Below are 57,671 nucleotides of genomic sequence, written 5' to 3'. Positions count from 1 at the left end.
GGAAATCTGGCATGCCATCGTTTGTTACCGCTAGGTACGTGCGGGTTTCTTTTACGTCACGGCGTGGCCGGGAAGCGACATTCACCGATGCCGCTTCCGCCGACGCCGAGCGCGCTCAGAGCACGTCTCCGCTCCGCCAGTCGAAGATCAGGGCGTCCGACGCGTCGGGAAGTCCGGTCACGGGCCGCAGGTACGTCGAACCCTCCTCGTCCGGCAGGGGTACGACGCCCGAGGGCCCCAGCGCCGCGATCCGCCCCGGCCACACCTCCCACCCGCGCCCCGCGTAGAGCGCCGCCCCGTCGTCGGACGCCGAGAGCGCGCCGAGGACGTACGCCCGGTCGATCACCCGCTCCAGCGCCTCCATCACCCGGCCGCCGAGCCCCTCCCGCCGGCGGTCCGCCCGCACGGCCACCCCCTCGACGTAACCGACGCGCAGCGACCTGCCGCCGTGCAGGACCCGGCGCTGGATGACGCTGCCGTGGGCGGCCAGGCCGTGCTCGTCCCGGAGACAGGCATGTATGCCGCCGACGGTGTGATCCCAGTCGTCCTCGCCGAAGTCGCCGTCGAAGGCGGCGTCCAGGAGGCCGCGGATCTCGTCGAGCGCGGCGGGTTCGAGGTCGGCGGTGTGGACGGTAAGCATCGGATCCATGCGAGAACTCTCGCAGGGCCGCCACCCCCGAAGGCGGGTGGCGGCCCGAAGCGCTCAGTACACGTTCACGCCGTACGCCGACAGGGCTTCCTTCACCGGCTGGTGAATGGCGGAGCCATTGGTGCCCGTGCAGCCGGAGCTGCCCGAGTGGATGCCGAGCGCGACGCTGCCGGCGAAGTGGGCGCCGCCGCTGTCGCCGCCGGCCGAGCAGGCGGTGGTGCGCACCATGCCGTAGACGGGGCCGTCACCGTAGTTGACGGTGACGTTCACGGCGGTCACGGTGCCGCTGGTCACCTTGGTCGTGGAGCCGCTCTTCTTGATGGCCTGGCCCACGACGGCGTTCGCGGCGGACGCGATGTCCTGGTAACTGCCGTTGTGGAGGTTGACGTTGCCCGCCGGCGCCGAACCGTCCGTGTAGCGGACGATGCCGTAGTCGTTGGTCGGGAAGCTGGTGCCCTCGCGGACACCGGTCACCGGACCGCCGGACGTGGCCGACCAGTTGGCGACGTCGTTGGTGCAGTGGCCCGCCGTCACGAAGTAACGCGTCGTGCCCTTGGAGACGTTGAACGCCGCCGAACAGCGGTACCCGCCGCCGTAGATCGCGTCGCCGCCCGCCACCTCGCGCCTGAACGTTCCCGGTACGCGCGAGACGCGCACCGCCCCGTCCTGCGCCTCCGCGACCTTCCGCAGCCGGGCCATCTCCCGCGCCGGGACGGACTGGTCGGCCTCCACGCTGACCTGGTTGGTCCGCGGGTCGACGCCCCACGACGTACCGGTGATCTTCGCTCCCGACTCCAGTGCGGCCATGGCCGCCTCCAGCCGCTCGGCGCCGCGCTCCACGCGCTTCGCCACGGCCCCCGCCGCGCGGACCTGTTGGGCGGCGCGGTCGCTGGTGACGGTCACGGTGAGACGGCCGGTGCGGTGGTCGAGGTAGCTGCCGGCGGTGTCGTCGCCGAGGCGCTCGGAGAGTGCGGTGTCCAGGGCGTACGTCGCCGGACCCGCGGCCCCGGCTTCGGCGGCGGTCCCGGCACCGGCCGGGGTCGCGCCGAGGCCCAGGGCGCCGGCGGCTATGAGGGCGGTCAGGACTGTGCGCGCACGGAGGATGCGTCTCATGGGGGGAATCTCCTCGGTCAGGCTCCCGCGGGGAACGGGAACACCGTTGAGGAATTTGACATGCTCATTGCCATTCCACAAGACCGCGTCGGCGCACCTCCCGCACCCCCTGCTTCCACCGCCCGCTTCGGGGCACACGCATTCCGACGGAGGAGGCAGAACATGGACGCAGGGACAATAGGCCGCAGGGGCAAACTCACCGCCCGGCAGGCTTCGAACAGTTCGACCCTGGAGGCCGCCGCACGCTGGGGATTCGTGGCACGCGGAGTGCTCTACCTGCTGGTCGGCGTACTGGCGCTGCGGATCGCGTTCGGCGACGGCGGGCAGGAGGCGGACCGAGGGGGCGCGCTCGCGGAGGTGGCCGCGCAGCCGCTGGGCTCGTTCCTGCTCTGGGCGTTGGGCATCGCTCTGGTGGGCATGGCGCTGTGGCGGCTCTCCGAAGCCTTCTTCGGCGCGGCCGGACCCGACGGCCACAAGCCCCACAAGCGCCTGCTGTCCCTGGCGCGTTTCCTCTTCTACGGCTTCGTGGCGTACAGCGTGCTGTCGTTCGCGGCGGGCGCGGGCGGCAGCGGAAGCGGCTCCAGCGACAAGCAGTCGGAGGACGTGACGTCCAGGACCTTGGAACTCCCCGCCGGACAATGGCTCGTAGGGATCGGCGGCCTGGCCATCGCGGTGGCCGGCGTGTGGATCGCGAGCCGCGCCGCCCTGCGCAAGTACCACAAGCACCTGAAGATGAGCGCCCTACGGGGCCGCACCCGCCAGGCCGTGGACATCTCCGGCGTGACCGGCGGCATCGCGCGCGGCGCGGTCTTCGCCGTACTCGGCGGATTCGCGGTCAAGGCCGCGGTCGACTACGAGCCCGACAAGGCCAAGGGCATCGACGACACCCTCCGCTCCTTCTCCGACACCCCGGCGGGCCCGTGGCTGCTGGTGCTGATAGCCGTCGGCCTGGCCATGTTCGGCCTGTTCTCCTTCGCGATGGCCCGCTGGCGCAAGATCTGACACCCGGCGGCACACGAAACCGCCCCCGTCCGGCGTGGGGGCCGGGACGGGGGCGGAGCTTCGCGGGGCGCGCGAGGGGGCCGCGCGCGGGGGGCTGGTCAGCCCTGGTGCGGGTAGGTGTAGTCGGTCGGCGGGACCAGGGTCTCCTTGATGGCCCGGGTCAGGGTCCAGCGCTGGAGGTTCTGCGGGGCGCCGGCCTTGTCGTTGGTGCCGGACGCGCGGCCGCCGCCGAAGGGCTGCTGGCCGACGACGGCGCCGGTCGACTTGTCGTTGATGTAGAAGTTGCCCGCGGCGTAGCGGAGCTTGTCCATCGTGTACGCGGCCGCCGCGCGGTCACCGGAGATGACGGCGCCGGTCAGGGCGTAGTCGGACGCCGACTCCATCTGCTCCAGCATGGCGTCGTACTTCTCGTCCTCGTAGACGTGGACCGCGAGGATCGGGCCGAAGTACTCGGTCGTGAAGACCTCGTTCTCCGGGTCGGTGCACGCGATGACCGTCGGGCGGACGAAGTAGCCGACCGAGTCGTCGTACGTGCCGCCCGCGACGATCGTGCACGTCGGGTCAGCGGCGGCGCGGTCGATCGCGGCCTTGTTCTTGGCGAACGAACGCTCGTCGATGACGGCGCCGATGAAGTGCGACAGGTCGGTGACGTCGCCCATGGTGATGGCGTCGACCTCGGTCGCGAACTCCTCCTTGAAGCCGGAGTTCCAGATCGAGGCCGGGACGTACGCACGCGAGGACGCGGAGCACTTCTGACCCTGGAACTCGAACGAGCCACGGGTCAGCGCGGTCTTCAGGATCGCGCGGTCGGCGCTCGGGTGCGCGACGACGAAGTCCTTGCCGCCCGTCTCACCGACGAGACGCGGGTACGTGCGGTACTTCTCGATGTTGTTGCCGACCGTCTTCCACAGGTACTGGAAGGTCTTGGTCGAGCCGGTGAAGTGGATACCGGCCAGGTCACGGTGGTTGAGGGCGACCTCGGAGACCTCGATGCCGTCACCGGTGACGAGGTTGATGACGCCCTTGGGCAGACCGGCCTCCTCCAGCAGCTGCATCAGCAGCACGGCGGCGTGCGTCTGCGTCGGGGACGGCTTCCAGACCACGACGTTGCCCATCAGGGCGGGAGCGGTCGGCAGGTTGCCGGCGATCGCCGTGAAGTTGAAGGGCGTGATCGCGTAGACGAAGCCCTCCAGCGGACGGTGGTCCAGCCGGTTCCACACACCCGGGGAGTTCGCCGGCGGCTGCTCGGCGAGCAGGTCACGGGCGTACTTGACGTTGAAGCGCCAGAAGTCGACGAGCTCGCACGGGGTGTCGATCTCGGCCTGCTGGACGGTCTTCGACTGGCCGAGCATGGTCGAGGCGGCGAGCGTCTCGCGCCACGGGCCCGACAGCAGCTCGGCGGCGCGCAGGATGATCGCGGCGCGGTCGTCGAAGGACATCGCGCGCCACGCCGGAGCGGCGGCCAGGGCCGCGTCGATCGCGTCCCGCGCGTCCTGCTGCGTGGCGTGGGCGGCGGTGCCGAGGACGGCCTTGTGGTTGTGCGGCTGTACGACGTCGAAACGCTCGCCGCCACCCATCCGCTTCTCACCGTTGATCGTCATCGGGAGGTCGACGGGGTTCTCGGCCAGCTCCTTGAGCTTGACTTCGAGGCGTGCGCGCTCCGGCGAACCGGGGGCGTACGTGTGCACCGGCTCGTTGACCGGGGCGGGGACCTGGGTCACAGCGTCCATGAGTTCCTTGACTCCTTGGTGAGGGGTGGAAGGGCTCGGCCCTAAGGTCAGCCTGGGTCAGTTTTTGGTGATCATCGAGCGGACGAAGAACAGCAGGTTGGCCGGCTTCTCCGCGAGGCGTCGCATGAAGTAGCCGTACCAGTCGGTGCCGTACGCGGTGTACACACGCATCCGGTGGCCCTCTGCCGCGAGCCGCACGTGCTCTTCGCTGCGGATCCCGTACAGCATCTGGAATTCGTACTCATCCAGTTTGCGCCCCGCACGCCGGGCGAGCTCCTGACTGACGGCGATCAGTCGCGGATCGTGGGACCCGATCATCGGGTAGCCGTCGCCCGCCATGAGAATCTTCAGGACGCGTACGTACGCCTGGTCGATCTCGGCCTTGTCCTGGAACGCGACGGTGGCCGGCTCCTTGTAGGCGCCCTTGACGATACGGACCCGGCTGCCGGCCCCGGACAGGCGGCGCGCGTCGTCCTCGGTGCGGAACAGGTACGCCTGGATCGCACAGCCGGTCTGCGGGAAGTCCTTCCGCAGCTCCTCGTGGATGGCGAACATCGAGTCCAGGGTGGTGTGGTCCTCCGCGTCCAGCGTGACCGTGGTGCCGATCGCGGCGGCCGCCTCGACGACCGGGCGGACGTTGGCGAGCGCCAGCTCGTGGCCACCCTCCAGCGCCTGGCCGAACATCGACAGCTTGACCGACATCTCGGCCCGCTCGCCCAGGCCCAGGCCCTTGAGGTGATCGATCAGCTCGAGGTACGCGTCACGGGCGGCGGACGCCTGCTCGCGGGTGGTGATGTCCTCGCCCACGACGTCCAGGGTGACTTCGAGACCCTTGTCGGCGGCGTCCTGGACGATCGGAAGGACCTGGTCGACCGTCTCACCGGCGATGAACCGGGCCACGACCTGTTTGGTGCCCGGGGCAGCCGACACGAAGCGGCGCATTTTGTCGCTGCGCGAAGCGGCGAGGATCACGGGACCCAGCACGGGGCACCTCCACGGAAAAGGCTTGAAGGGGGCCGTGACCAGGCAATTCGGTACGGCACGGATAACCACCGTGAAATCTAAGGATCGCTCGCCCGGCGAACCATCGACAGCTGTCACGCATCCGTGTCCCGTATCTCATACAGATGTCTGAAGGAATGCGAGAATGGGAAGCGTGAAAGGCGATTACCAGGACCTTGTCGACGAGATCTCGGCGCTGCTCGGCGCACCCGCGACGCTGGAGGACCGCGACTTCCGGCTGATCGCCTTCGGCGCGCACGACAGCGACGACGACACCTCCATGGACCCCGTCCGCACGCGCTCGATCCTCACCCGCCGCTCCACGGCCGAGGTCCGCGCCTGGTTCGAGAAGTTCGGCATCGCCACGGCGGAGAGTCCCGTGTACATCCCCGCCGACCCCGCCGCGGGCGTCCTGCGCGGCCGGCTGTGCCTTCCCGTACGGCATCGGGACGTCGTCCACGGTTACGTGTGGCTCCTCGCCGGGGACGACGGTCCGCCGGGACCCGTACCGGCCACGGCGATGGCGGTCTGCGCCCGGATCGGCGAGCTTCTGGCGGACGAGGCCCGCGCCCGCGCCGACCTCGGCCCGCATCTGCTGACCCTGCTCACCTCGGACTCCGCCGACAGCCGGGCCGCCGCGCTCGCCTCGCTGGGGGCGGCGCTGGGCGACTCGGCTCCGTACGCCCTGCTGTGCGTCGCACCCTGGGCGCAGCCCGTGCCGGGTCTACGCACGGTCCCGGGCGCCGCCGCGCTGTCCCTGCTTCCGGTGCCGGGCCCGGCGGGCCCGCGCCTCGCCGCCCTGATCCGGCTCCGTGCGCCCGCCGACCTCTCCCCCGCGCACCAGGCGGCGCGCAATCTGCTCGCCCCGGCGGGCCCGGTCGCCGGCATCGGCAATCCCGTACGCGCCCTGGACGACCTGCCGGGCGCCTGGCGCGAAGCCTCCGCCGCGGCCCGTGCGGCGCTGGCCCGCCCGCACCTCGGACCGGTCGCGGAGTGGTCGGGGATCGGCCCCTACCGCCTGCTGGCCGCGCTCCCGGACAGCGGGCCCGGCCACCCGGTGGACCCGGCCGTACGTCCGCTGCTCGAACCGGCGCACGCCGAGCTCGCCCGTACGGCGGAGGCGTTCCTGGACTGCGCGGGCCAGGCCGGCCGCACCGCGAGCGCCCTGAACATCCACCGCCAGACGCTCTACTACCGCCTGTCCCGCGTGGAACAGCTCACCGGTCTCGACCTCCACGACGGCGAGGACCGGCTGCTGCTGCACATGTCCCTCAAGGCCGCCCGCCTGTAAGGCGTCGTCCCCGCCCCGGACGCACCGGTGCCCGGGACGCGGCGGGCGTCCCGGGCACCGGAGCCGGGCTGGTTCGGCGGGGTCAGCTCGCGAGGTTCACGAAGCGGGCCGAGGCCGCGCCGATCTCATCGGCGATCTCCGCCAGAACCGCCGGCGGAACCGTGTCGTCCACCGAAAGGACGGCCAGTGCCTCGCCGCCCTGGTCCGCACGCGAGACCTGCATGCCGGCGATGTTCAGACCACCCTCGCCGAGGATGCGGCCGACGGTGCCGACGACACCCGGGCGGTCCTGGTAGCGCAGGACGACCATGTGGTCGGCCAGCGTCAGGTCGATGTCGTGCTCACCGATGCCGACGATCTTCTGAAGGTGCTTCGGGCCCGACAGCGTGCCGGAGACCGAGACCTCGTCGCCGCCGGAGAGCGTGCCGCGCACAGTGACGACGTTCTTGTGGTCCGGGGACTCCGAGCTCGTCGTGAGGCGGACCTCCACGCCGCGCTCCTGCGCGAAGAGCGGCGCGTTGACGTAGCTCACCGTCTCGTCGACGACGTCCTCGAACACGCCCTTGAGGGCGGACAGTTCGAGCACCTTGACGTCGTACTGCGTGATCTCGCCGTACACCTCGACGTCGAGACGCACCGCGACCTCGCCCGCGAGCGCCGTGAACATCCGGCCGAGCTTCTCGGCGAGCGGCAGACCGGGGCGTACGTCCTCGGCGATGACACCGCCCTGGACGTTGACCGCGTCCGGCACGAGCTCACCGGCGAGGGCGAGGCGCACGGACTTGGCGACCGCGATGCCCGCCTTCTCCTGGGCCTCGTCGGTGGAGGCGCCGAGGTGCGGCGTGCAGACGACCTGGTCGAGCTCGAAGAGCGGGGAGTCGGTGCACGGCTCCTTCGCGTACACGTCGAGGCCCGCGCCGGCGACTCGGCCCTCCTTGAGGGCGGAGTACAGCGCCGCCTCGTCGACGATCCCGCCGCGCGCGGCGTTGACGATGCGTACGGCCGGCTTGACCTTGTGCAGCGCCTCGTCGCCGATGAGGCCGAGCGTCTCGGGCGTCTTGGGCAGGTGCACCGTGATGAAGTCCGCGACCTCCAGCAGCTCGTCGAGCGAGAGCAGCTTGACGCCCATCTGGGCGGCGCGCGCGGGCTGTACGTAGGGGTCGTACGCGACGATCTTCATGCCGAAGGCCGACATGCGCTGTGCGACCAGGACACCGATGCGGCCGAGGCCGACGACACCGAGGATCTTCTCGCTCAGCTCGACGCCGGTGTACTTCGAGCGCTTCCACTCGCCGTTCTTCAGAGCGGTGTTGGCCTGGGGGATGTTGCGCGCGGTGGCGACGAGCAGGCCGCAGGCGAGCTCGGCGGCGGTGACGATGTTGGACGTCGGCGCGTTGACGACCATGACGCCGGCCTTGGTGGCGGCGGAGACGTCGACGTTGTCGAGGCCGACACCGGCGCGGGCGACGACGCGGAGCTTCTTCGCCACGGCGATCGCCTCGGCGTCGACCTTGGTGGCGGAGCGGACGAGAATCGCGTCCACGTCGGCGATGGCCGGCAGGAGCTCTGCCCGGTCGGCGCCGTTGCAGTGCCGGATCTCGAAGTCCGGGCCCAGGGCGTCGACTGTGGCCGGCGACAGCTCTTCAGCGATGAGTACGACAGGTTTCGAGCTCACGTGAGTCCTCACTGGTCCTATGCGGACGGCCGTCCCGACGGCCGCAGGCGGTGGAGGGGCTAGCCGCGTGGAAGACGCACGACGCTGTGGGCCTGACGCGTGTATGTAAGAAGCAGTCTAGTGGCGCCGGACGTCTGGTCTTCCGCCGCAGCGGAAGGATCACCCGTCCGTGGCTGGACGTTCTGTCCAGCTGCGCACAAGGGCCGCGGCGACACGCCGCGGCCCCGTGCCCGAGGCTTACGCCTCGTCGTTGTCGACCCAGCTCATGAGCTTGCGGAGCTCCTTGCCGGTGGTCTCCAGCAGGTGCTCGGAGTCCTGCGTCTTGTACTCGTTGTACTTCTTCAGACCGCCGTGGTACTCGTCCATCCAGTTCTTGGCGAACGTGCCGTCCTGGATCTCGGCGAGGACCTTCTTCATCTCGGCCTTGGTCTGGTCCGTAACGACGCGCGGGCCGGTGATGTAGTCGCCCCACTCGGCGGTCTCGGAGACCGACCAGCGCATCTTCTCCAGGCCGCCCTCGTACATGAGGTCCACGATGAGCTTCAGCTCGTGGAGGCACTCGAAGTACGCGATCTCCGGCTGGTAGCCGGCCTCGACCAGGGTCTCGAAGCCCGCCTTGACGAGCGCCGACGCGCCGCCGCAGAGCACGGCCTGCTCACCGAACAGGTCGGTCTCGGTCTCCTCGGTGAAGGTCGTCTTGATGACGCCCGCGCGGGTGCCGCCGATGGCCTTGGCGTACGAGAGGGCCAGCGCGAAGGCGCTGCCGGTGGCGTCCTGCTCGACGGCGGCGATCGCCGGAACGCCGCGGCCTTCCTCGTACTGACGGCGGACCAGGTGACCCGGGCCCTTCGGGGCGACCAGGGCGACGTCGACGCCGGCCGGGGCCTTGATGAAGCCGAAGCGGACGTTGAAGCCGTGGGCGAAGAACAGCGCGTCGCCGTCCTTCAGGTTGTCCTTGACGGACTCCTCGTAGACCTGGGCCTGGATCGGGTCCGGGATCAGGATCATGATGACGTCGGCCTCGGCGGAAGCCTGCGCCGGCGTGACGACGCGCAGGCCCTGCTCCTCGGCCTTCGCCTTGGACTTGGAGCCCTCGTGCAGACCGACGCGGACGTCGACACCCGAGTCACGGAGCGACAGCGCGTGGGCGTGGCCCTGGCTGCCGTAACCGATCACCGCGACCTTGCGGCCCTGGATGATGGACAGGTCGGCATCGTCGTCGTAGAACAGCTCGGCCACTTGGATTCTCCTTGTGTGCTGGTTGTGCGTCCCACCGTACGGCGGGGTGCGGAAAGAAAGACGTTGGGTCTCGCTATACGAACAGCGGGACCGGATTTCGGTCAGGCCGAACGGTCGAGGGCCCGCAGGCTGCGGTCCGTGATCGACCGGGAGCCGCGCCCTATGGCGATCGTTCCGGACTGGACGAGCTCCTTGATGCCGAACTGCTCCAGCATCTTGAGCATCGCTTCGAGCTTGTCGGCGCCGCCGGTTGCCTCGATGGTCACGGCCTCCGGGGACACGTCGACGGTCTTGGCGCGGAACAGCTGGACGATCTCGACGATCTGCGAGCGCGTCTCGTTGTCGGCCCGCACCTTCACGAGGACGAGCTCACGCTGGATCGCGGCGCCGGGCTCGAGTTCGACGATCTTCAGTACGTTGACGAGCTTGTTCAGCTGCTTCGTCACCTGTTCGAGCGGCAGCGCCTCGATCACGTTGACCACGATCGTGATGCGCGAGATCTCGGGGTGCTCGGTGGTGCCCACCGCGAGGGAGTCGATGTTGAACCCGCGGCGGGAGAACAGGGCCGTGATCCGCGCGAGGACGCCCGGCTTGTTCTCGACCAGGACGGAGAGGGTGTGCTTGGACATGGGCTTTAAGTCTCTCTCTCGTCTGCTCAGTCGTCTTCGTTGTCGCCGAAGTCGGGGCGCACCCCGCGGGCGGCCATGACCTCGTCGTTCGACGTGCCCGCGGCCACCATCGGCCAGACCATGGCGTCCTCGTGCACGATGAAGTCGACCACGACCGGGCGGTCGTTGATGGCATTGGCCTCGGCGATGACCTTGTCCAGGTCGGCCGGGTCCTCACAGCGGATCGCGTGGCAGCCCATGGCCTCTGACAGCTTCACGAAGTCCGGGATCCGGGTGCCCGAGCTCGGCTGCTTGCCGTCGGCGTCCGGGCCGCTGTGCAGCACGGTGTTGGAGTAGCGCTGGTTGTAGAAGAGGGTCTGCCACTGGCGGACCATCCCGAGCGCGCCGTTGTTGATGATGGCGACCTTGATCGGGATGTTGTTGAGCGCGCAGGTGGTCAGTTCCTGATTGGTCATCTGGAAGCAGCCGTCGCCGTCGATGGCCCAGACCGTACGGTCCGGCATGCCGGCCTTGGCGCCCATGGCGGCCGGGACGGCGTACCCCATCGTCCCCGCGCCGCCGGAGTTCAGCCAGGTGGCGGGCTGCTCGTACTGGATGAAGTGCGAGGCCCACATCTGGTGCTGGCCGACGCCCGCGGCGTAGATGGTGCCCTCGGGCGCCAGTTGGCCGATGCGCTGGATGACCTGCTGCGGGGAGAGCTGGCCGTTCTCCGGCAGGTCGTAGCCGAGCGGGTAGGTGTCGCGCCAGCGGTTGAGGTCGTTCCACCAGGCGGCGTAGTCGCCGGTGTTGCCCTCGGTGTGCTCGGCCTGGACGGCCTGGACGAGGTCGGCGATGACCTCGCGGGCGTCACCGACGATCGGCACGTCCGCAGCGCGGTTCTTGCCGATCTCGGCCGGGTCGATGTCGGCGTGGACGATCTTGGCGTACGGGGCGAAGCTGTCCAGCTTGCCGGTGACGCGGTCGTCGAATCGGGCGCCGAGGGCGACGATCAGGTCGGCCCGCTGCAGCGCGGTGACGGCGGTGACCGCACCGTGCATGCCCGGCATTCCCACGTGCAGCGGGTGGCTGTCGGGGAAGGAGCCCAGCGCCATCAGGGTGGTGGTGACGGGGGCGCCGGTGAGCTCGGCGAGGACCTTCAGCTCCGCGGTGGCGTTCGCCTTCATGACGCCGCCGCCGACGTACAGCACGGGCCGCTTGGCCTGGACGATCAGCTTGGCGGCCTCGCGGATCTGCTTGGCGTGCGGCTTGGTGACCGGGCGGTAGCCGGGCAGGTCCTGGCTGGGCGGCCAGCTGAAGGTGGTCTTCGCCTGGAGGGCGTCCTTGGCGATGTCGACCAGGACCGGGCCCGGGCGTCCGGTCGAGGCGATGTGGAACGCCTCGGCGATGGTGCGCGGGATGTCCTCGGCCTTGGTGACCAGGAAGTTGTGCTTGGTGATCGGCATCGTGATGCCGACGATGTCCGCCTCCTGGAAGGCGTCCGTGCCGATCGCCTTGGAGGCGACCTGGCCGGTGATCGCGACCATGGGGACGGAGTCCATGTGGGCGTCGGCGATCGGCGTGACCAGGTTCGTCGCGCCGGGCCCCGAAGTGGCCATGCACACGCCGACCTTGCCGGTGGCCTGCGCGTAACCGGTGGCCGCGTGACCGGCGCCCTGCTCGTGGCGGACCAGCACGTGGCGGACCTTGGTGGAGTCCATCAGCGGGTCGTACGCCGGCAGGATGGCGCCGCCGGGAATCCCGAATACCGTGTCGGCCCCCACTTCCTCGAGGGAGCGGATGAGCGACTGCGCGCCCGTCACGTGCTCGACAGTGGTGGCGTGGTGTCCGCCGTTACGGGGCCGCGGCTGCGGATGGTGGGCCCCGGAGGCCTGCTCGGTCATCGGCATTCTCTTCTCGAAGCTGAGGGTTTTGCGAGGGTTTGGGGAGTGCCAGTGCAACAAAAAACCCCCCGTGCCGTGAGGCAAGCGAGGGGAGCGCGCCGGTGCGGTCTGCAGAGCTGCATTGTGCGAGCTCGGCTTCAGCCGACGCGCTTTCCAAGTACGAGAATTCGGGTGCGCATGGCACTGACCCTCCCTCCGGCGGCCGGTGCCTGTCAAGTAGGTGGGACGGGCGTCTCATTATTTGAGCACATTGGAGGGTGTGTGATCGTTTCGCTTCCGTTCCCGCCCACATGACGTACGGGAAGTGATCCACCCGAACCGCCGGCCAGGACGGACAGCGCCACCCCGCCCGGCACCGGGAACGATCCGCGGACCAGCGCCCGCCGCAGCCGGTACTCGTCGAGCGGGCCCGAGAAGGCCATTCCCTGGCCGTGCGTGCACCCCATGGCGCGCAGGGCGAGCACCTGCTCCGGCACGTCCACGCCGTCCGCCACGGACTGCATCCCGAGGTCGCAGGCGATCCGCAGCAGCCCGCTGGTGATCTTGTGCAGCCGGGCGGACTCGACGACGCCCTCGACCAGCCCGCGGTCCAGTTTCAGTACGTCGACGGGAAGCCGGCGCAGCGCGTTGATGGCGGCGTAACCGCTGCCGAATCCGTCCAGCGCGATCCGCACCCCGAGCCTGCGCAGCGCCACCAGGCGCCGCTCCAGTTCCTCGAAGGAGATCCGGGGGTCGCTGTCGGCCAGCTCGATGATCAGCGAGCCGGACGGCAGCCCGTGCCGGGTGAGGAGGGCCTCGATGGAGCCGAGCGGCAGCGACTTGTCCACGAGTCTGCGGGCCGAGAGCCGGACCGTCACGGGCGCTTCGTGGCCCGCCCGGTTGCGCTCCGCCGCCTGCTCGACCGCCTCTTCGAGGAGCCAGCGGCCGAGCTCGGCCGTCCGGGCGCCCTCCTGGGCGTCCCCGTTGTCGGCCACACGCAGGAACTCGGCGGGTGTGAAGAGGATGCCCTGGCTGGAGCGCCAGCGGGCCTGGGCGGCGACGGACGTCACCTGCCCGGTGGTCAGGCTCACCACCGGCTGGTGGAGCAGCGCGAACTCGCCGTCGTGGAGCGCGGTGCGCAGCCGGGTGGCCAGTTCGGTCCTGCGGACCACCTCGGCCTGCATCTGCGGCGCGTACAGCTCGACCCGGTCCTTGCCGCCTGCCTTCGCCCGGTACATGGCGAGGTCGGCGTTGCGCATGAGGTCGGTGGGGCTGATGCCGGGCTCGGCGAAGGCGACCCCGATGGAGGCGGCGACCCGTACCTCGTTGCCGTCGATCCGATACGGCTGAGAGAGCGTGAGGCGCAGCCGGTCGGCGATCTCGTGGACCTGGCATTCGCGGGCGGCCTGGTCCCTGGAGCCCTCACCGACGATCAGGGCGGCGAATTCGTCGCCGCCGAGCCGGGCCGCGGTGTCGCCCGCCCGCACCGAGTCCTGGAGGCGCCGGGCGGCCTGGATCAGCAGCTCGTCGCCGGCCTGGTGGCCGATGGTGTCGTTCACCGCCTTGAAGCCGTCGAGGTCGATGAAGAGCACGGCCGTGCCGGGATCGCCGACGCGCCGACCGCTGAGAGCCTGGCGGACGCGGGCGGTGAACAGGGCGCGGTTGGGCAGGTCGGTCAGCGGGTCGTGCTCGGCGTTGTGCTGGAGCTGGGCCTGGAGGCGGACCCGCTCGGTCACGTCCCGGCTGTTGAAGATCAGGCCGCCCTGGTGCCGGTTGACGGTCGACTCGACATTCAGCCACTCCCCCGTGCCCGACTTGAAGCGGCACTCGATGCGGGTGGTCGGCTCCTCGGAGGGAGGCGCGGCCAGAAAGCGGCGTACTTCGTGGACGACCCTGCCCAGGTCCTCCGCGTGGATGAGCGAGGCGAGCTCGGATCCGATCAGCTCCTCCGCCTCGCGTCCGTAGACGCCGGACGCGGCCGGGCTGACGTACCGCAATATGCCGGTCGGTGCGGCGATCATGATGACGTCGCTCGATCCCTGCACCAGGGAGCGGAAGTGGTTCTCCTTCTGCGCCAGTTCCTGGGTGAGGGAGATGTTGTCGACGAGCATGATGCCCTGGCGGACGACCAGAGCGAGCACGACCGTACAACCGGTGAAGACCACGACCCGGTCCACGCGGCGGCCCTCGATGACGTTGTAGAGGATGCCGAGCGTGCAGACGGCGGCGGCGAGGTACGGCGTGAGGGCGGCCAGCGAGCCGCCGATGGGGCGGCTGCCGGCATGGCGGCTGCCACTACTGCGGCTGCCGGTATTGCGGCTGCCCCGGTTGTACGGAGCACCCTCCCCCCAGTGCCCCGCGCGGCGCGCGCCCCAGGGCGCGTAGGCGAGGAGCAGCGAGCCGGCGAACCAGCCCGCGTCGAGAAGCTGGCCCGAGCGGTAGTTCTCGCGCAGCAGGGGCGAGGTGAACAGCGCGTCGCACAGCACCGTCAGGGCGAGGGCCGCGATCGCCGTGTTGATCGCCGTGCGGTTGGTGTGTGAGCGCCGGAAGTGCAGCGCGAGCACCATGCTGACCAGGGCGATGTCGAGCAGTGGGTACGCCAGGGAGAGCGCGGCGTGGGCCGTGCTCTCGGCCTGGAAGTGCGCGGTGTGCGCTAGAGCGAGGCTCCAGGAGAGCGTGAGCAGCGAGCCGCCGATGAGCCAGGAGTCGAGCGCGAGGCAGACCCAGCCGGCGCGCGTGACGGGGCGCTTGGCGAGGACCAGCAGGCCGACGATGGCGGGCGGACCGAAGCAGAGGAAGAACAGGTCGGCGTAGGACGGCGAAGGAACCTCGCGCTCCAGTACCACTTCGTACCAGCCCCACACGGCGTTCCCGCAGGCCGCCATCGCGGAGGAGACCGCGAACAGCAGCCAGGCGGGTCGAAAGCGGCTCTCCCGCGCGCGGGCGTAGAGGAAACAGGAGACCGCGGCGATCAGGGCGGCGGCGGCGAGGCCGAAGTCGCCCATGATCAGCGCCACCTGGGCGGAGCCCCAGCCGAGGGCCGAGCCGACGGCGTAGGCGCCGCAGATCAGCGCGAGGCAGAGCTGCGGGAGCAGGCTCCCCCCGCTGCCGGGCACCTGCTGCCGGGTGAGGAGCGCTCCCGGGGCACTCACCGGGCCACCTTGGTGCGCGGCGCCGCAGGTGCCGCGTAGGCGGGCAGCGGTGGCGGCGTGTCCGCCGGATGGCACGGGGGTTGTCGCCGGTGGCCCCGCCGCGTCGGATCCTTGGTCCATTCGCCGTGCATCGCCCGTCGCCCCCCTCACAGTCCGGTCGCTCCCCAGCGCCGTGACAATGCGCGGCGCAGCCCCTTGGTCCGGACGATACACCAATCCCGTCACTCAGGGACATACTCCCTCTACTCTCCGTGACCACCAGGTACGCTATCGGCACGCCGCGCATTCGGGTGGCTTCGGAGTGTGTTCGTGAGGCCTTCGGTGCGTCCTCTCAGGAAGTGGTGAGGACGACGTTGCGCAGCGGCTCCCCGGCGGCGAACCGGGTGAGCTGGCCAGCCATCAGGCGCTTGGCGCGCGGCATGAAGGCCGAAGTGCTGCCCCCCACGTGGGGGCTTATGAGGAGACCGGGCGCGTGCCACAGGGGGTGGCCTGCGGGAAGCGGCTCGGGGTCGGTGACGTCGAGGGCGGCACGCAGCCGGCCCGCTTCGAGCTCGGCGAGGAGCGCCTTGGTGTCGACGACGGGGCCGCGCGAGACGTTGACCAGCAGTGCCCCGTCCTTCATGCGCGACAGGAAACCGGCGTTCACCAGTCCCTGGGTCGCCTCGGTGAGCGGGGTGGAGAGAATCACGACGTCGGCGGAGGGCAGCAGTCCGGGCAGCTCGGACAGTGGATGCACCGGGCCGCGCTCCGTTGTACGGGCGGAGCGCGCGACGCGCGCCACCCGCGCACACTCGAACGGCGTGAGCCGGTCCTCGATGGCCGCGCCGATGGAGCCGTAACCGACGATGAGAACGGACTTGTCGGCGAGCGCGGGATAGAAGCCGGCCCGCCATTCCTCCTGGTCCTGGCCGCGCACGAACCCGGGGATGCCCCGCAGCGAAGCGAGGACCAGCGCGAGCGTGAGCTCGGCTGTGCTCGCCTCGTGGACGCCTCGGGCATTGCACAGCTGCACTCCGGCGTGCAGATCCGCGAGACCGGGCTCGACGTGGTCGATGCCTGCGGAGAGCGTCTGCATGGCCCGTACGGACGTCATCGCGGCCAGCGGGCGCACCGCGATCTCGGGGCCCTTCATGTACGGGACGACATAGAAGACGCAGTCGGCGGGATCGGCGGGAAAGTCCTGGCCACCGTCCCAGAAGCGGTAATTGAACCCGTCGGGAAGAGCGTCTGTCTCGGCGGCGGGGACGGGCAGCCATACGTCTGAAGTCATGGTCAGGAGGCTATGCGAAGGGCGGCGGAGTGCAGAGGTTAGTTTTGGGAGGGGCAGAGGGAGGGGTACGGGGAGTTGGAGCGCAGGACAATCGGTGCGGCAGCGCTCGAAGTGGGCGCGATCGGACTGGGATGCATGCCGATGAGCTGGGCGTACACCGGCTCGCAGCAGCGCGGGGACCGGTCGCTTCGTACCGTGCACGCGGCGCTCGACGCGGGGTCCAGCCTGCTGGACACGGCGGACATGTACGGGCCCTTCACCAATGAGCTGCTGCTGGGGCGGGTACTCAGGGAGCGGCGTGCCGATGCCTTCGTCTCGACCAAGTGCGGGCTGCTCGTGGGTGATCAGCACATCGTCGCCAATGGGCGCCCGGGGTACGTACGGCGGGCCTGTGACGCTTCGCTGCGGCGGCTGCAGACCGACGTGATCGACCTCTACCAGCTGCACCGGCCCGATCCGGAGGTGCCGGTCGAGGAGACCTGGGGCGCGATGGCGGACCTGGTGCGGGCCGGGAAGGTGCGGGCGCTCGGGGTGTGCGCGGTAGGGGCTCGGGCGTCGCGGCGGCCCGGGGCGCGGATGCACGACGAAACGATTCGTCAGCTGGAGCGGGTGCAGCAGGTCTTTCCGGTGAGCGCGGTGGAGGCCGAGCTGTCTGTGTGGTCACCGGAGGCGCTGGCGGCACTGCTGCCGTGGTGCGAGGCACGGGGGGTCGGCCTTCTGGCCGCCATGCCGCTGGGGAACGGCTTTCTGACCGGGACGCTCAAACCGGGGCAGGGCTTCGAGCCGGACGACGTACGGGCCAGGCATCCGCGTTTCACCGCGGAGATGATGGCGGCGAACCAGCCGGTCGTGGCGGGGCTGCGCCGGGTCGCCGAGCGCCATGGCGCGACTCCGGCGCAGGTGGCGCTGGCGTGGGTGCTGGGGCGTGGGCGCCATGTGGTGCCGGTGCCGGGGGCCAAGCACGAGCGGTGGGCCGTACAGAACGCGGGGGCGGCGGCGCTACGGCTGACGACGGAGGATCTGACGGAGATCGCGGAGCTGCCGCCGGCCCGGGGCTCGTGGGACTGAGCGGCCCCGTGGGACCGGCCCGCGCACAGCGGCCCTCGCCCCCACAACCGAAAAGACCCGCTCAACCGGCTGATCCAGAACGGAACCTCCGGGGCACCAGCGGTGTATGAAGAGTGAGAGCCGCTGCCGGTGACGACCGCCGGCCGTCGAAGGGATGCGTACCGTGCAACGTCCTGCTGTGACAGCTGTGTTGGCTGCCTCCGTTCTCCTGCTCACCGCGGGGTGTTCCGGTGCGGACGGGAACGCGCCGGCGCCGAGTGCCACGGACAGCGCGAGTGCGTCGCCGTCGGGTGACGCGTCGGGGCCGGGCTCCGGATCGCGCGCCGAGCCGCCGCCCGCGAAGGGGTCGGCCGAGGTGGCGGGCACGCTCACCGAGGGCCTCAAGTCGCCCTGGGGGCTCGCGGCGCTGCCCGACGGCGATCTGCTGGTCTCCTCGCGCGACGAGGGGACGATCACCCGGGTGGACGGCGAGAGCGGCAAGAAGACAGAAATCGGCACCGTGGCCGGGGTCGCGCCGGCCGGTGAGGGCGGGCTCATGGGCCTGGCCGTCTCGCCTTCCTTCGCCTCCGACCACCTGGTCTACGCGTACTTCACCACCGAGTCCGACAACCGCATCGCCCGCATGCTGTACGACGAGAAGAAGCCCGCCGGGCAGCAACTGGGCGCCCCGGACACCATTTTGAGAGGCATTCCGAAGGGCACCGTCCACAACGGCGGGCGGATCGCCTTCGGCCCCGACAAGATGCTCTACGCCGGGACGGGCGAGACGGGCGACACCGGACTGGCGCAAAACAAGAAGTCGCTGGGCGGCAAGATCCTGCGGATGACCCCGGACGGCGAGCCGGTGCACGGCAATCCGGAGGCGGACTCGGTCGTCTACTCGTACGGGCACCGCAATGTGCAGGGCCTGGCCTGGGACAGCGAGAAGCGGCTGTGGGCGGTCGAATTCGGCCAGAACACCTGGGACGAGCTGAACCAGATCCGCCCCGGCCAGAACTACGGCTGGCCCGAGGTGGAGGGCAAGGGCGGCGAGGAGGGTTTTGTCGACCCGGTCGCGCAGTGGAAGACCTCCGAGGCGTCGCCGAGCGGCATCGCGTACGCCGAGGGTTCCATCTGGATGGCGGCCCTGCGCGGCGAGCGGCTGTGGCGGATTCCGCTGGACGGTGCGGAGCTTGTGGCCGACCCGGAGTCGTTCCTGACCGAGAAGTACGGCCGGCTGCGCACCGTGGTGGCGGCCGGCGGCGACAAGTTGTGGCTGGTCACGAGCGAGACGGACACCCGGGGGACGCCCGAGACGGGCGACGACCGGATCCTGAACCTGGAGGTGAAGTAGCCGGGAGCCCGGTCCTGGGTCCCGCTCCGGCGGCCGGCGCTGCCCCAGTGCCTTTGCCGAGGCCTCCAGCGGAGGCAAGGGCCCGGGGCGGCGGCCGGCTGGGCACCGACAGGCGGGGCCGCCGTGCGCCCGCCGCCGGTACGTCGTCATCCGGCGGCCAGGGGCTCATCCTGTACGTCGGTGAAGAGGCGCAGCCGGTGGGCGACGGCGGCTGCTTCGCCCCGGCCCGAGACACCGAGCTTGGCCAGGATGTTCGAGACGTGGACGCTCGCCGTCTTGGGTGAGATGTAGAGCTCCTCGGCGATCTGGCGGTTACTGCGCCCGGCCGCGACCAGGCGCAGTACGTCCTGCTCGCGCGGGGTCAGGCCCAGCGACGCGGCCGGGCTCGCGGTGAGCACCGGCGCGTCGGGCGCCTGCGTCAGGGAGAGGCGGGCGCGCTGGGCGAGCAGCGCGACGCTCTCGCCGAGGGGACGGGCACCCAGGTGCTCCGCCGCCGCCCGGGCCAGCCGCAGCAGCTCGGCGGCCCGCGCACGCTCGTCGGCGTTCAGCTCACGCGGGCTCACCGCACGGGCCTGCTGTGGTGCGGGCGCATCTGTGTCGCTGGCGCCGGTGACTGAGGCGGCGAGCAACGCCTCCGCCCAACGCAGGCGAGCGCGGGCCAGGTCGTAGGGGCGCTCCAGCGTTTCGAACGCCGCGACGACGCCGGCCCAGTCGTCGGGGGTGGCGGCGCCCTCGGCCCGGCGCAGCTCGGCCCCGACCCAGCGTTCGTACGCGACCCAGAGCGGCACCGGGGTGGCCAGCCGCTTCGCCCGGGCCCGGATCAGCTCCAAGGCCTCGGCGCGGCCCGCCTCCGCGGCCGGGAGGCCCCGCGCGTCCGCCTCGGCGACGGCGGCTTCGGCGAGCAGCGCCCAGGCGTAACGGTGCGTTCCGAGGGGGAAGCCGGCGTCGGCGGCCCGCGCGAACCCGGCGCGGACTTCCGCGATGCGGCCCCGGGCGGCGGCGAGGGTCAGCTCGATCCGGTGCAGCGGAAGGTCGTGCTGGGGCATCGGGTCGTGGCTGCCGAAGTACGCGCGGGCGGCGGCCAGCCGCTCGTCGGCCACGGTCAGTTCACCGCGGGCGCGCGCGACATCGGCCTGTATCCAGGCGGCGGCGCCGCGGGGCTTGGCGCTGGGCGCGGAGGCCCGTTCGATGCCGATGGCGTGCTCGACGGCCTCGCTCCAGCGCCCGAGCGAGACGAGGGACTCGGCGAGGTTGCCGCGGACCCAGGCCTCGACGTCGGCGAGACCGTACTTCCTGGAGAAGGCGACGCCCTCCTCGGCGATCTCCGCGGCCTCGAGGGAGCGTCCCACGGACTCTAGGGCCGAGGGCAGGTTCACGTGGATGCGGCCCGCCACACTGGCCATGCCCTGCGCGACGGCCTGCTCCCTGACGGCGTACAGCGTGGCGAGGCCGCCCTCGACGTCGCCGGAGTCGACGGTCAGGCCGCCCAGGGTGGTCAGCGCGGACAGTTCGGTGTCCCGGGCGCCGACCATGCGCGCGTACTCCACGGCCTGCTCGGCGGCGACCAGGCTGTCCGGGCCCGGCTCGTGCAGCATGCCCCAGCCCGCGACGTAGGCCAGGACTTCGGCATGGACGGCGGACGGCGGCAGGCCGCGCACGAGGTCGCGCGCGCGGGCGAGTTCGGTCCAGCCGTCGCCCCGCCCCAGGCTCGATATCAGCTTGCAGCGCTGCACCCAGAACCAGGCCTCGCGCAGGGCGTCGCCCTCGCCGTCCAGGAGTCTCAGCGCCTTCTTGGCGATCTTGAGCGCCCGTTCGCGCTCGCCGCCGAACCGGCCGGCGACGGTGGCCTCCGCCATGAGGTCGAGGTAGCGCAGCGGTGTCGTGGCGGGATCGCAGCCGCAGGGCGGGTAGACCTCGGCGTAGTCCAGGGGCCGCAGCACGGCGCGGACCTCGGCGGGAGCGTCGTCCCACAGCTCCATCGCGCGTTCCAGCAGGCTCAGCTGATCGGCATAGGCGTGCCGGCCGCGCGCCTCGACCGATGCCTTCAGTACGGCGGGAAGCGCCTTGGCGGCGTCGTGCGCGGCGTACCAGTAGCTGGCGAGACGTGTGGCGTACTCGTCCGCCCGTACGAGCGAGGGGTCGGCCTCCAGGGCTTCGGCGTACCGCCGGTTGAGGCGGGAGCGCTCCCCGGGGAGCAGGTCGTCGCTGAGCGCCTCGCGCACCAGGGAGTGCCGGAAGCGGTAGCCGTCGCCGTCCGGCGTGGCGAGCAGCAGGTTGGCGCCCACTGCGGCCCGCAGCGCCTCGATCAGGTCGTCCTCGGGGAGCCGCGCGACGGCGAGCAGCAGCCGGTACTCGACGGTGGAGCCGCCCTCGGCGACGATTCTGGCGACCTTCTGGGCGTCGTCGGACAGCGTTTCGACCCGTACCAGCAGGACGTCGCGCAGGGAGTCGCTCAGGCCGGTGGCGCAGCCGGTGCCCATGCACGAGGCCAGTTCCTCCACGAAGAACGCGTTGCCGTCGGAGCGCCTGAACACCTCTTCGACAAGGGCCGCCTCCGGTTCGGCGGCGAGGATTCCGGTGAGCTGGCGGTGCACTTCCGAGCGGTTGAAGCGGGACAGCTCGATGCGCTGGACCGTGCGCAGCCGGTCGAGTTCGGCAAGGAGAGGCCGCAGTGGGTGGCGGCGGTGGATGTCGTCCGCGCGGTAGGTGCCGATGACGACGAGGCGGCCGCGCCGCAGGGTGCGGAAGAGGTACGCGAGGAGGTGGCGGGTGGAGGTGTCGGCCCAGTGCAGGTCTTCCAGGGCGAGCACGACCGTACGGTCGGCGGTGATGCGCTCCAGCAGGCGGACGGTCAGCTCGAAGAGGCGCGCCATGCCGTCTTCGCTGTGCTGGTCGCGGGTGGTCTCGCCGAGCTCGGGCAGCAGTCGGGCCAGCTCGCCCTCCTGTCCCGCGGCCGCCGCGGCGAACTCGTCGGGCAGCCTGCGCCGCAGGGCGCGCAGCGCGGTGGAGAACGGCGCGAACGGCAGCCCGTCGGCGCCGATTTCGACGCATCCGCCCACGACGACGACGGCGCCGGCCTCGCAGGCCGCGGCGAAGAACTCCTCGACGAGGCGGGTTTTGCCCACGCCCGCCTCACCGCCCACGAGCAACGCCTGCGGCTCGCCCGCGGTGGCGCGGGCGAGCGCATCGGTGAGCTGGGCGAGTTCGCCGGCGCGGCCGACGAACACCGGGCTGACTGACCTTGTTTCCACATCGCTGAGCATCGCACAGGGGTCCGACAACGTGGGGCCGACCAGTGAACCTCTCAAGGCCACGACCGTCATCTCGCGTCCTTCGAGCCGCCGTCAGGCCGCCGTCACGCGGCCCGCGCGAAACGGTTGCGCAGCGAACTCACCGGCCCCTCGGATGCGTTCTGCCCGGACGCGCGGGCGGCGCGGCGGTCCGACCTGCGTGCCTTGGCGGCCTGGCGTGCGAGGCGTTCGGCGGCGGCGACGCGCATCAGTTCGGCGGCGTGCTGCTGCTGGATCTCGTGCTCGAACATGGTGTTCTCCCCGGTGAGGTGAGTCATTCGCTGATTTCCATCGCTTTCTGCGATGCCTCAACTCTCGTTCCCCAGGGGCCCCCGCCGCATCGGGAGAGTGCCGCATCTTGGCAGCACGAAGGGCCTTAGGGACGTACGCGCTCAGTGCGTACGTCCCTAAGGCCCTTGGTGTGGCTGCCTTACTGGCCTGCTCCGGCGCCCGTTCCCGCGGCGGGCGGGGCGGGCATCGTGGCGAAGAGGTCGAAGTACATGCCGACGGAGACGAGCAGTCCCAGGACGCCGAGGGCGAAGCCCGCCCAGGCGAAGGAGCGGACCCAGCCGGACTGGTCGTTCGTGCCCGGCGTACCGAAGGCCGGGCGGACCAGCACCACGACGGCGACGACGAGCGCCAGCAGGGCGAAGCCGCCGTTGACGAGGGCGGTCATGTGCCAGCCGTTGCCGTACAGCGCGGCCACCTGGTCGGCTGGGCTGTCGGTCTGCTTGGTCCCCAGCTGGCCGATGAGCGTCTGCCGCTCGGCGGCGACCCGGCTGGTCCAGGTCCCGCTGAGAGCGGCGAAGCCGAGCACCGTGGAGACCACGGCGGCGGCGCCCGCGCCGACGCCGGAGGACGTGGCGCGCGGAGCCTCGTCCGGGAGGTCCGCGGCCTCGTCGTCCTCATCGACGTAGGCGTCGGCCTCGGCGTCCGCCTCCACGGCGGCTGCGGCCGTCTTGGAGCCGCTGCCCGTGGTGTCCTGGCCGGTGGCCTTCGTGGGTTCTGCTGCGGCGATCTCGTCGCCCTTGTCGGGCTCGCCTGCGGCGGCGGCTGCTTCGTCGGACTGAGTGCGGGCTGTGGCTGTCATACGGCGCACGCTAGGTGCGGTTTCTGAGAGCTTTCTTAACGCCCCTCGCGCCACTCCGGTGCCAGCACCGACCAGACCTCCATGTCGTGCCGTACGCCCCGGTACAGGTGGCTCTCGCGCAGTACGCCGTCCCGCGTCATCCCAAGCCGCTTCGCCACATTGATGCTGGCGGTGTTGGCGGAGGCGACCATCCACTCGACGCGGTGCATCCCCCGCTCGTCCACCGCCCAGTCGATCAGTACCCGCGTGGCGCGCGTGATCAGGCCGCGGCCCACCGCGGACTCCTCCAGCCAGCAGCCCGCCTCGCAGTTGCCCGCCGCGGCGTCGAAGGTCCGGAAGAGGACCCCGCCGACCAGCGTGCCGTCGAGCCAGATGCCGTAGATGCGGCCGGCGTCCGCAGCCTGCTTCTCGGCGTACGACTGAAGGAAGGCCCGCGCCGAACCGAGGTCCGCGGCGGCCTCCGCGAGCCCGATGTACTGGCCGATGTACTCGCGCCCACGGTCGATGTGGGCCAGGAACTCCTCGGCCTGCCAGGGCTCCAGGGGGCGCAGGACCGCGTCCTCTTCGCCGGTGCCCAGCTGTATCGCGAACATCCCGCTCCTTGCCGGTTAGGGCACGAGCTGCTGCGACTCCTCGGACTCGCCCGTGCGCTGAGCCTCGATCCTGTCATGTGCCGTGAGGCATTCGGCGGGTTCGATGCTGATGCGCGGCAGCCACCGGTCGAGCCGGCGCGGCAGCCACCAGTTCGCGCCGCCCAGCATGTGCATGAGCGCGGGGACCAGCAGCGTACGGAGGACGAACGCGTCCAGGGCGACGGCCGCCGCGAGCGCGATGCCGAACATCGCGATCACGCGGTCGCCGCTGAGGACGAAGGCCAGGAAGACCGAAATCATGATCACGGCCGCGGAGTTGATCACCCGGCTGGTCTCGGCCAGGCCGACCCGCACCGCCCGCCGGTTGTCGCCGGTTTCCAGCCATTCCTCGTACATGCGGCTGACGAGGAAGACCTGGTAGTCCATCGAGAGCCCGAAGAGCACCGACACCATGATCACCGGGAGGAAGGGCTCGATCGGGCCCGCGCTGCCGAGCCCGAGCAGCTCACTGCCCCAGCCCCACTGGAAGACGGCCACGACGACACCGAAGGAGGAGGCGACGGCGAGCACGTTCATCAGGGCGGCCTTGAGCGGGATCCCGACGCTGCGGAAGGCGAGCAGCAGCAGGACGCAGCCCAGCGCGATCACAACGCCGACGAAGAGCGGCAGCTTGTCGACGATGACCCCGGCGAAGTCGTCGTAGCTCGCGGTGATGCCGCCGACGTACACCTCCAGGGACGTCCCCTGCTCGGCCTGCGGCAGGAGGCTCTCGCGCAGCCGGTCGACGAGGTCGCTGGTGTCCTGCGACTGCGGTGACGACTGCGGTACGACGCTGAGCGCGGCCGTGCCGCCGTCCGCGTCGTACGCCACGGGGCTGACGGACGCGACACCGTCGGCGCCGCGCACGGTGCCGGCGAGTGCGTCCATGGCGGCGCGGTCGTCGGCGCCGTTGACCTCGGCGACGAGGGTCAGCGGGCCGTTGCTGCCGGGACCGAAGCCGTCGGCGATCAGGTCGTACGCCGAGCGGGTCGTCGAGGTCGCCGGGTTGTTGCCCTGGTCGGACGTGCCCAGGTGGAGCCCGAGGGTAGGCAGCGCGAGGACCAGCATGACGACGGCGGCGACGGCGCCGAGCAGCTTGGGGTGACGCTCGACGAAGGCGGACCAGCGGGCGGCGAAGCCGGTGGGCAGTTCGGGCTGCGGGCCGTGCTCGGCGAGATGCCGGCGTTCGCGGCGGCTGAGCGCCCTCATGCCGATGAGGGAGAGCAGGGCGGGCAGCAGGGTCACCGAGGCAGCGACGGTGAGGATCACGGTCAGCGACGCGGCGATCGCGACGCCGTTGAGGAAGGACAGGCGCAGTATCAGCATGCCGAGCAGCGCGATGCAGACCGTGGCGCCCGCGAAGACGACCGCGCGGCCGGTGGTGGCGACCGCGTTCGCGGCCGAGTCGGCGACGGACAGGCCGCTGCGCAGGCCCTTGCGGTGCCGGGTGACTATGAACAGGGCGTAGTCGATGCCGACGCCGAGCCCGACCAGCATGCCGAGCATCGGTGCGAAGTCGGCCACGGTCATGACGTGGCCGAGCAGGACGGTGCCCGCGTACGCCGTACCGACGCTGACCAGGGCTGTCGCGATGGGCAGCAGGCTGGCCGCGAGCGAGCCGAAGGCGACGAAGAGGACGACGGCCGCGACCACGACCCCGACGATCTCACTGAGGTGTGATTCGGGGGCTTCCGTGAGGCCCACGGCGCTGCCGCCGAGCTCCACCTGGAGCTTGGCGCTCTCCGCGCTCTTCGCGGTCTCGACGAGCGCCTCGGCCTGCGACTGGAGGACGTCGTCGGACTGCGCGTCGAAGGTGACGGTGGCGTAGGCGGTGTGCCCGTCCTTGCTGATCTGTGCGGCGCCCTCGCGCTCGTACGGGCTGACGACGGAGACCACGCCCGGGAGGTCCTCGATGGCGTCGAGCGTCCGCGTCATCGACTGCTCGACTCCGGCGGCCTGGACGGTGGTGCGGCCCGCGGTATGCCAGACGACGGTGTTGCTGTCGCCTCCCCTGCCGTCGAATCCGGCGTCGAGGAGGGCGGTGGCGCGTCCCGACTCGGTGCCGGGGACCTCGTAGTCGTTGGAGTACGCCGAACCGGCGACTCCGGCGGCTCCGGCCACCGCGCCGAGCGCGAGCAGCCAGAGCAGGACTGAGGCGAAACGGTGCTTGACGCACCACCGGGCGATCGATGCCAACGGACTTGCTCCCTGGGTGGTTCGTGGATCTTTACCGGGAACAAACCCGCAAAGAACTCAGGACCTACGCTGAGCAACTTTGACAGCCAAAGGTGATCCTTTGTCCCTTTCGTGCGCATAGTCACAGCAGCCGCGGGAGCCGAGGGGCGCAGCTCCCGGGCCCCCGCGTACACCCGGCGTGTCAGCCTGAGACGCTCGCGCGCCCGTCCTCAATGTGCCCCATGAGACGCCTGCGGAAAGCGCCGTCACCCGTAACGGTGATCGACAAGTCGTACCACCCGTGGGCGTCCGCGGCGGAGTGCACCACAGTGCGGCTGCGGCCGGGCTTCACGGTGACTTCGCGCGGCCGCCGCTCGTCGAGGTCGTCCTCGTCGGCGTACGCGAGCGTCCGCACGGTGAAGGTCAGCGGCTCCTTGCCCCGGTTGACGAGAGTGAGGTGCAGGTCACGGTCGCGTACGTCGAGGTACGAGGAAACCTCTGCGGCGCCCGCCCGGTCGCCGGCGAACTCGCGGCGGAAGCCGTTGGGCCCGGTGATCGTGAACCGGTAGGCGTCACGCGTAAGGGGTACGGCCCACTGCGCCCTCCCCCTTACATCCCGGTGTTGCGGAATGGCGAACTCACCGGCGTAGGGGTAGAGGGCGAAGTGCGCGCTCGCCCGCCCCGTATTGCTGAGCTCGACCTTGAAGGCGCCGCCCTCCACCTTGCCGTGCGCGTCGGGCTGGTACGGCAGCGGACGCGCGGGACGCGTTCCCTCCTCCTGGACGGGCATGTGCTGCTCCAGCGGCGGGACCGGCCGCCAGCGCCCCGTGAACGGCGGTATCGCGCCCGGCTGCTCGACCTGGGGCTGCCGGCGCCCCCGCCGGAAGTCGAACGCCGAGGTCAGATCGCCGGCGACGGCCCGCCGCCAGGGAGTGATGTTGGGCTCCTCGATGCCCGTCCACCGCTCCAGGAAGCGGATCACGGAGGTGTGGTCGAAGACTTCCGAGCAGACGTACCCGCCGACCGTCCACGGCGAGACCACCAGCATCGGGACCCGGATGCCGAGCCCCGTCGGCCGTCCCTGGTAGCGCTCGTCGGTGTTGTCGGCGGGCGGCACGGGCGGCGGAACGTGATCGAAGAACCCGTCGTTCTCGTCATAGTTGATCAGCACGACCGTGTGCCGCCAGACGTCCGGGTGCGAGCCGAGCGCGTCGAGGACCTTGTAGACGAGCGAGGCGCTGGCGATCGGCGAGGAGGAGCCGGGGTGCTCCGAGTCGACCGCCGAGGGCACCAGGTACGACACCTCGGGCAGCGTGCCCGCGGCCACGTCCGCGCGGAACTGGTCGGCGAGACTGCCGGTCTCCCCCCGCCGCAGGCCACGCTCGAAGAGCGAGCGCTCCGCCTTCGTCAGCGTGGCCACGCCGTCCTCCAGCGCGGCGAGCAGTTTCTCGCGCTCGGCGGCGTCCGCGGTGTCCCGGACCTTGGCGTAGAAGGCCTCCATGTAGGTGAAGCCGCCGGGAGCCTTCGCGAGCACCTTGCGCGCGATCTTCTTGAAGGCCGTGAAGAACTCGATGTTGTTGTCGGTGAAGTTCTCCCACTCCTGGTACGTCTTCCAGGACCGGCCCGCCTTCTCCAGCCGCTCGGCGTACGTCGGCCACGGGTACCCCGGGTGGGTGCCCTCGGCGTACGCCGCGTTGGTGACGGCGCGGCTTCCGTCGGCCTCGTGCCCGGTCCAGCCGCTCCACAGGTGGTTGCGGTTCGGGCTCGTCGACGTATGGATCGACGAGTGGTAGGCGTCGCAGATGGTGAAGGTGTCCGCCAGCTCGTAGTGCAGCGGCAGGTCACGGCGGTCGTAGTACGCCATGGTGGCGGCGGTCTTGGCCGAGACCCAGCCGTCCATCCAGCCCTGGTTCCAGGCATTGGCTCCGCCGCCCCACGAGTGGTCGAGGTCGCCGATGTACTGCAGGTCCTTCTGCTGCGCCTCCGCCGCGTCCCGGACGGGGAAGGGCAGCACCGTGCGGGACGGCGCCGGCTGCTCGAAGACCGGCTTCCCGGACGGGAGCTCCACGGCGTTGCGGTCACCGAACCCGCGGACACCGCGCAGGGTGCCGAAGTAGTGGTCGAAGGACCGGTTCTCCTGCATGAGGACGACGACGTGCTTGACCGCCGCCAGCCCGCCCGAGGCCGGTTCGGCGGCGATCGCCGCCTGCAGCGACGGCGGAAGCAGCGATCCGGCCGCGGCGGCGCCGACGGCGCCTCCGCCCAGCGCGAGCATCCTTCTGCGCGATATGTCCGATGACACGCTCGACCTCCCAGTCGACAGCCAATGGTCCACCTGTGATCCATTGAGTGGTACGCCAGGGACGGTAGTGAGGCCGGATGGCGACGAGAAGACCCAGCGACGACTCCGGCGTGAACGTCCAAGACAAGGCGCGAAGAGTCCAAGCGCTATCCGGCCACGACCTGTGCGGCGGGCCGCGCACGCCGAGGGGCGGCGTCCCGGACGAATCCGGTACGCCGCCCCTCGGATGCGATCGGGGCGTCAGCCCTCGGTCACGCCGAGCTTCTCCAGGATCAGCTCGCGCACCCGCGCCGCGTCGGCCTGGCCGCGCGTGGCCTTCATGACCGCGCCGACCAGCGCGCCGGCCGCCGCGACCTTGCCGCTGCGGATCTTGTCCGCGATGCCGGCGTTGGCCGCGATCGCCTCGTCCACGGCCGTGCCGAGCGCGCCCTCGTCCGAGACGACCTTCAGGCCGCGCTTCTCGACGACCTCGTCCGGTCCGCCCTCACCCGCGAGAACGCCCTCGATGACCTGGCGGGCCAGCTTGTCGTTGAGCGAGCCCTCCTTCACGAGGGCGGTGACGCGGGCGACGTGCTCCGGCGTGATCGGCAGCGACGCGAGGTCGCGGCCCGACTCGTTGGCGTTACGGGCCAGCTCGCCCATCCACCACTTGCGCGCCGAAGCCGCGTCCGCGCCGGCCTCGATCGTGGCGACGATCGGGTCGATCGCGCCGGCGTTGAGGATCGACTGCATGTCGTGCTCGCCGACACCCCACTCCTCGCGGAGGCGGTTGCGGCGTACCCGCGGCAGCTCGGGCAGACCCTGGCGGAGCTCCTCGACCCACGCACGGGAGGGGGCCACGGGCACCAGGTCGGGCTCCGGGAAGTACCGGTAGTCCTCGGCGTTGTCCTTGATGCGGCCGGCCGTGGTGGAGCCGTCCTCCTCGTGGAAGTGCCGGGTCTCCTGCACGATCGTGCCGCCGGAGTTCAGGACCGCGGCGTGCCGCTGGATCTCGAAGCGGGCAGCACGCTCCACCGAGCGAAGGGAGTTGACGTTCTTCGTCTCGGAGCGCGTACCGAACTCCTCACGGCCGTGCGGCCGCAGCGAGAGGTTCACGTCGCAGCGCATCTGGCCCTGCTCCATGCGCGCCTCGGAGACGCCGAGCGCCTTGATGAGCTCGCGGAGCTCGGCGACGTACGCCTTCGCCACCTCGGGGGCGCGGTCGCCCGCGCCCTCGATCGGCTTGGTGACGATCTCGATGAGCGGGATGCCGGCCCGGTTGTAGTCCAGGAGCGAGTGGGACGCGCCGTGGATACGGCCGGTGGCGCCGCCGACGTGCAGCGACTTGCCGGTGTCCTCCTCCATGTGGGCGCGCTCGATCTGCACCCGGAAGATCTCGCCGTCCTCCAGCTGGACGTCCAGATAGCCGTTGAAGGCGATCGGCTCGTCGTACTGGGAGGTCTGGAAGTTCTTCGGCATGTCCGGATAGAAATAGTTCTTCCGGGCGAAGCGGCACCACTCGGCGATCTCGCAGTTGAGTGCGAGGCCGATCTTGATGGCCGACTCGACGCCGATCGCGTTGACGACCGGGAGCGAGCCGGGCAGCCCCAGGCAGGTGGGGCAGGTCTGGCTGTTGGCGTCCTGCTTGAGCTCCGTGGAGCAGCCGCAGAACATCTTCGTCTTTGTGCCGAGCTCGACATGGACCTCGAGGCCCATGACGGGGTCGTAGGACGAGAGTGCGTCCTCGTACGACACAAGTTCAGTGACGGTCACGGTGAAACTTTCCCTCTCAGCCCAGCAGAACGTCGTCGTCGCCGAGCTTCTTCAGCTCGCGATAGAGCAGAGCGATGCCGGTGGCGATGGCGGCGGCGGAGACGACGGCGTCGACGAGCCGGAGCGTGTCATTGTCCCGGCGGGCCATCCTGGCCTGCTTGACGACGCTGATCGCTCCGAAAGCGGTGGTGCCGATCGACAGGTACGTACCGGCCTTGGAATTCTTGAATCCCTTGGCCTTGACGGTCATTGGGCTCACAGCGACGGTGCCTCCTCGAGCAGCGGGTGTCCCCACTTTTCCACGAAGGCTGCCTCTACGGCGGCTCCGACCTGGTAAAGACGGTCGTCCTTCATGGCGGGGGCGATGATCTGCAGGCCGACCGGCATGCCGTCCTCGGGCGCGAGGCCGCAGGGCAGCGACATGGCGGCGTTGCCGGCCAGGTTGGTCGGGATGGTGCACAGGTCCGCGAGGTACATCGCCATCGGGTCGTCGGCGCGCTCGCCGATCGGGAAGGCGGTGGTCGGCGTGGTCGGCGAGACGATCACGTCGACCTTCTCGAAGGCCTTCTCGAAGTCCTGCGTGATGAGGGTGCGGACCTTCTGGGCGGATCCGTAGTACGCGTCGTAGTAGCCGGAGCTGAGCGCGTACGTACCGAGAATGATCCGGCGCTTGACCTCGTCGCCGAAGCCGGCCTCGCGGGTGAGGGCGGTGACCTCCTCGGCGGACTTCGTGCCGTCGTCGCCGACTCGCAGGCCGTAGCGCATGGCGTCGAAGCGGGCCAGGTTGGAGGAGCACTCCGACGGGGCGATGAGGTAGTACGCGGACAGGGCGAGATCGAAGGACGGGCAGTCCAGCTCGACGATCTCGGCGCCGAGGCCGCGCATCAGCTCGACGGACTCGTCGAAGCGCTGGAGGACACCGGCCTGGTAGCCCTCGCCGCGGAACTGCTTGACGACGCCGACGCGCATGCCGGCGACCGAGCCGTTGCGGGCGGCCTCGACGACCGGCGGGACCGGGGCGTCGATGGAGGTCGAGTCGAGCGGGTCGTGCCCGGCGATGACCTCGTGCAGGAGCGCGGCGTCCAGGACCGTACGGGCGCAGGGGCCGCCCTGGTCGAGGGAGGACGAGAACGCGACCATGCCGTAGCGGGAGACCGCGCCGTACGTCGGCTTGACGCCGACGGTGCCGGTGACGGCGGCGGGCTGGCGGATGGAGCCGCCGGTGTCCGTGCCGATGGCCAGGGGCGCCTCGTACGACGCGAGAGCGGCGGAGGAGCCGCCTCCGGAGCCGCCGGGGATCTTGGTCAGGTCCCACGGGTTGCCGGTCGGGCCGTACGCGCTGTTCTCGGTGGAGGACCCCATGGCGAACTCGTCCATGTTGGTCTTGCCGAGGATGACGACGTCGGCTGCCTTGAGCTTGCGGGTCAGCGTGGCGTCGTACGGCGGAATCCAGCCTTCGAGAATCTTCGATCCGACGGTGGTCGGGATGCCCTCGGTGGTGAAGATGTCCTTGAGCGCGAGCGGCACGCCGGCCAGCGGGCCGAGCTTCTCGCCGTTGGCCTTCTTCGCGTCGACGGCGCGCGCCTGGGCCAGGGCCCCCTCGCGGTCGACGTGCAGGAAGGCGTGCACCTTCTCGTCGACGGCCTCGATCCGGGCCAGGTGGGCCTCGGTCACCTCGACGGCCGTGAGCTCGCCCGAAGCGATCTTCGCGGCGGTCTCGGCGGCGGTGAGCTTGATGAGGTGCTCGTTCTTGTGTGTGGCGGTCGTCATGGTGATTAGTCCTCCCCCAGGATCTGCGGCACCTTGAAACGCTGCTGCTCCTGGGCGGGGGCGCCGGAGAGGGCCTGCTCCGGGGTGAGCGACGGACGGACCTCGTCCGCGCGCATGACGTTCGTCAGCGGCAGCGGGTGGGAGGTCGGCGGTACGTCTTGGTCGGCGACCTCGGAGACGCGGGCGACCGCGCCGATGATGTCGTCGAGCTGACCGGCGAAGTGATCGAGCTCTTCGCCCTTCAGCTCCAGACGCGCCAGCCGTGCGAGGTGGGCGACCTCCTCGCGCGTGATGCCAGGCATGCAGCGATCCTCAGGGGTGAGTGTGTGGATTTTGGCCCAATCCTATGGGGCCCGGCCCTCTGCCCACGAAACGGATTCCCCGGGAACGGCTTCCTGAACTCTCGCGCGGCTCTTCCGCGCTACTTCACCGGCTGGCCGGAGGGGGACGGGGACTGGCTCTGCGCCTCTTCGAGGGCGGCCGCAGCGGCGACCCTGTCCAGGTCCACCTGCCGGTGCCAGCCCCGCTCGCCCCGGGCCAGCAGCCACGCCGTCGCCTCGTCCGGCGGCATCGCCGCCGCCACCAGCCACCCCTGCACCGCGTCGCAGCCCAGGTCCCGCAGCCGCTCCCACGTCTCGTCGTCCTCGACGCCCTCGGCCACCACCAGCAGGCCCAGCGAGTGGGCGAGGTCGACCGTGCAGCGGACGATCTCGGCGTCCTCGTTGTCGACGGCCAGCCGCGCCACGAAGGACCGGTCGATCTTGAGCTCGCTCACCGGGAGCCGGCGCAGGTGCACGAGGGACGAGTAGCCCGTGCCGAAGTCGTCGAGGGACATCTTCACGCCGTGCCCGGTGAGCCCGGCCAGCGTGTCCGCCGCGCGTTGCGGGTCCTCCAGCAGCACGTGCTCCGTTATCTCCAGCTGGAGGGACCCGGCGGGGACGCCGTGCCGGGCCAGCCGCGCCGCCACCGCGCCGGCGAAGCCGGGCGTGTGGACGTCGCGCGGCGACACATTGACCGCCACCGGGGTGTTCAGCCCCTGCGCGCGCCACCTCGCCACCTGGGCGAGCGCGGTCTCCAACACGTACTCCGTCAAGTGCGGCATCAGCCCCGACGACTCCGCGATGGCGATGAACTCGTCCGGAGGGACCCGCCCGCGCTCCGGGTGCACCCACCGGACCAGTGCTTCGAGACCCGCGACCTGTCCGTCGAAGCGGACCTTCGGCTGGTAGTGGAGTTCGACCTCGCTCGCGTCGAGCGCGCGCCGCAGGTCGCCCAGCAGACCGAGCCGGTCGGGTGTGTTGCTGTCCCGCTTGGACTCGTAGACCTCTACGCCCGTACGGTCGCGCTTGGCCTGGTACATCGCCACGTCCGCGCGCCGCAGCAGCCCCTCCGCGTCCAGCGCGTGGTCGGGGAAGACGGCGACGCCCGCACTGGCCTCCAGAACGAGCGTCAGGCCGTCCAGGTCGAGCGGCGAGGAGAGTTCGGCCACCAGATGCCTGGCGACGCGCTGCGCGCTGGTCGTCGAGTCCGCGGTCGGCAGCAGCACCGCGAACTCGTCACCGCCGAGCCGCGCGGCCTCCGCCCCGCGCGGCAGCGCCAGGCGCAGCCTGTCAGCTATCTGGAGCAGCAGCCGGTCGCCCGCGAGGTGGCCGAGGGTGTCATTGACGGCCCTGAAGCGGTCGAGGTCTATCAGGACGAGCGCGGACCTGGTCCCGATGTTCTCGGCCTCTTCCAGCACCGGCCGGGCCCTCTGCAGCAGCCAGTGCCGGTTCGGCAGCCCGGTCAGCGGGTCCCTCAGCTGCTCCTCCGCCCGGGCCCTGGCGATCCACAGCGTGGAGTCCAGCGCTATCAGCGGTACGGCGAACAGGGGCAGCAGGACCGGCAGCGCCACCGCGATCACGCAGATCAGGGGAGCGATGCCGAGCAGGGCGACCGCGACGAGCGCCTGCCGGTACAGGGCCGTACGGGCGACGGACGGCAGCCGTCCGCCGCGCGGCGCCAGCGCGTACCAGAGCAGCAGGCGGGTGAGGGCGAGGTACGCCATGGCGGCGAGCACGACCTCCGGGACGGTCTCGATCCCCCACTCCAGCGGATTCCAGGGCCTCTCGACAGTCGGTACGTCGCCGAACACGGCCAGCACGAGCGCCGCGACGCCGATGCCCAGGATGTCCACCGCGCCGTGCAGCAGACCCTGTTTCCAGCGGTGCCTGCGGGCCACGCCGACGAGCACCACGACGGACAGGCTGACCAGTCCGGCGGGCACCCAGCCGTACAGCAGCAGGACGGCGAGGGTGAGCGCCGCGCCCGATCCCGTGCCGCCCCACCACCGGTCGCGGCCGAGGGCGACCAGATGGCCGACGATGATTCCGGTGAGCAGCGCGAGGGACCAGCCGACCGTGCTGTCGGGGAACAGCGCCTGGTCCCCGGTCAGGGCGCGGAAGATTCCGGTGGCCAGGACAAGGGCGGCCAGTGTCACGACGGCGGCGGGCAGCGCCCTGTGGGTGCCCGCCCACCGCCGCAGCCGTGAGGCCGGGTCGGCACTCTCGGTCGGTTTCATTCCGTCCCTCTCACAGCCGGCGGTGCCCGTGCCAAGCGCTGGCCCTGTTGTCATGCCGTCCACGACTGAAATCCCTTCCCCGGGCTCCTGATGAGCAGGGGACACCTCATTGCAGCCGTGCACGGCGGGCGCACATCTCAACAGTAGGCCGCAGAAGGCTCTCCGGGGCAGCGGTCCACCGCTGTTGCCCGAATGCGACCCAGCCACCCGCGTCCGTCTGCTATGCGCTGAACGGGTGATCCCGGCTGCGGTTCTTCCCCCCTCTCACCGCCCCTTTCCCCGTCCCGCGGCCCCCCTACTCCTCGGTCGGCACAGCCGCTTCACGGGCCGCGTCGGGACCCTCCGCCAAAAGGACGGCGAATGCCTCTTCGTTCAGAACAGGCACCTTCAACTGCATGGCCTTGTCGTACTTCGAACCGGGGCTGTCGCCGACCACCACAAAACCGGTCTTCTTTGAAACAGATCCGGTCACTTTCGCGCCAAGACTCTGGAGCGCCTCTTTTGCGCCATCCCGCGTGTAGTTCTGCAGCGTCCCGGTCACCACCACGGTGAGGCCCTCCAGCGGACGCGGCCCCTGCTCCTCGCCGGCGCCCTCCTCCTCCGTCCGGACGCCGGCCACCCGCCACTTGCGCAGGATCTCCCGGTGCCAGTCCTCCTCGAACCACTGTTTGAGCGAGGCGGCGATGGTCGGCCCGACGCCCTCCACGGCGGCCAGTTCCGCCTCCGTCGCCTGCTCGATCCGGTCCAGCGAACGGAACTCGCGGGCCAGCGCCTCCGCCGCGACCGGCCCCACGTGCCGGATGGAAAGGCCGGTGATGACGCGGGCCAGCGGCCGCTGCTTCGCAGACGCGATGTTCTCCAGCATGGCGAGGGTGTTCTTCTTCGGCTCGCCCTCCTGGTTGGCGAAGAAGGTGACGACCTTCTCCTCCCCCGTCTTCGGGTCACGCTTGGGAAGACCCGAATCCTGGTCCAGTACGTACGACTTGATGGGCAGCAGCTGCTCGACCTTGAGATCGAAGAGGTCGCCCTCGTCGCGCAGCGGCGGCTCGGCGGGCTCCAGCGGCCTGGTGAGCGCGGCCGCGGCGACGTACCCGAAGTTCTCGATGTCCAGGGACTTGCGGCCGGCCAGGTAGAACAGCCGCTCACGCAACTGGGCCGGGCAGGAACGGGCGTTGGGGCAGCGGAGGTCGATGTCGGCCTCCTTCATCGGCCGCAGCGGCGTACCGCACTCGGGGCACTCGGACGGCATCACGAACTCCCGCTCGCTGCCGTCCCGCAGGTCCGCCACCGGGCCCAGGATCTCGGGGATGACATCGCCCGCCTTGCGCAGCACCACCGTGTCCCCGATGCGTACGCCCTTGGATTTCACCACTTCCTGGTTGTGCAGGGTGGCGAACTCGACCTCGGAACCGGCGACCGTCACCGGCTCGACCTGGGCGTACGGCGTGACGCGGCCCGTGCGTCCCACACCGACCCGGATATTGACCAGTTTGGTGTTGACCTCCTCCGGCGCGTACTTCCAGGCGATGGCCCAGCGCGGGGCCCGCGAGGTCGAGCCGAGCCGGCCCTGGAGCCGGATCTCGTCGAGCTTGACGACGACGCCGTCGATCTCGTGCTCCACGGAGTGCCGGTTCTCGCCGAAGTACGCGATGAACTCTCGTACGCCGATGAGGTCGTTCACTACCTTGTTGTGCCGCGCGACCGGCAGGCCCCATGCGCGCAGCAGCTCGTACGCCTGCGACAGGCGGTCGATGTCCAAGCCCTCACGGGCGCCGATGCCATGCACCACCATGTGCAGCGGGCGGCTCGCGGTGACCTTGGGGTCCTTCTGCCGCAGCGAACCGGCCGCCGCGTTGCGCGGGTTGGCGAACGGCTTCTCCTCCGCCGCCACCAGACGGGCGTTCAGCTCGAGGAACTTCTCCATCGGGAAGTAGACCTCGCCGCGGATCTCGACCAGTTCCGGGATCCGGTCGCCCTTCAGCCGGTCCGGGATGCCCGCGATCGTACGGACGTTGGGCGTGATGTCCTCGCCCGTGCGCCCGTCGCCCCGGGTCGCGGCCCGGGTCAGCCGCCCCTTCTCGTACGTCAGGTTGACCGCGAGGCCGTCCACCTTCAGCTCGCACAGCAGGTGGTACGGCACGGCTCCCAGCTCGCCCGCGACCCGCTCGCCCCAGGCCGCGAGCTCCTCGTCGTCGAAGGCGTTGTCGAGCGAGAGCATGCGCTCGCGGTGCTGGACCGCCGTGAATTCCGTCTCGTACGCCCCCGCGACCTTCTGGGTCGGCGAGTCGGGCGTACGAAGCTCGGGATACTCGTCCTCCAGCGCCTCCAGCGTCCGCAGCAGCTTGTCGAACTCCGCGTCGCTGATGACCGGCTGGTCCTTCACGTAGTACCGGAAGCGGTGCTCCTCGATCTGCTCAGCGAGCTGTGCGTGCCGCTCCCGTGCCTCCGCGGGTACCGCCGCCTGCTGTTCGCCAGCCACCGTCTTGTCCTCCCGTTTCCGATCCCGTTACTCAGGGTTGTCCGCGAGCGATCTCGCCGCCCTGGCGCAGTGCGCGAGCGCGGCGCGCGCATACGCGGGAGAAGCCCCCGCGAGCCCGCACGACGGGGTGATCACCAGGGACTCGGCCAGAGTCCCCGGATTCAGCCCCAGCCTGCGCCACAGCGTCCTGACACCCATGACGCTACCGGCCGGGTCCGACAATGCCGTGTCGGTGCCCGGCACGATTCCGGCGAACAGTTGCGTACCCCCCTCCACCGCCTCACCGATCGCGTCGTCGTCACGCTCCGTGAGCAGCGAGAAGTCGAACGACACCCCCGCCGCGCCGGCCCGGCGCAGCAGTGCGAAGGGCACGTCCGGCGCGCACGAGTGGACCACCACCGGGCCGTCACTGACCCCCATGACGTCCCGCAGCGTCCCCTCGACAACCTGACGGTCCACCGCCCGGTACGTCCGGTACCCGCTCGCGGTCCTGACGTGTCCGCGCAGAACCGCCGTCAGCGACGGCTCGTCGAGCTGGAGCACCACCTGCGCGCCCGGCACGCGCCGCCGGACCTCCGCGAGGTGCGCGCGCAGCCCCTCCGCCAGCGATCCCGCGAGGTCCCTGGCCGCGCCCGGGTCGCCGATCGCCGACTCGCCGCCGCGCAGCTCCAGCGACGCCGCCAGCGTCCACGGCCCGACGGCCTGCACCTTCAGCGGCCCGGTGTACCCCTGGGTGAACTCCTCCAGGGCGTCGAGGTCCTCCCCCAGCCAGGACCGGGCCCGCCGGGTGTCGCGCCCCGGCCGGTCGCTGAAGCGCCAGCCGCTGGGTTCGAGATGGACGTACATCTCGACGAGCATTCCGGCGGTCCGCCCGATCATGTCGGCTCCGGGGCCGCGCGCGGGCAGCTCCGCCAAGTACGGGAAGTCCTCGAAGCTGCCGATGACGGTCTTCGCCGTCTCGCGGGCGTCCCCGCCCGGCATGGACCCGACGCCGGTCGCCGGGCCCCACACGTACTCACCCACGGCGCTCACCGTCCCGGCCGCACGGTGATGTCGTTGACCTCGGCGTCGCGCGGGAGGTCGAGCGTCATGAGGATCGTCGTCGCGACCGATTCGGGGTCGATCCAGCGCGACGGGTCGTACTCCTTGCCTTCCTGCTGGTGGACCTTCTCCTGCATGGCGCTGGCGGTACGCCCCGGGTAGACGGAGGTGACGCGCACGCCGTTGGCGTGCTCCTCCTGCCGCAGGGAGTCGGCGAGGGCCTTCAGGCCGTGCTTGCTCGCGGCGTACGGGCCCCATTCGGCGTGCGCGGCAAGGCCGGCGCCGGAGTTGACGAAGACCACGTGCCCGTTGTCCTGGCGGAGTTGGGGCAGGAAGAGCCGGGTCAGCTCGGCCGGCGAGACCAGGTTCACGTTGAGTTGGTTGTGCCAGGTCTTGGTGCCGAGGTCGCCGATGCGGCCGAGGTCGACGACGCCCGCGATGTGCAGCAGCGAGTCCACCCGCTCCGGCATCGGCTGGTGCGAGAACGCCCAGGAGAGCCGGTCCGGGTTCGCGAGGTCCCCGACGAGCGTACGGGCGCCGGGGAAGCCCTCGGCGAGCTGCTTGGCGCGGCCCGCGTCGCGGGCCATCAGGACGACGTCGTCGCCGCGCTCGTGCAGGCGGCGGGCGACTGCGGCGCCGATGCCCGATCCCGCTCCGGTGATCACATGTGTAGCCATGGGGCCCATGCTCGCATCACTGCACCCCGACGGACTCCTCAAGGTGGGCGAGCGCCGCCACGCCGTCCTCGGCGAAGAACACCAGGTCGGCGAGGGGGATGGGCAGGAAGCCCTCCGCCTCCATCCGCTGGAACTGCAGCTTGAGGCCGTCGTAAAAGCCCTCGGTGTTGAGCAGCACCACGGGCTTGGTGTGCAGGCCGTGCTTCTTGAGCTCCAGTATCTCGGTGGCCTCGTCCAGCGTCCCGGTGCCGCCGACCATGACGACGATCGCGTCGGACCGGGCGAGCAGCAGGGCCTTGCGTTCGGCGAGGTCCTTGGCGATGACCATCTCGTCGGCGTTCTTCCGCGCCACGGTGTGCAGGAATTCCACCGATACGCCGAGGAGCCGCCCGCCTGCCTCCTGCGCGCCGTCCGCGACGACCTTCATCAGGCCGGACTCCGAGCCGCCCCACACCAGGGTGTGGCCGCCCTTGCCGATGAGTTCGCCGAATTCACGGGCGGGGCCGGTGTAGCGCTCGTCCAGGTCGGCGGCGGAGAGGAAGACGCAGATGTTCATTGCCATGAGGAAGAACCTACGCCGCCCACGTGCTGAGGTGTGAGACGGCTGTCGCACCTCAGCGCCCCCGGAGACCAACGAGAGGCTCACCCGTGACCGCAGGACACCGCATCACCATCGAGCAGGGCACGGAGCACGTTCGCGTCACGCACAACGGGCGGGTGGTGGCGGAGAGCCGCCGTCCGCTGCTGCTGCGCGAGACGGGTCTGCCGGTGCGGTACTACCTCCCGCCCGACGACGTCAGGACCGATCTGCTGACGCCGTCGGACAAGCGCACCCACTGCCCCTTCAAGGGATACGCGTCGTACTGGTCGCTCCCGGGCGCGGCGGATCTGGTGTGGGCCTACCTCGACCCGAAGCCCGAAGTGGCAGCCGTGAAGGGCCACTTCTGCTTCTACGAGACGGAGGTTGTCCCCATGGGCTGAATTCTTTGGCGGGGAGCGATGAGTTCCCGGGCGCCGCCGAGTCAGCACCGGGAGGCGGTGGCCCCGACGCCGGCGTACGACGACGTGGTGATGGGCGACGGCACGGTGCCGGTGGAGCGGCCGGCGTCGGTCGGGCCACCGGTGCTCGTGGTGGACGGCGGGGCGAGCCCGCCGGCGATGCGGGACGCCGCGCGCCGGGTCGCGGGGACGGTGCGGCGCGGCCGCCACCGGACGCTGACGGGGCAGGTGCACGACGTGGCACCGCGGGTACTGGCCCCGGTGCTGCGGGAGTTCGTCACATCGTGAACCCGGGCGCCGCCCGGCCCCCACCTCGAACGCCGGAGGTGCTGGACCTGGTTGCGGCCGATCGGGGTCACCCGAGGGCGCGAAGCCCCCGGGGGTTCAGAGAGCTGCCGCGGCCGCCCGGGACGTCGTCGCGATCGTGGCCGAGCCGACCACGCGCGTGCCGTCGTACAGCACGATCGCCTGGCCGGGGGCGACTCCGCGCACCGGCTCCTCGAACGTGACGCGCAGCTCGCCGTCGACCAGCTCCGCCGTCACCGGCGTCTCGCCGCCGTGCGCGCGCAGCTGCGCCGTGTACGTGCCGCTCCCCGCCGGGGCCGTGCCGCACCAGCGGGGCTTGATCGCCGTCAGGGCGGTGACGTCCAGGGCCTCGACCGGCCCCACCGTGACCGTGTTGTCGACCGGCGAGATGTCCAGGACGTAGCGCGGCTTGCCGTCGGGCGCAGGGTGGCCGATGCGCAGGCCCTTGCGCTGGCCGATGGTGAATCCGAAGGCGCCCTCGTGGCTGCCGAGCTTCGTACCCGACTCGTCGACGATGTCACCCTCGGCCGTGCCGAGACGGCCGGCCAGGAAGCCCTGGGTGTCGCCGTCCGCGATGAAGCAGATGTCGTGGCTGTCCGGCTTCTTCGCGACGGCGAGGCCCCGGCGCTCCGCCTCCGCGCGGATCTCTTCCTTCGTGGTGAGCGTGTCGCCGAGCGGGAACATCGCGTGCGCGAGCTGGCGCTCGTCGAGGACGCCGAGGACGTACGACTGGTCCTTGGCCATGTCGGACGCGCGGTGCAGCTCCCGCGAGCCGTCCTCCCGGAGCACGACCGTCGCGTAGTGCCCGGTGGCCACCGCGTCGAAGCCCAGGGCCAGCGCCTTGTCGAGCAGAGCCGCGAACTTGATCTTCTCGTTGCACCGCAGGCAGGGGTTCGGGGTGCGCCCGGCCTCGTACTCCGCGATGAAGTCCTCGACCACGTCCTCGCGGAAGCGCTCGGCGAGATCCCAGACGTAGAAGGGGATGCCGATGACGTCGGCGGCCCGGCGCGCGTCCCGCGAGTCCTCGATCGTGCAACAGCCCCGCGCGCCCGTACGGAACGACTGCGGGTTGGCGGACAGGGCAAGGTGTACGCCGGTCACATCGTGCCCGGCCTCGGCGGCTCGGGCGGCGGCAACGGCGGAGTCGACCCCGCCGGACATGGCGGCGAGGACACGGAGGCGGCGCTGGGTCTCAGTCATAGCTCCACCAGGGTAGACGGAACCACCGACAGGGCCGAAAGCGTTAAAGGGCTCATGAAGCAGAAGAAGACGGCAGGGGTGAGCAGACGCGCTCTGTTCATCGGGGGCGGCGCAGCCGTCGTGGGCGGTACGGCCGCCCTGTTCGGGGAGGAGCTGTCCCGGCTCTGGTGGCTGGTTCCGGGCATCGACAAGCAGCGTACGGAGGGAGAGGTGGATCACAAGGGTGCCCAGTGGGTGGCGGCATCGGCCGGAAATCTGCGGACCGCCGACCGTCCCGCCGACTACACCATCGACCGGATCGTGATCCATGTGACGCAGGGCAGCTTCGCCTCGGCCGTGCGCGTCTTCAGGGACCCGCTGCACGCGGCGGCGGCGCATTACATAGTGCGCGCGAAGGACGGCCACATCGCGCAGATGGCGCGGGAGCTGGACGTGGCGTACCACGCCGGGAACCGCGCGTACAACGAACGCAGCGTCGGCATCGAGCACGAGGGTTTCGTCGACCGGCCGGAGAACTTCACGGACGTCATGTACCGCTCGTCGGCCCGCCTCGCCGCCGGGATCTGCCGACGGTACGAGATCCCCGCCGACCGGGAGCACATCATCGGCCACGTCGAGGTCCCGGGCACCGACCACACCGACCCGGGCCCGCACTGGAACTGGAGCCGCTACCTCCGGCTCGTACGGGAAGAGCTGGCGGACGGTCCCGCGGTCAGGACCTAGGCCGGCGCGGTCAGACGAGCCCGGCCGTACGCGCCCGCTCCACCGCCGGACCGATCGCCTGCGCCACCGCCGCCACATCCTCGGCGGTCGAGGTGTGGCCGAGCGAGAAGCGAAGCGTGCCGCGCGCGAGGTCCGGGTCGGTCCCGGTGGCCAGCAGAACATGGCTCGGCTGGGCGACTCCGGCCGTACAGGCGGATCCGGTGGAGCATTCGATGCCCTGCGCGTCGAGGAGGAGAAGCAGGGAGTCGCCCTCGCAGCCCGGGAAGGTGAAGTGGGCGTTGGCCGGCAGCCGGCCGCCCGGGGCCGGGTCGCCGCCGAGGATCGCCGTGGGGACGGCCGCGCGTACCGCCGCGACCAGCTCGTCGCGCAGCCCGCCGATCTCGCGCGCGAACCACTCGCGCTGCTCGGCCGCGATCCGGCCCGCCACCGCGAACGCCGCGATGGCCGGGGCGTCGAGCGTGCCGGAGCGCACGTGCCGTTCCTGACCGCCGCCGTGCAGCACGGGCACGGGGGTGTACTCCCGGCCGAGCAGCAACGCGCCCGTGCCGTACGGTCCGCCGATCTTGTGCCCGGAGACGGTCATCGCGGCAAGTCCGGATGCCGCGAAGTCGACGTCGAGCTGGCCGTACGCCTGTACCGCGTCGGCATGCAGCGGTACGCCGAACTCGACCGCGACATCGGCCAGTTCGCGGACCGGCATGACGGTGCCGATCTCGTTGTTGGCCCACATCACGGTGGCCATGGCGACATCGGAAGGGTCGCGTTCGATGGCCTCGCGGAGCGCGTGCGGATGGACCCGGCCGTACGAGTCGACCGGCAGGTACTCGACGGTCGCGCCCTCGTGTTCGCCCAGCCAGTGGACGGCGTCCAGGACCGCGTGGTGCTCGACGGGGCTGGCCAGCACCCGGGTTCTGCGCAGATCGGCGTCGCGGCGCGCCCAGTACAGGCCCTTCACGGCGAGGTTGTCGGCCTCCGTGCCACCGGCGGTGAAGACCACCTCGCTCGGCCTGGCGCCGAGGGACTCGGCGAGTGTCTCGCGGGCCTCCTCGACGGTACGCCGCGCTCTTCGGCCGGCGGCGTGCAGGGACGACGCGTTGCCGGTGACGGCGAGCTGGGCGGTCATTGCCCCGACCGCCTCCGGAAGCATCGGGGTGGTCGCGGCGTGGTCGAGGTAAGCCATGGTGCGCTCGATTCTACGAGCCCGCCGGCCGCTCCCCGGTCCCGCCCTTGACCACGCCGCGTCCGGTCAGCCGCCGAAGGTCCAGGACACGGTGTTGTCGGCGGAGGAGAGGACGGCGAGGACCACCAGGTCGGCCACCCCGAGGCCGAGGCCCAGCAGTGCCCTGCCCCTGCGTTCGGAGCCGCGCCACAGGGCCAGGGACGCCAGGACGACGGCGGTGGGGCCGAGGAAGATGTTGAACACCAGCAGCCCGACGAGGCCGAGCACGAACGAGGCGACAGCCATGCCGTCGGCGTCCCGCGTGCCGGTCCGGGCGTGTGCGGATGCGGTGAACTCCATGGCGTGTTCAGCTCCTTCGGGTGGAACGTCGCGAGTGCCGCTCACGGGCGGCGAAGACGAGCAGCCAGACGCCGATGAGCGCGGCGGCGACGAGGGACACCGGGGCCGGTACGTGCGCCACCGAGCCCATCAGCACCCCGAGCAACAGCAGAGCCGCTACGAGGAAGAACACGTGAACCCCTCCTGGGAGTACGACTGTTCACTGACTTACGAGTCTAGTGTTCCCCCCAGGGTTCCCCGCAATCGGAGAACAGTTGTTTACTGGATGTTATGAGTCACACCGTCGGCGTCCGCCAGGCCCAGAAGCAGAAGACCCGCAAGGCCCTGATGGACGCGGCGCTCATCCTGCTGGAGGACCAGAGCCTCAGCAGTCTCGGCCTGCGCGAGGTCACGCGCGCCGTCGGCGTCGCCCCCACCGCCTTCTACCGGCACTTCCGGGACACGGCCGATCTGGGCGTCGCACTCGTCGAGGAGGCGCTCGGCAGCCTGCATTCCGTGATCCGCGGGACCCTCGCCGCGACCGGCGACAGCGCTGCGCGCATCGACAGCACGGTCGGCCTCATCGCCCGCCACGTCCACGCGTACCCCGCACACGTCCGCTTCGTCACCCGCGAACGCCACGGGGGTGTGGAGCGGGTGCGCGCGGCGATAGGCGAGCAACTGCGCCTGTTCGCCGACGAGGTGGCGGCCTGGCTCGCCACCCAGCCGGACTGCGCGGCTTGGAGCGAGGACGACCGGCGGATGCTCGCGCACGTCTACGTCGATCACATGGTGATGACCGCGTCGGCCTTCCTGGAGGCCGAGCAGTACGGCGAGGAGCGCGTCGCGGCCGCCGCCTCCCTCGCCCGCCGGCAGCTTCGCCTGGTCGGCCTCGGACGCCGTCACTGGCTGGACTGAACGCAGGGCCCGTCCGGGCCCTGCGGCGAGCTCGGCCGAGCGCGAGTCTCGGCCGAGCGCGAGTCTCGGCCGAGCGCGAAGCGCACTCGCGCCTGAAGCTCAGTCGCGCGGCGCTCGTGCCAGCTGGCGGGACTGGGCGACGAGCCGGTCCGCGCTGTCCCAGACCTCCGCGTCCTCCTCCAGGAACCCGCCCGCGAGGTTGCGGGTGGTGATGGAGACGCGCAGCGGCCCCGGGGCGGGCCGGCAGCGAATGTGGGTGGTGAGTTCGACGGTCGGCGTCCAGCCCTTGAGGCCCAGTTCGAACGAGGTCGGCGGCAGCGCGTCGACCGTGAGCAGCAGCGAGAGCGGGTCCGCGTCACGACCGTCGGCGAGGCCGAACCAGCCGCGCATCTCGCCCTTGCCGGAGGGCGCGCCGACGGCCCAGCCGACGGTGGCGGGATCGAGCCTGATGTTGAGCCGTTCGGTGATCGCCGAGCTGCCGGGGATGACGGCGGGCCCGGCTTCGGCGCCGAGGCAGTTCTCGTACGCCGGCATGACCGGCGGCCGGGCGGTCGTGCGGACGTCGTCGGGGAGGGCGTCGAGGTCGCCGTAGGAGGCGATGACGCGGATCCGTTCGACCTCGGTGCCGTCGTCGGCGTACTGGAAGAGGGAGGCCTGGCCGGTGGAGAGGGTCCGCCCGCTGCGGACGGTCTGCGTCCGGACGACCGCCTTGCCGGGCGCGGAAGGCGTCAGGTAGTGCGCCGAGACCGTGAACGGGTCGGGGTGCGGCAGGGCGTCACCGAGCGCCCGGCCGAGCAGCGCGAGGAGGTAGCCGCCGTTGACGGCGTGGATGATCGTCCAGCCCGCGGAGAGCTCCGCGTCGTAGACGCCCGGTGCCCGCGCCGTGAGGGCGGTGTCGCGGTCGAACTCACTGTCCCCGATGGATGCCTGTGCCATGGCATGCACGGTACACCGACACATTACTAAGCGGTAGCTAAGCGCGGTCTCGGTTTGGGTATCGGCCCCGCTCAACCACTCCGGATCAAACGGCCCGATCCAACGGTCCGGAACGAACGGTCCGGATCAGGTCGTGGCCTCGGACTTCTCCTCGGACTTCGCCGAGCTCCGGTGCCAGGCGCGCGGCGCCCGCCAGTGGAAGTGCATCGCGAGCAGCCGCAGCAGGAAGGCCGTGAGGACGGCGACCCCGCTGGTCACGGCGTTCAGTGCGTCGAAGCGGATGCACAGGGCGACCATCGCGGCGCCGACGATCGCGGGGACGGCGTACAGATCGCGGTCCCAGCGCAGCAGTGAGGGCACCTCGTTGGCGAGCACGTCACGCAGTACGCCGCCGCCGACGGCGGTCGCCAGGCCGAGCGCCGCCGAAGCGGTCAGTCCGAGCCCGTAGTCGTACGCCTTGGTGGTGCCGGTGACGCAGAAGAGCCCGAGCCCGGCCGCGTCGAAGGCGTTGACCGCGCCCTGGATGCGCTCGACCTCGGGGTGCAGGAAGAAGACCAGAGCGGCCGCGACCAGCGGCATGGTGAAGTACCCGAGATCGGTGAAGGCGGCCGGCGGCACCGCGCCGATGATGAGGTCGCGGAACAGCCCTCCGCCCAGCGCGGTGACCTCTGCGAGCACCGCCATGCCGAAGACGTCGAAGTTCTTGCGTACGGCGAGCAGCGCGCCGGAGATCGCGAAGACGAAGATCCCGACGAGGTCGAGGGCATGCTGGACGGAGGGCGTGAAGAGTTCCTGGAACACCGGGCAATTGTGCCGGTTCTAATCCTTGCCTATGTCCCCCGTGTTCGCGGACGCGGCCCCCGGCGCCTGGTCCGGCGCGTTCTCCGGGTGGTGGCAGGCCACCTGGTGGCCCGTCTTCAGGGCGGTCAGCACCGGCTCGCGCGTCTTGCAGATGTCCGTCGCCTTCCAGCACCGCGTGTGGAAGCGGCATCCCGGGGGCGGGGAGATCGGCGAGGGCACGTCGCCCTTGAGCAGGATGCGCTCGCGCTTGTGCTTGCTGCGCGGATCGGGCACCGGCACGGCCGACAGGAGCGCCTTGGAGTACGGGTGCATGGGCGACTCGTACAGCGCCTTGCGGTCCGCCAGCTCGACGATCTTGCCGAGGTACATCACTGCGATGCGGTCCGAGACGTGGCGGATGACCGACAGGTCGTGCGCGATGATCACGTACGTCAGCCCGAGCTCGTCCTGGAGGTCGTCCAGCAGGTTCACCACCTGCGCCTGGATCGACACGTCCAGCGCCGACACCGGCTCGTCCGCGACGACCAGTTTGGGCTTGAGCGCGAGCGCCCGCGCGATGCCGATGCGCTGGCGCTGCCCGCCGGAGAACTCGTGCGGATAACGGTTGTAATGCTCCGGGTTGAGCCCCACCAGTTCGAGCAGCCTTTGGACCTCCCGCTTCACGCCGCCCTCGGGCGTGATGTTCTGCAGCTTGAAGGGCGCGCTGACGATCGTGCCGACCGTGTGGCGCGGGTTCAGCGAGGAGTACGGGTCCTGGAAGATCATCTGCACGTCGCGGCGCAGCGGGCGCATCTGCGCGGTGCCGAGGTGGGTGATGTCCCGGCCCTCGAACTCGATCTTCCCGCTGGTCGGCTCCAGCAGCCGCGTGATCAGCCGGCCCATCGTCGACTTGCCGCAGCCCGACTCGCCCACCACGCCGAGGGTCTCCCCGGGGCGTACGTCGAAGTCGAGACCGTCGACGGCCTGGACCGCGCCGACCTGGCGCTGGAGAACGCCCTTCTTGATGGGGAAGTGCTTCACCAGGCCGCTGACCTTGAGCAGGGGCTCGGGCGAGGGCGACGGCGAAGAGGATGCCTGCTCCGGGATCGTCACTTCAGGATCCTTCGTCTCGCTCACAGCTTCGGCGCAATCTCTTCGGTCCAGATCCGCGTCCGGTCCTCGGCCGCCATGTGGCAGGCGGAGTAATGCCGTTCGGCTTCCTGCCCGGGCAGCACCTTGAGTTCCGGCCGCTCGGTGCGGGTGATCCCGCCCTTGGGCACGTCCGCGTACGGGCAGCGCGGGTGGAACGCGCAGCCGCTCGGGATGTTGATCAGGCTGGGCGGCGAGCCCTTGACGGGGATGAGCCGCTCGGTCTGGTCCCGGTCGATGCGCGGCATTGAGCCCAGCAGGCCCCAGGTGTACGGGTGCTGGGGCTCGTAGAAGACCTTCTCGGCGGGCCCGCGCTCGATGCACCGGCCGCCGTACATCACCAGGATGTCGTCGGCCAGCTCGGCGACGACGCCCAGGTCGTGCGTGATGATGATGACCGCCGAGCCGAACTCCTTCTGCAGATCCCGGATCAGGTCGAGGATCTGCGCCTGGACGGTGACGTCCAGCGCGGTGGTCGGCTCGTCCGCGATGAGCAGCTCGGGGTTGTTCACCAGCGCCATCGCGATCATCGCGCGCTGGCGCATGCCGCCGGAGAACTCGTGCGGGTAGCCGTCGAACCGCTTGTCGGGCTGCGGGATGCCGACCCGGTCGAGCAGTTCGATCGCGCGCCGCTTGGCGGTCTTCTTGTCGACCTTGTTGTGGATGCGGTAGGCCTCCACGATCTGGTGGCCGATCGTGTAGTACGGGTGCAGCGCGGACAGCGGGTCCTGGAAGATCATCGAGATCTCGCGGCCGCGCAGCTTGCGTACGTCGTCGGGGGCGGCGGAGAGCAGCTCCTTGCCGTCCAGCCAGATCTCGCCCGAGATCTGGGCCTTGCGCCGGCCGTACTGGCCGACCGTGTGCAGGCCCATGATGCCGAGCGAGGTCACCGACTTGCCGGAGCCGGACTCGCCCACGATGCCGAGGGTCTTGCCCTTCTCCAGCTGGAAGGAGAGGCCGTCCACCGACTTGACGAGGCCGTCGTCGGTGGGGAAGTGCACCTTGAGGTCGCGTACGTCGAGGAAGGCATCCGTCTGCGGGGAACCGGAGCGTACGGGCTCGCCGACCGCACCGGTCTTCGTCAAGGGGGCTCCGGGGGCCTCCCCCGGGACAGGCACAGTGGTCACGAGAGCCTCACTCGGGGGTCGATCACGGAGTACAGGATGTCCACGACGAGGTTCGCGAGCACGACGGCAGCGGCGGCGATGAGCGTGACACCCAGGATGAGCGGAAGGTCGAAGTCACCGATCGCCTTGACCGCCGCCTGGCCGAGGCCCGGGAGGCTGAAGGCGGTCTCGGTGAGGATCGCGCCGCCGACCAGGGCTCCGAGGTCCATGCCGAGGATGGTGAGGATCGGCGTCATCGTCGAGCGCAGGGCGTGCTTGCCGACGACGACCGGTTCGCTCAGGCCCTTGGCCCGGGCGGTACGGATGTAGTCCTCGCCCAGGACCTCCAGCATGGTGGCGCGGGTGAGCCGGGCGTACATCGCCGCGTACAGGAAGGCGAGGGTCACCCAGGGCAGCACCAGGCCGCTGAACCAGGCGAGCGGGTCCTGTGCGATGTCCACGTACTCGGCGTCGAACCAGCCCAGTTGGGTCCGGAAGATCGCCAGGGAGAGCAGCGCGGTGAAGTAGATCGGGAGGGACACGCCGGCGAGCGCGATGGTCATGGCCGTACGGTCGATCGCCGTACCCCGCTTGAGGGCGGAGATGATGCCGGTGGTGACACCGACGATGACCCACAGCACGCACGCGCCGCCCGCCAGGGACAGCGTCACGGGCAGCCGCTCGGTGAGTACGGGCCAGATCTCCTGCTCCGTACGGAACGAGTAGCCGAAGCACGGCGCGTCACAGTGGAACGACGAGCCGCCGCCTGTGTAGTCGCGGCCGACGAACAGCCCACTGACGAAGTTCCAGAACTGCACCAGGATGGGATCGCCGAGGCCGAGCTTCTCCCGGACACCTTCGATCGCGCCTGGGTCCGCCTGCTTGCCGATGAACATCGCGGCGGGGTCGCTGCCGGTCAGTTTCGGGATGACGTAGAAGATGCCGAAGGTCACGAGAGTGACCACGAGCAGCATCACGACGACGGCGGTCAGCCGCCTGATGAGGTATGCGAGCACTACGGTCGGCCCGGCGGCGGCCCGGGAATCCGGTGAGGGATCCCCGGGCCGCCGCACGCGGCCATCACCTGCCCTTCGGGCTTAGCGGCGGGTGTGCCGGCGGAGCGAACGGACGGTCACTTGACGCCGAGGGAGGCGTAGTCGTAGCGGCCGTTGTAGGAGTCGGCCGTGTAGACGTTGGTCAGCCGCGAGCTGCGCCAGATCACGTTCTTCTCGAAGGTGAAGGGCAGGTAGACCGCGTGCTCGGAGACCTTCTCGTTGATCTGCTTGTAGTACTCGGCCGCCTTGTCGGGGTCCGTCTCAAGCATCGCCTTGTCGAACAGGCCGTCGATCGACTTGTCCTTCAGCATCGAGAAGTTGTTGTTGCCGCTGTCGAGGATGAAGCGGCTGTCGACCAGCGGCTGCGAGAAGCCCTGACCGGTGGGGAAGTCGGCACCCCAGCCCATGATGATGATGCCGTACTTCTTCTTGTCGACGTTCTTGGGGGCGCCGATGATGCCCGAGGTCTGCGCACCGTCGTACTGGTCGATCTGCACCTTGATGCCGATCTTCTGCAGCGACGCCTGCATCGACTCGGCGGTGGCGATCTCCTGCGGCTTGTTGTTGCGGACCGCGATGGTGGTCTCGAAGCCGTTCGGCTTGCCGCAGGCCTTGAGCTCTTCCTTGGCCTTGGCGATGTTGCCCGTGGTGTCCTTCAGGACGCTGTACGGGTCGTACTTCGCGTCCGAGCCCTTGATGCTCGGCGGCAGCATATTGGTGGCGATGTCGCCACCCGCCATCGGGCCGCCGCGCGCGGTCTGCAGCGACTTGTGGTCGGCGCCGTAGATGACCGCCTTGCGGCAGTGGACGTTGTCCATCGGCTTGACCGTCTGCGGGAACACCGCGTACCGGATGAAGCCGGTCTGCGGGTTGTCGACGTTCGCCTTGTGGTCGCGCAGCGCCTTGGTGCGGCCGGCCGGGCTGATGCCGGTGGCGTTGACGTCGATGTCGTAGTCGCCCTCGATCAGGCGGTTGTCCATGTCGTCGGCGTTGGTGATGAGCTTGAGCGAGACCTTGTCCGGCAGCGCCTTGCGGACGGTGTCGGTGTCCTTCTTCCAGTTGGGGTTGCGGCTCAGCTCCATGCCCTTGTTGGGCGTGTAGGAGTCGATCTTGTACGGGCCGTTGGAGAAGGGCTTCAGGCCGTACTTCTCGACCGTGTCCTTGTCCTGGCGGACCGGCGTGGCGGCCGGCATGGCCAGCATCTGGAGGAAGTCACCGTTGGGCTTCGGCAGCTTGAAGACGATGGTCTTGTCGTCCGGCGTCTCGATGGCCTTCAGGCCCAGCTTGTCGGCCGACTTGTCCTTGTACGGGCCCTTGTACTCCTTCTTCGGGTCCAGGACCTGCTGAAGGTAGATCGGGCCGCCGGAGATCTTGTCCTGGGCCCAGATGCGCTCGATGCCGTACTTGATGTCCTTGGAGGTGACGGGCTTGCCGTCCTCCCAGGCCAGGCCGTCCTTCAGCTTGAAGGTGTACGTCTTCTTGTCCGCCGAGACCTGGCCGGTGTCGGTCGCCATGTCGGCGACGAGCTCGGTGGACTCGGTGCCCGCGACCGGCTTGAACGTGATCAGCTGGCGCGTGTAGTAGCGGGCGAAGTCCCACATGAAGCCGTAGTAACCACGCTGCGGGTCCCACGAGTCGGAGTCCTGCGTACCGATGAACTTGATCGTTCCGCCCTTCTTGTCGGAAGGGTTCGCGATCTTGCCGACGGCGGCGTTGAAGCCCGGGGCCTTGCCCTTGCCGTCGGACTCGTCCTTGCCGCCGCCACCGCAGGCCGCGGTTCCGACGAGCGCGGCGACTACGAGCGCCGAGCCGGCGGCGAGCCGTCGCCTGGAAGAACTGTTGGTTGTCACGATCTCGCAACCTCCGTGAGAGTGGCGGTCCTTGGCAGGACCGACGTTTGGGGTGGCCTCCTGACACATCGGCAGGGGCGGCGCGTGGGAACTTGTGGGTGGTACGGGGCGGCCGGTCAGCGGGACCCCTTCGGGTCCAGCGCGTCACGCACGCCGTCGCCGAAGAGGTTGAAGGCCAGCACGGTGACGAAGATGGCCACGCCGGGCGCGATCATGAACATCGGGTCCGCCTCGTAGTACTCCTTCGCCTTCGAGAGCATCTGCCCCCAGGAGGCGGTCGGCGGCTTGACTCCGGCGCCCAGGAAGCTGAGAGCGGCCTCGCTGAGGACGTTGGTCGGAATCATCAGCGTCGTGTAGACGGTGATCGGGGCCACCAGGTTGGGCAGCAGCTCCTTGAAGAGGATGTACGCGCGGCCCGCGCCGAGGCTGCGTGCCGCCTCGACGTACTCGCGCTCCCTGAGGGAGAGCGTCTGGCCGCGGACGATCCGGCCCACGTACGGCCATCCGAAGAAGCCGATGACGACGATCAGCGCGCCGATGCGCACCCCGGAACCGCTGAATCCCCACAGGGAGTTGGGCAGTACAGAGACCAGCGCGATGATGAAGAGCAGCTGCGGGAAGGCCAGCAGTACGTCCATCACCCGGCTGATCGCCGCGTCGACCCAGCCGCCGAAGTAACCGGCGATGATCCCGAAGACCGTGCCGAGCACGACGGCGAAGACGGCCGCGAGGAAGGCGACCAGCAGCGAGATCCGGGCGCCGTAGACGAGGCGGCTGAACACGTCGCGGCCGTTGACCGGTTCGACTCCCAGCAGGAAGTCGGAACTCATGCCGCCCCAGCTGCCGATCGGCGTGCCGAACAGCGGGTCGATCTTGTCCTCGTGGAAGTCGTTCGGCGGGTGACCGAGCGCGCTCACGATCAAGGGCGCGAACACCGCGACCAGGATCAGGAGCAACACGACCACGCCGCCGGCCAGCGCCACCTTGTCGCGCTTCAGACGCACCCACGCGATCTTCCAGGGCGAGCGGCCTTCGATGGCTTTCGCCGGAACATCGGCCGCGACGTCAACGGCGGCGGTCTCTGCCGCGCTCGTGTCGTGCAGTGGTGCCGTCATCGTGGTGGGGACCCCTCTCGGCTCGGCCGACGGGTGGTCGGCCCGCGCCTGCCGCTGTAGCGGCTTGTTCGCATCGCAGGTGCAAGTGGTGCAGATAGCTGCAAAAGCTGCAGAAGGTGCTCGGACAAACGCAGTTGATACGGGGAAAGCGGGTCGTACACAGGACCGACGTTCCTTGTTGCGGGAGTCTTCAATGAGCGCGCGATCACCCGCCAGACCTGGCGGGCAATGGATGCGTAACCGTGATGTGGCCTGTGGCCTTCCGTTATCCGGACGCCGTGATCGGCTGAGCGGATCAGAAGCGGCCTATTGCACCAGACCGGACATGCCGCCCAACGGCCGTTATGAACCGCCGAATTGGGCTTCGGGCATCCGGTGGGCCGGGGTCGTCCTCAGTAGGCGCGCGGGGCCGGGTAGCCGTAGCCGCCCTGGTCGGCGGAGGAGGGAGCGGCGGGCGCGTGCGCCTCGCGGTCGTAGAACGGACGGGCGTTGGCGCGCAGCCACATGGACACCGGGTCGTACTCGTCGGACATCGCGACGGTGGACACGGGCAGCCCGTCGGGGACGACACCGATCGACTGCTGCATCATCGCGCGCACGGCGTCGACGGACTGCTGGCTCGTGTCGTAGAGATCGAGTCCGATGGCCAGATACGGCGCCCCGAGCGCCGGCTGCACCCACGCGCGGCGCAGCGCGCGGACCGCGGGCGTACGGTGGGCGTTCTGCGTGAGCAGAGCGTAGAACTGCGGGATCTCGATGGCCGGTTCGGACAGCCGCAGCGGCCCCGCGGGCATCCGGTCGAGCCCGGTCGCGATCCGCCGCAGGTCGAGCCAGGGGATGCCGACACCGCCGCCGGGGGCGTGCGGATTGAGCCAGATGCCCCAGCGGTCGGGGAACAGGGCGTGCGCGACGTCGTTCGCGGACACCACTTCGTACGCCCGGCTCCAGCCGCTCGCGGCGAGCTCCTGGGCGGAGGTGACGCACGGCGCGTAGCCGAGGCCGTCGACGTCCATGTTTCCGTACTGGGCGTCGGGGGACCCGGCCTGGCCGTGCCAGAGCAGCATCCAGAGCTTGCCTCCCGCCGGGTCGGCGAGGGCGCGCAGGAGTGCCTCGTACGCGTCGTAGCGCCCGGGTGTCACCTGGCGCAGCATGTGCTCGACCTGCCCGGCCGCCGCAGTGCCTGACGCGCTCACCCTGGGTCCCGCCCCTCTTCGATCCACCGTGTCGGTTGTCGACCAAGCTTAAGCGGCAGCACTGACACAGCACACGAGTCAGGCACGCGTGTAGAAAGGCCGGACCTTCTCCAGCATCCAGCCGGCGACCGGGTCCTGCGCCACGTCCAGCAGGACGAGGCTGACCTCCCAGGGCACCCGGACCCGGCCGAGCGCCCGGCCGAGGGCGTCCATCGGGGCGTTGCGGTCGGCGCCCTCCCAGGTGGACAGCTGCACGCCGACGAAGAGCACCGGGGACCCGCCCTCGACGCTCGCGAGCGCCCGGCGGGCGGTCAGCACCACACCGCTCTCCTCGAACTCCCCGGCGGCGGCGGCGAGGAAGTCGACCGGCTCCTCCTGCCAGTCCGGCTCGAAGAGCCGCACCCGGCCGCCGCTCGCGGGCCCGTCCAGCGGCGTACGGCCGGCCCGGCAGAGCTCGGCGACGGCGGGCGGCGGCAGCGGCACACCGACCGCGCCGTCCGGGTTCACCGCGATGCCGAGCTGCGGGGGCAGGCCGCGGGCGAACTCGCGGGCGGGCGCGACGGTGAAGGACATGTGGGGCCCGGCGCAGTGGCGCAGCTGCTCCTCGGAGCTGTACACGGGGACGTACGCCTCGCCGTGGATCTGCAGGGTGGGCAGGTCCAGGTTCGGGGAGTCGGGCCCGCCGCCGTTCGGCAGCGGCACCCACACCTGACTGCGGCCCAGCACCTCGACTATGCGGCCGCCGGCGGCGGGGTTGCCGAGCGAGGCGCCGAGGACCTCTTCGAGCTCGTTGCCGGGCCAGCCGTTGCCGCCGTGAGGGTGGGCCGGTGCGGGAAAGTCTGGGTAGTCCACGGCACGACTTTAACGCGGGGCACGGGTGCCCCGGGGCTCAGCCCCGGGCCCCGCTCCCCGAACGCCGGACGGGCCGGACAGTGCCGCCGAGCGGCGCGGGGTAGGCCCGTGGGCCCTCGCTACGTGCGCGCCGGGGCCGGGAAGTCGATCATCGTCAGCGCGCCCGCCGCGTCCCGGTCCAGCAGCACCGCCGACGCGCAGCCGACCGGCAGCCGGCCGGCCTCCGCGTCCCGCACCAGCCGGCCCACCGCCCGCCGGTGCCGGGCGAAGGCGTAACCCGAGACGCCGCGGCCCCGCTCCTGCTGTCCGGCCCGCGCCACGTCGGCCGTGACGTCGAGCAGCACCAGGTGCAGCGCGACGCCGCGGCGGCGGGCGTCCCGCGCCAGCCAGCGCCGCACCCAGGCCTGCGTACCGCAGTCGTGCACCACGACGCCGTCGCCCGAGCGCAGCGCCCGCCGCAGGCCCGCGTAGTGCGCCGCGCGGACCAGCGGCCGGTAGAGGGCGTACGGCAGCAGGCGCGGCATCCGCGCCTCCCAGCGCTCGCGCACGTCCTGCGAGTCGATGCGGTGCGCCGCCGCGCTCGCCGTACGCCGGATCAGGGTGCTCTTTCCGCTGCCGGGGAGGCCGGACACGACCACCGTGTCACCGGCGTCGAAGCCCAGTGCCCGCGGGCTGCGCCCCTCGCGCTCGCGCAGATCGCGCACGGTCGGCTCCGGCCGGCGGGCGGCCGACCTGACGGGCACCGGCACGGGCACGGCCACGCCCTGCTGAGCGGGCACCGCACGGTGTGTGGTGCCCGCGGTCGTCGCGTACACGCCTGGCTGCTGGAACGTCATCGTCTTCCCCCTGTCGGGTGTCCCCCACCCTTCCCCCCACCCTTGCCCAAGAAGTGTAAAGAAAAGGTAATGCGTCACAAGTCCATTTCCGTGCAATGATGTGCGCGCCAACTGCATACCGGCCGCTTGAATCCGCGCGGGAGAGTCCGAAGCACTGTGTGCCGAGGACGCCGAAGGAGCAAGTTCCTCCCTTGAATCTCTCAGGCCCCGTACCGCGCGGGCGAGGCAGATCTGAAAAGCGGGCCGCTTCGTCGCGGCTCCACCCAAGGTGCAAGCCGGGACTCTCTCGGTGAACCTCTCAGGTTCCGATGACAGATGGGGAGGATTGTCCTCGCCTGTCATGCCCTGGGAGCCCCACACATGAGCAATGTCCCCCGTCACACCGCCCTCGACGCGCTGCATCGTTCGCTGGGCGCGACCATGACCGACTTCGCGGGCTGGGACATGCCGCTCCGGTACGCCAGCGAGCGCGACGAGCACAACGCCGTACGCACCCGTGCCGGCCTCTTCGACCTCTCCCACATGGGCGAGATCACGGTCACCGGCCCGCAGGCCGTGAACGCCCTCGACTACGCCCTCGTCGGCAACATCGGCACGGTCGGCCTCGGCCGCGCCCGCTACACGATGATCTGCCAGGAGGACGGCGGGATCGTCGACGACCTGATCGTCTACCGCCTGGCCGAGAACGAGTACATGGTCGTCGCCAACGCGGGCAACGCCCAGATCGTCCTCGACGCCATCACCGAGCGCGCCGCCGGTTTCGACGCCGTCGTACGGGACGACCGTGACGCGTACGCCCTGATCGCCGTCCAGGGCCCCGAGTCCCCAGGCATCCTGAAGTCCGTCACCGACGCCGACCTCGACGGGCTGAAGTACTACGCGGGCCTGCCCGGCACCGTCGCCGGTGTCCCCGCGCTCATCGCCCGTACCGGCTACACCGGCGAGGACGGCTTCGAGCTCTTCGTCGCCCCCGCCGACGCCGAGAAGCTGTGGCAGGCGCTGACCGAGGCGGGCAAGGACGCCGGGCTCGTACCGGCCGGCCTCTCCTGCCGCGACACCCTGCGCCTCGAAGCGGGCATGCCGCTGTACGGGCACGAGCTGACCACCGCGCTGACCCCCTTCGACGCGGGTCTGGGCCGGGTCGTGAAGTTCGAGAAGGAGGGCGACTTCGTCGGCCGCGCCGCCCTCGAGGCCGCCGCCGAGCGCGCCGAGACCGCGCCTCCGCGCAAGCTGGTCGGCCTGATCGCCGAGGGCCGCCGCGTCCCGCGTGCCGGTTTCTCCGTGGTCGCCGACGGCAAGGTCGTCGGCGAGGTCACCTCCGGCGCCCCGTCTCCGACGCTGGGCAAGCCGATCGCCATGGCGTACGTCGACGCCGCGCACGCTGCGCCCGGCGCCTCCGGTGTGGGCGTCGACATTCGCGGTACGCATGAGCCGTACGAGGTCGTCGCGCTGCCGTTCTACAAGCGCCAGAAGTGACCCCCCGCACAACCTCCCCGTTCATCAGCACTCCCCCGCGTACAGGAGAATTCAGGTCATGAGCAACCCCCAGCAGCTGCGTTACAGCAAGGAGCACGAGTGGCTGTCGACCGTCGAGGACGGCGTCGCGACGGTCGGCATCACGGAGTTCGCGGCCAACGCGCTCGGTGACGTCGTCTACGCCGACCTCCCCTCCGTCGGCGACACGGTGACCGCGGGCGAGACCTGCGGCGAGCTGGAGTCGACCAAGTCGGTCAGCGACCTGTACTCCCCGGTGACCGGCGAGATCGTCGAGTCCAACCAGGACGTCGTCGACGACCCGTCGCTGGTGAACTCCGCCCCGTTCGAGGGCGGCTGGCTCTTCAAGGTGCGCGTCGCGGAGGAGCCGGCCGACCTGCTCTCCGCCGATGAGTACGACGCCCTCTCCTCCGGCAACTAAGACCTCGAACGGGACCGTGATGACGCTTCTCAACACTCCCCTGCATGAGCTCGACCCGGACGTCGCCGCCGCCGTCGACGCCGAGCTGCTCCGCCAGCAGTCCACCCTCGAAATGATCGCCTCGGAGAACTTCGCTCCGGTCGCGGTCATGGAGGCCCAGGGCTCCGTCCTCACCAACAAGTACGCCGAGGGTTACCCCGGCCGCCGTTACTACGGCGGCTGCGAGCACGTCGACGTGGTCGAGCAGATCGCCATCGACCGCATCAAGGCCCTCTTCGGCGCCGAGCACGCGAACGTCCAGCCCCACTCGGGCGCCCAGGCCAACGCCGCCGCGATGTTCGCGCTGCTGAAGCCCGGCGACACGATCATGGGTCTGAACCTGGCGCACGGCGGGCACCTGACCCACGGCATGAAGATCAACTTCTCCGGCAAGCTCTACAACGTGGTCGCGTACCACGTGGAC

General features: G+C 70.5%; 50 protein-coding genes and 2 riboswitches (1 of these 52 only partly in view). Of the genes, 11 read left to right on the top strand and 39 right to left on the bottom strand.

What is annotated here, in order from left to right; translation table 11 throughout:
- Nucleotides 1-115 precede the first annotated feature (115 nt).
- Together ACWIHY_RS06090 and ACWIHY_RS06085 are read right to left on the bottom strand one after the other, a co-directional pair.
- Complete coding sequence (locus ACWIHY_RS06090; RefSeq protein ID WP_454374383.1) at nt 116-649, bottom strand: GNAT family N-acetyltransferase; 534 nt, start codon at nt 647-649, stop codon at nt 116-118.
- 54 nt (nt 650-703) lie between these two features.
- Nucleotides 704-1,762, bottom strand: a complete 1,059-nt coding sequence (locus tag ACWIHY_RS06085) for a S1 family peptidase (protein ID WP_454374382.1) — start codon at nt 1,760-1,762, stop codon at nt 704-706.
- Between the two features lie 162 nt (nt 1,763-1,924).
- Here ACWIHY_RS06085 and ACWIHY_RS06080 point away from each other — a divergent pair, with 162 nt between their 5' ends.
- Nucleotides 1,925-2,764, top strand: coding sequence for a DUF1206 domain-containing protein (locus ACWIHY_RS06080; RefSeq protein ID WP_454374381.1), 840 nt, complete (start codon nt 1,925-1,927; stop codon nt 2,762-2,764).
- 98 nt (nt 2,765-2,862) lie between these two features.
- Here the strand turns inward: ACWIHY_RS06080 and pruA are convergent, their stop codons facing one another.
- Nucleotides 2,863-4,494, bottom strand: coding sequence for an L-glutamate gamma-semialdehyde dehydrogenase (pruA, locus tag ACWIHY_RS06075; protein WP_454374380.1), 1,632 nt, complete (start codon nt 4,492-4,494; stop codon nt 2,863-2,865).
- 57 nt (nt 4,495-4,551) lie between these two features.
- Nucleotides 4,552-5,478, bottom strand: a complete 927-nt coding sequence (locus tag ACWIHY_RS06070; protein WP_454374379.1) for a proline dehydrogenase family protein — start codon at nt 5,476-5,478, stop codon at nt 4,552-4,554.
- A gap of 172 nt (nt 5,479-5,650) precedes the next feature.
- Between ACWIHY_RS06070 and ACWIHY_RS06065 the strand changes: the two genes are divergently transcribed.
- Entirely contained in the window at nt 5,651-6,787 is a 1,137-nt protein-coding gene (locus ACWIHY_RS06065; RefSeq protein ID WP_454374433.1) for a PucR family transcriptional regulator, read from the top strand.
- Between the two features lie 82 nt (nt 6,788-6,869).
- Here ACWIHY_RS06065 and serA read toward each other — a convergent pair whose 3' ends face one another.
- From serA to ACWIHY_RS06035, 6 genes are all read right to left on the bottom strand, one after another.
- Entirely contained in the window at nt 6,870-8,462 is a 1,593-nt protein-coding gene (gene serA, locus ACWIHY_RS06060; RefSeq protein ID WP_454374378.1) for a phosphoglycerate dehydrogenase, read from the bottom strand.
- Nucleotides 8,463-8,699: 237 nt separating this feature from the next.
- Nucleotides 8,700-9,701 (bottom strand): ketol-acid reductoisomerase, encoded by a 1,002-nt coding sequence (ilvC, locus tag ACWIHY_RS06055; RefSeq protein WP_454374377.1) that lies wholly within the window; start codon nt 9,699-9,701, stop codon nt 8,700-8,702.
- 101 nt (nt 9,702-9,802) lie between these two features.
- Nucleotides 9,803-10,330: an acetolactate synthase small subunit gene (ilvN, locus tag ACWIHY_RS06050; protein WP_069933100.1), complete on the bottom strand. Its 528-nt coding sequence runs from the start codon at nt 10,328-10,330 to the stop codon at nt 9,803-9,805.
- Nucleotides 10,331-10,356: 26 nt separating this feature from the next.
- Nucleotides 10,357-12,216 carry an acetolactate synthase large subunit gene (locus ACWIHY_RS06045; protein WP_454374376.1) on the bottom strand — a complete coding sequence of 620 codons (1,860 nt, stop codon included), beginning with the start codon at nt 12,214-12,216 and terminating at the stop codon, nt 10,357-10,359.
- Between the two features lie 206 nt (nt 12,217-12,422).
- Complete coding sequence (locus ACWIHY_RS06040; protein ID WP_454374375.1) at nt 12,423-15,341, bottom strand: putative bifunctional diguanylate cyclase/phosphodiesterase; 2,919 nt, start codon at nt 15,339-15,341, stop codon at nt 12,423-12,425.
- 331 nt (nt 15,342-15,672) lie between these two features.
- Complete coding sequence (locus ACWIHY_RS06035; protein ID WP_454374374.1) at nt 15,673-16,611, bottom strand: 2-hydroxyacid dehydrogenase; 939 nt, start codon at nt 16,609-16,611, stop codon at nt 15,673-15,675.
- 75 nt (nt 16,612-16,686) lie between these two features.
- Here ACWIHY_RS06035 and ACWIHY_RS06030 point away from each other — a divergent pair, with 75 nt between their 5' ends.
- Nucleotides 16,687-17,679, top strand: a complete 993-nt coding sequence (locus ACWIHY_RS06030; protein WP_454374373.1) for an aldo/keto reductase — start codon at nt 16,687-16,689, stop codon at nt 17,677-17,679.
- A gap of 154 nt (nt 17,680-17,833) precedes the next feature.
- Nucleotides 17,834-19,012, top strand: coding sequence for a PQQ-dependent sugar dehydrogenase (locus ACWIHY_RS06025; protein WP_454374372.1), 1,179 nt, complete (start codon nt 17,834-17,836; stop codon nt 19,010-19,012).
- 146 nt (nt 19,013-19,158) lie between these two features.
- Here the strand turns inward: ACWIHY_RS06025 and ACWIHY_RS06020 are convergent, their stop codons facing one another.
- From ACWIHY_RS06020 to ACWIHY_RS05950, 15 genes are all read right to left on the bottom strand, one after another.
- Entirely contained in the window at nt 19,159-22,275 is a 3,117-nt protein-coding gene (locus ACWIHY_RS06020) for a helix-turn-helix transcriptional regulator (RefSeq protein ID WP_454374371.1), read from the bottom strand.
- Nucleotides 22,276-22,367: 92 nt separating this feature from the next.
- Nucleotides 22,368-22,580, bottom strand: coding sequence for a hypothetical protein (locus tag ACWIHY_RS06015; RefSeq protein ID WP_454374370.1), 213 nt, complete (start codon nt 22,578-22,580; stop codon nt 22,368-22,370).
- 152 nt (nt 22,581-22,732) lie between these two features.
- On the bottom strand, nt 22,733-23,392 hold the full coding sequence (locus ACWIHY_RS06010; protein ID WP_454374369.1) for a hypothetical protein: 660 nt from the start codon (nt 23,390-23,392) through the stop codon (nt 22,733-22,735).
- A gap of 35 nt (nt 23,393-23,427) precedes the next feature.
- Nucleotides 23,428-23,985, bottom strand: a complete 558-nt coding sequence (locus ACWIHY_RS06005; protein WP_454374368.1) for a GNAT family N-acetyltransferase — start codon at nt 23,983-23,985, stop codon at nt 23,428-23,430.
- A 15-nt stretch (nt 23,986-24,000) separates the two neighbouring features.
- On the bottom strand, nt 24,001-26,220 hold the full coding sequence (locus tag ACWIHY_RS06000; RefSeq protein WP_454374367.1) for an MMPL family transporter: 2,220 nt from the start codon (nt 26,218-26,220) through the stop codon (nt 24,001-24,003).
- A 181-nt stretch (nt 26,221-26,401) separates the two neighbouring features.
- Nucleotides 26,402-28,501: a phosphocholine-specific phospholipase C gene (locus tag ACWIHY_RS05995; RefSeq protein WP_454374366.1), complete on the bottom strand. Its 2,100-nt coding sequence runs from the start codon at nt 28,499-28,501 to the stop codon at nt 26,402-26,404.
- A 240-nt stretch (nt 28,502-28,741) separates the two neighbouring features.
- Complete coding sequence (gene gatB / locus ACWIHY_RS05990; RefSeq protein WP_454374365.1) at nt 28,742-30,253, bottom strand: Asp-tRNA(Asn)/Glu-tRNA(Gln) amidotransferase subunit GatB; 1,512 nt, start codon at nt 30,251-30,253, stop codon at nt 28,742-28,744.
- A 16-nt stretch (nt 30,254-30,269) separates the two neighbouring features.
- A complete protein-coding gene (locus ACWIHY_RS05985; RefSeq protein WP_214975120.1) occupies nt 30,270-30,503 on the bottom strand; it encodes a hypothetical protein in 234 nt (77 codons plus the stop codon).
- Between the two features lie 5 nt (nt 30,504-30,508).
- On the bottom strand, nt 30,509-32,023 hold the full coding sequence (gene gatA / locus ACWIHY_RS05980) for an Asp-tRNA(Asn)/Glu-tRNA(Gln) amidotransferase subunit GatA (protein WP_454374364.1): 1,515 nt from the start codon (nt 32,021-32,023) through the stop codon (nt 30,509-30,511).
- A 5-nt stretch (nt 32,024-32,028) separates the two neighbouring features.
- Complete coding sequence (gene gatC, locus ACWIHY_RS05975; RefSeq protein WP_015036350.1) at nt 32,029-32,325, bottom strand: Asp-tRNA(Asn)/Glu-tRNA(Gln) amidotransferase subunit GatC; 297 nt, start codon at nt 32,323-32,325, stop codon at nt 32,029-32,031.
- A gap of 119 nt (nt 32,326-32,444) precedes the next feature.
- Nucleotides 32,445-34,634 carry a putative bifunctional diguanylate cyclase/phosphodiesterase gene (locus ACWIHY_RS05970; protein ID WP_454374363.1) on the bottom strand — a complete coding sequence of 730 codons (2,190 nt, stop codon included), beginning with the start codon at nt 34,632-34,634 and terminating at the stop codon, nt 32,445-32,447.
- A 241-nt stretch (nt 34,635-34,875) separates the two neighbouring features.
- Nucleotides 34,876-37,059, bottom strand: a complete 2,184-nt coding sequence (ligA, locus tag ACWIHY_RS05965; RefSeq protein WP_454374362.1) for an NAD-dependent DNA ligase LigA — start codon at nt 37,057-37,059, stop codon at nt 34,876-34,878.
- A gap of 27 nt (nt 37,060-37,086) precedes the next feature.
- Nucleotides 37,087-38,082 (bottom strand): methionine synthase, encoded by a 996-nt coding sequence (locus ACWIHY_RS05960; protein WP_454374361.1) that lies wholly within the window; start codon nt 38,080-38,082, stop codon nt 37,087-37,089.
- Nucleotides 38,083-38,087: 5 nt separating this feature from the next.
- Nucleotides 38,088-38,777 (bottom strand): SDR family oxidoreductase, encoded by a 690-nt coding sequence (locus ACWIHY_RS05955; protein ID WP_454374360.1) that lies wholly within the window; start codon nt 38,775-38,777, stop codon nt 38,088-38,090.
- 16 nt (nt 38,778-38,793) lie between these two features.
- Nucleotides 38,794-39,333 (bottom strand): LOG family protein, encoded by a 540-nt coding sequence (locus ACWIHY_RS05950; RefSeq protein WP_454374432.1) that lies wholly within the window; start codon nt 39,331-39,333, stop codon nt 38,794-38,796.
- Between the two features lie 92 nt (nt 39,334-39,425).
- On the opposite strand from ACWIHY_RS05950, the gene ACWIHY_RS05945 reads away from it, so the two are divergent.
- Entirely contained in the window at nt 39,426-39,758 is a 333-nt protein-coding gene (locus ACWIHY_RS05945; protein ID WP_454374359.1) for a DUF427 domain-containing protein, read from the top strand.
- A gap of 18 nt (nt 39,759-39,776) precedes the next feature.
- A complete protein-coding gene (locus ACWIHY_RS05940; protein WP_454374358.1) occupies nt 39,777-40,064 on the top strand; it encodes a hypothetical protein in 288 nt (95 codons plus the stop codon).
- Nucleotides 40,065-40,160: 96 nt separating this feature from the next.
- On the opposite strand, the gene mnmA is transcribed toward ACWIHY_RS05940, so the two are convergent.
- Nucleotides 40,161-41,282 (bottom strand): tRNA 2-thiouridine(34) synthase MnmA, encoded by a 1,122-nt coding sequence (gene mnmA / locus ACWIHY_RS05935; RefSeq protein ID WP_454374357.1) that lies wholly within the window; start codon nt 41,280-41,282, stop codon nt 40,161-40,163.
- A 54-nt stretch (nt 41,283-41,336) separates the two neighbouring features.
- Between mnmA and ACWIHY_RS05930 the strand changes: the two genes are divergently transcribed.
- Nucleotides 41,337-42,005, top strand: coding sequence for an N-acetylmuramoyl-L-alanine amidase (locus tag ACWIHY_RS05930; protein ID WP_454374356.1), 669 nt, complete (start codon nt 41,337-41,339; stop codon nt 42,003-42,005).
- 10 nt (nt 42,006-42,015) lie between these two features.
- Here the strand turns inward: ACWIHY_RS05930 and ACWIHY_RS05925 are convergent, their stop codons facing one another.
- The 3 genes from ACWIHY_RS05925 to ACWIHY_RS05915 form a co-directional block, all read right to left on the bottom strand.
- Nucleotides 42,016-43,185 carry a cysteine desulfurase family protein gene (locus ACWIHY_RS05925; RefSeq protein ID WP_454374355.1) on the bottom strand — a complete coding sequence of 390 codons (1,170 nt, stop codon included), beginning with the start codon at nt 43,183-43,185 and terminating at the stop codon, nt 42,016-42,018.
- Nucleotides 43,186-43,251: 66 nt separating this feature from the next.
- Nucleotides 43,252-43,524 carry a DUF4190 domain-containing protein gene (locus tag ACWIHY_RS05920; protein ID WP_454374354.1) on the bottom strand — a complete coding sequence of 91 codons (273 nt, stop codon included), beginning with the start codon at nt 43,522-43,524 and terminating at the stop codon, nt 43,252-43,254.
- Nucleotides 43,525-43,531: 7 nt separating this feature from the next.
- Nucleotides 43,532-43,696 carry a hypothetical protein gene (locus ACWIHY_RS05915; protein WP_454374353.1) on the bottom strand — a complete coding sequence of 55 codons (165 nt, stop codon included), beginning with the start codon at nt 43,694-43,696 and terminating at the stop codon, nt 43,532-43,534.
- 98 nt (nt 43,697-43,794) lie between these two features.
- On the opposite strand from ACWIHY_RS05915, the gene ACWIHY_RS05910 reads away from it, so the two are divergent.
- On the top strand, nt 43,795-44,421 hold the full coding sequence (locus ACWIHY_RS05910; protein ID WP_454374352.1) for a TetR family transcriptional regulator: 627 nt from the start codon (nt 43,795-43,797) through the stop codon (nt 44,419-44,421).
- A 99-nt stretch (nt 44,422-44,520) separates the two neighbouring features.
- On the opposite strand, the gene ACWIHY_RS05905 is transcribed toward ACWIHY_RS05910, so the two are convergent.
- From ACWIHY_RS05905 to ACWIHY_RS05860, 10 genes are all read right to left on the bottom strand, one after another.
- The gene (locus ACWIHY_RS05905) at nt 44,521-45,357 is read right to left on the bottom strand and encodes a thioesterase family protein (protein WP_454374351.1); all 837 of its coding nucleotides are present in this window, start codon (nt 45,355-45,357) and stop codon (nt 44,521-44,523) included.
- Between the two features lie 126 nt (nt 45,358-45,483).
- Nucleotides 45,484-46,158, bottom strand: coding sequence for a trimeric intracellular cation channel family protein (locus tag ACWIHY_RS05900; protein WP_454374350.1), 675 nt, complete (start codon nt 46,156-46,158; stop codon nt 45,484-45,486).
- An 18-nt stretch (nt 46,159-46,176) separates the two neighbouring features.
- The gene (locus ACWIHY_RS05895; RefSeq protein ID WP_454374349.1) at nt 46,177-47,250 is read right to left on the bottom strand and encodes an ABC transporter ATP-binding protein; all 1,074 of its coding nucleotides are present in this window, start codon (nt 47,248-47,250) and stop codon (nt 46,177-46,179) included.
- Between the two features lie 20 nt (nt 47,251-47,270).
- Entirely contained in the window at nt 47,271-48,404 is a 1,134-nt protein-coding gene (locus ACWIHY_RS05890; protein WP_454374431.1) for an ABC transporter ATP-binding protein, read from the bottom strand.
- 5 nt (nt 48,405-48,409) lie between these two features.
- The gene (locus tag ACWIHY_RS05885; RefSeq protein WP_454374430.1) at nt 48,410-49,408 is read right to left on the bottom strand and encodes an ABC transporter permease; all 999 of its coding nucleotides are present in this window, start codon (nt 49,406-49,408) and stop codon (nt 48,410-48,412) included.
- A 116-nt stretch (nt 49,409-49,524) separates the two neighbouring features.
- The gene (locus ACWIHY_RS05880) at nt 49,525-51,300 is read right to left on the bottom strand and encodes an ABC transporter substrate-binding protein (RefSeq protein WP_454374429.1); all 1,776 of its coding nucleotides are present in this window, start codon (nt 51,298-51,300) and stop codon (nt 49,525-49,527) included.
- A 113-nt stretch (nt 51,301-51,413) separates the two neighbouring features.
- Nucleotides 51,414-52,412 (bottom strand): ABC transporter permease, encoded by a 999-nt coding sequence (locus ACWIHY_RS05875; protein ID WP_454374348.1) that lies wholly within the window; start codon nt 52,410-52,412, stop codon nt 51,414-51,416.
- A gap of 392 nt (nt 52,413-52,804) precedes the next feature.
- Nucleotides 52,805-53,605, bottom strand: coding sequence for an enhanced serine sensitivity protein SseB C-terminal domain-containing protein (locus ACWIHY_RS05870; RefSeq protein WP_454374347.1), 801 nt, complete (start codon nt 53,603-53,605; stop codon nt 52,805-52,807).
- Nucleotides 53,606-53,683: 78 nt separating this feature from the next.
- The gene (locus ACWIHY_RS05865; protein WP_454374346.1) at nt 53,684-54,457 is read right to left on the bottom strand and encodes an enhanced serine sensitivity protein SseB; all 774 of its coding nucleotides are present in this window, start codon (nt 54,455-54,457) and stop codon (nt 53,684-53,686) included.
- Nucleotides 54,458-54,576: 119 nt separating this feature from the next.
- Entirely contained in the window at nt 54,577-55,293 is a 717-nt protein-coding gene (locus ACWIHY_RS05860; protein ID WP_454374345.1) for an AAA family ATPase, read from the bottom strand.
- 127 nt (nt 55,294-55,420) lie between these two features.
- A riboswitch (glycine riboswitch) is annotated at nt 55,421-55,518 on the top strand.
- Nucleotides 55,519-55,618: riboswitch (glycine riboswitch) on the top strand.
- A gap of 35 nt (nt 55,619-55,653) precedes the next feature.
- Here ACWIHY_RS05860 and gcvT point away from each other — a divergent pair.
- The 3 genes in view from gcvT to glyA are tightly spaced (at most 58 nt apart) and all read left to right on the top strand, a layout consistent with a single transcriptional unit that may run on beyond the window.
- Nucleotides 55,654-56,769, top strand: coding sequence for a glycine cleavage system aminomethyltransferase GcvT (gcvT, locus tag ACWIHY_RS05855; protein ID WP_454374344.1), 1,116 nt, complete (start codon nt 55,654-55,656; stop codon nt 56,767-56,769).
- Between the two features lie 58 nt (nt 56,770-56,827).
- Nucleotides 56,828-57,208 (top strand): glycine cleavage system protein GcvH, encoded by a 381-nt coding sequence (gcvH, locus tag ACWIHY_RS05850; RefSeq protein ID WP_454374343.1) that lies wholly within the window; start codon nt 56,828-56,830, stop codon nt 57,206-57,208.
- Between the two features lie 19 nt (nt 57,209-57,227).
- On the top strand, nt 57,228-57,671 hold the 5' portion of the coding sequence (gene glyA, locus ACWIHY_RS05845; protein WP_454374428.1) for a serine hydroxymethyltransferase. 819 nt of this gene lie beyond the right edge of the window; only the first 444 of its 1,263 coding nucleotides appear in the window; it begins with the start codon at nt 57,228-57,230; the stop codon falls past the right edge of the window.

The sequence above is a fragment of the Streptomyces sp. NPDC055287 genome (genome assembly GCF_053646035.1).
Note: the sequence above shows the minus strand (reverse complement) of the source record. Positions and strands in the feature narration are given on the sequence as shown.

Excerpts from the sequence above, each read along its gene's own strand:
- ACWIHY_RS05925 (WP_454374355.1), bottom strand. The coding sequence starts at position 43,185 with ATGGCTTACCTCGACCACGCCGCGACCACCCCGATGCTTCCGGAGGCG.
- ACWIHY_RS06090 (WP_454374383.1), bottom strand. The coding sequence starts at position 649 with ATGGATCCGATGCTTACCGTCCACACCGCCGACCTCGAACCCGCCGCG.
- ACWIHY_RS06080 (WP_454374381.1), top strand. The coding sequence starts at position 1,925 with ATGGACGCAGGGACAATAGGCCGCAGGGGCAAACTCACCGCCCGGCAG.
- ACWIHY_RS06005 (WP_454374368.1), bottom strand. The coding sequence starts at position 23,985 with ATGTTCGCGATACAGCTGGGCACCGGCGAAGAGGACGCGGTCCTGCGC.
- ACWIHY_RS05905 (WP_454374351.1), bottom strand. The coding sequence starts at position 45,357 with ATGGCACAGGCATCCATCGGGGACAGTGAGTTCGACCGCGACACCGCC.
- ACWIHY_RS05875 (WP_454374348.1), bottom strand. The coding sequence starts at position 52,412 with ATGACGGCACCACTGCACGACACGAGCGCGGCAGAGACCGCCGCCGTT.
- ACWIHY_RS06035 (WP_454374374.1), bottom strand. The coding sequence starts at position 16,611 with ATGACTTCAGACGTATGGCTGCCCGTCCCCGCCGCCGAGACAGACGCT.
- ACWIHY_RS06085 (WP_454374382.1), bottom strand. The coding sequence starts at position 1,762 with ATGAGACGCATCCTCCGTGCGCGCACAGTCCTGACCGCCCTCATAGCC.
- ACWIHY_RS05955 (WP_454374360.1), bottom strand. The coding sequence starts at position 38,777 with ATGGCTACACATGTGATCACCGGAGCGGGATCGGGCATCGGCGCCGCA.
- ACWIHY_RS06020 (WP_454374371.1), bottom strand. The coding sequence starts at position 22,275 with ATGCTCAGCGATGTGGAAACAAGGTCAGTCAGCCCGGTGTTCGTCGGC.
- gcvT (WP_454374344.1), top strand. The coding sequence starts at position 55,654 with ATGAGCAATGTCCCCCGTCACACCGCCCTCGACGCGCTGCATCGTTCG.
- ACWIHY_RS05985 (WP_214975120.1), bottom strand. The coding sequence starts at position 30,503 with ATGACCGTCAAGGCCAAGGGATTCAAGAATTCCAAGGCCGGTACGTAC.
- ACWIHY_RS06015 (WP_454374370.1), bottom strand. The coding sequence starts at position 22,580 with ATGACTCACCTCACCGGGGAGAACACCATGTTCGAGCACGAGATCCAG.
- ACWIHY_RS06045 (WP_454374376.1), bottom strand. The coding sequence starts at position 12,216 with ATGCCGATGACCGAGCAGGCCTCCGGGGCCCACCATCCGCAGCCGCGG.
- gatA (WP_454374364.1), bottom strand. The coding sequence starts at position 32,023 with ATGACGACCGCCACACACAAGAACGAGCACCTCATCAAGCTCACCGCC.
- pruA (WP_454374380.1), bottom strand. The coding sequence starts at position 4,494 with ATGGACGCTGTGACCCAGGTCCCCGCCCCGGTCAACGAGCCGGTGCAC.
- ACWIHY_RS05910 (WP_454374352.1), top strand. The coding sequence starts at position 43,795 with ATGAGTCACACCGTCGGCGTCCGCCAGGCCCAGAAGCAGAAGACCCGC.
- ACWIHY_RS05930 (WP_454374356.1), top strand. The coding sequence starts at position 41,337 with ATGAAGCAGAAGAAGACGGCAGGGGTGAGCAGACGCGCTCTGTTCATC.
- ACWIHY_RS05860 (WP_454374345.1), bottom strand. The coding sequence starts at position 55,293 with ATGACGTTCCAGCAGCCAGGCGTGTACGCGACGACCGCGGGCACCACA.
- gcvH (WP_454374343.1), top strand. The coding sequence starts at position 56,828 with ATGAGCAACCCCCAGCAGCTGCGTTACAGCAAGGAGCACGAGTGGCTG.
- ACWIHY_RS05970 (WP_454374363.1), bottom strand. The coding sequence starts at position 34,634 with ATGACAACAGGGCCAGCGCTTGGCACGGGCACCGCCGGCTGTGAGAGG.
- gatC (WP_015036350.1), bottom strand. The coding sequence starts at position 32,325 with ATGCCTGGCATCACGCGCGAGGAGGTCGCCCACCTCGCACGGCTGGCG.
- ilvN (WP_069933100.1), bottom strand. The coding sequence starts at position 10,330 with ATGTCCAAGCACACCCTCTCCGTCCTGGTCGAGAACAAGCCGGGCGTC.
- ACWIHY_RS05950 (WP_454374432.1), bottom strand. The coding sequence starts at position 39,333 with ATGAACATCTGCGTCTTCCTCTCCGCCGCCGACCTGGACGAGCGCTAC.
- ACWIHY_RS05920 (WP_454374354.1), bottom strand. The coding sequence starts at position 43,524 with ATGGAGTTCACCGCATCCGCACACGCCCGGACCGGCACGCGGGACGCC.
- ACWIHY_RS06025 (WP_454374372.1), top strand. The coding sequence starts at position 17,834 with ATGCGTACCGTGCAACGTCCTGCTGTGACAGCTGTGTTGGCTGCCTCC.
- mnmA (WP_454374357.1), bottom strand. The coding sequence starts at position 41,282 with ATGACTGAGACCCAGCGCCGCCTCCGTGTCCTCGCCGCCATGTCCGGC.
- ACWIHY_RS06010 (WP_454374369.1), bottom strand. The coding sequence starts at position 23,392 with ATGACAGCCACAGCCCGCACTCAGTCCGACGAAGCAGCCGCCGCCGCA.
- ACWIHY_RS05940 (WP_454374358.1), top strand. The coding sequence starts at position 39,777 with ATGAGTTCCCGGGCGCCGCCGAGTCAGCACCGGGAGGCGGTGGCCCCG.